General features: G+C 72.8%; 45 protein-coding genes and 5 pseudogenes (1 of these 50 running past the window's edge). 26 read left to right on the top strand and 24 right to left on the bottom strand.

What is annotated here, in order from left to right; genetic code table 11:
- Window positions 1–560, top strand: partial view of a MerR family transcriptional regulator gene (locus VE614_RS09605; protein WP_324934711.1) — the 3' portion only. The gene continues 157 nt to the left of window position 1, outside the view; the window shows 560 of its 717 coding nt (coding positions 158–717); its start codon lies off the left edge, out of view; the stop codon is at window positions 558–560.
- Between the two features lie 21 nt (window positions 561–581).
- Here the strand turns inward: VE614_RS09605 and VE614_RS09600 are convergent, their stop codons facing one another.
- The 4 genes from VE614_RS09600 to VE614_RS09585 form a co-directional block, all read right to left on the bottom strand.
- Window positions 582–2753 (bottom strand): 3-hydroxyacyl-CoA dehydrogenase NAD-binding domain-containing protein, encoded by a 2172-nt coding sequence (locus tag VE614_RS09600; protein ID WP_324934709.1) that lies wholly within the window; start codon window positions 2751–2753, stop codon window positions 582–584.
- Window positions 2754–2794: 41 nt separating this feature from the next.
- Window positions 2795–4009, bottom strand: coding sequence for an acetyl-CoA C-acetyltransferase (locus VE614_RS09595; protein WP_324934707.1), 1215 nt, complete (start codon window positions 4007–4009; stop codon window positions 2795–2797).
- On the bottom strand, window positions 4006–5271 hold the full coding sequence (locus VE614_RS09590; protein WP_324934705.1) for a CaiB/BaiF CoA-transferase family protein: 1266 nt from the start codon (window positions 5269–5271) through the stop codon (window positions 4006–4008). The genes VE614_RS09595 and VE614_RS09590 overlap by 4 nt, the downstream gene beginning before the upstream one ends.
- 125 nt (window positions 5272–5396) lie before the next feature.
- Window positions 5397–5777, bottom strand: coding sequence for an MmcQ/YjbR family DNA-binding protein (locus VE614_RS09585; protein WP_324934703.1), 381 nt, complete (start codon window positions 5775–5777; stop codon window positions 5397–5399).
- A gap of 102 nt (window positions 5778–5879) precedes the next feature.
- On the opposite strand from VE614_RS09585, the gene VE614_RS09580 reads away from it, so the two are divergent.
- Entirely contained in the window at window positions 5880–7058 is a 1179-nt protein-coding gene (locus VE614_RS09580) for a saccharopine dehydrogenase family protein (protein WP_324934701.1), read from the top strand.
- 89 nt (window positions 7059–7147) lie between these two features.
- On the opposite strand, the gene mmpA is transcribed toward VE614_RS09580, so the two are convergent.
- The 4 genes from mmpA to VE614_RS09560 form a co-directional block, all read right to left on the bottom strand.
- Window positions 7148–7294 (bottom strand): morphogenic membrane protein MmpA, encoded by a 147-nt coding sequence (gene mmpA, locus VE614_RS09575; protein WP_324934699.1) that lies wholly within the window; start codon window positions 7292–7294, stop codon window positions 7148–7150.
- A 61-nt stretch (window positions 7295–7355) separates the two neighbouring features.
- The gene (locus VE614_RS09570) at window positions 7356–8045 is read right to left on the bottom strand and encodes an endonuclease V (protein WP_324934697.1); all 690 of its coding nucleotides are present in this window, start codon (window positions 8043–8045) and stop codon (window positions 7356–7358) included.
- Between the two features lie 51 nt (window positions 8046–8096).
- A complete protein-coding gene (locus tag VE614_RS09565; RefSeq protein WP_324934695.1) occupies window positions 8097–8420 on the bottom strand; it encodes a plasmid stabilization protein in 324 nt (107 codons plus the stop codon).
- A gap of 70 nt (window positions 8421–8490) precedes the next feature.
- Window positions 8491–9555, bottom strand: coding sequence for an oxidoreductase (locus VE614_RS09560; RefSeq protein ID WP_324934693.1), 1065 nt, complete (start codon window positions 9553–9555; stop codon window positions 8491–8493).
- A 435-nt stretch (window positions 9556–9990) separates the two neighbouring features.
- Here VE614_RS09560 and VE614_RS09555 point away from each other — a divergent pair, with 435 nt between their 5' ends.
- A complete protein-coding gene (locus VE614_RS09555; RefSeq protein ID WP_324934691.1) occupies window positions 9991–10407 on the top strand; it encodes an SsgA family sporulation/cell division regulator in 417 nt (138 codons plus the stop codon).
- Here the strand turns inward: VE614_RS09555 and VE614_RS09550 are convergent.
- Window positions 10404–11278 (bottom strand): annotated as a pseudogene (locus tag VE614_RS09550) (isocitrate lyase/PEP mutase family protein). The gene VE614_RS09555 and the pseudogene VE614_RS09550 overlap by 4 nt on opposite strands.
- Before the next feature lie 351 nt (window positions 11279–11629).
- Here VE614_RS09550 and VE614_RS09545 point away from each other — a divergent pair.
- The 4 genes from VE614_RS09545 (at window position 11630) to VE614_RS09530 (ending at window position 17656) form a co-directional block, all read left to right on the top strand.
- Entirely contained in the window at window positions 11630–13252 is a 1623-nt protein-coding gene (locus VE614_RS09545; RefSeq protein WP_324934688.1) for an ABC-F family ATP-binding cassette domain-containing protein, read from the top strand.
- Window positions 13253–13262: 10 nt separating this feature from the next.
- Window positions 13263–15521, top strand: a complete 2259-nt coding sequence (locus tag VE614_RS09540) for an excinuclease ABC subunit UvrA (protein ID WP_324934686.1) — start codon at window positions 13263–13265, stop codon at window positions 15519–15521.
- Between the two features lie 159 nt (window positions 15522–15680).
- On the top strand, window positions 15681–16457 hold the full coding sequence (gene ddaH, locus VE614_RS09535; RefSeq protein WP_324934684.1) for a dimethylargininase: 777 nt from the start codon (window positions 15681–15683) through the stop codon (window positions 16455–16457).
- Window positions 16458–16681: 224 nt separating this feature from the next.
- Window positions 16682–17656, top strand: a complete 975-nt coding sequence (locus VE614_RS09530) for an acyl-ACP desaturase (RefSeq protein WP_324934682.1) — start codon at window positions 16682–16684, stop codon at window positions 17654–17656.
- Window positions 17657–18028: 372 nt separating this feature from the next.
- On the opposite strand, the gene VE614_RS09525 is transcribed toward VE614_RS09530, so the two are convergent.
- Window positions 18029–19369 carry an SDR family NAD(P)-dependent oxidoreductase gene (locus tag VE614_RS09525; protein WP_324934680.1) on the bottom strand — a complete coding sequence of 447 codons (1341 nt, stop codon included), beginning with the start codon at window positions 19367–19369 and terminating at the stop codon, window positions 18029–18031.
- A gap of 98 nt (window positions 19370–19467) precedes the next feature.
- Window positions 19468–19713 carry a WhiB family transcriptional regulator gene (locus VE614_RS09520; RefSeq protein WP_324934678.1) on the bottom strand — a complete coding sequence of 82 codons (246 nt, stop codon included), beginning with the start codon at window positions 19711–19713 and terminating at the stop codon, window positions 19468–19470.
- A 253-nt stretch (window positions 19714–19966) separates the two neighbouring features.
- Between VE614_RS09520 and VE614_RS09515 the strand changes: the two genes are divergently transcribed.
- Window positions 19967–20758: a VOC family protein gene (locus VE614_RS09515; protein WP_324934676.1), complete on the top strand. Its 792-nt coding sequence runs from the start codon at window positions 19967–19969 to the stop codon at window positions 20756–20758.
- Window positions 20759–20786: 28 nt separating this feature from the next.
- Here the strand turns inward: VE614_RS09515 and VE614_RS09510 are convergent, their stop codons facing one another.
- On the bottom strand, window positions 20787–21830 hold the full coding sequence (locus tag VE614_RS09510; RefSeq protein WP_324934674.1) for a LacI family DNA-binding transcriptional regulator: 1044 nt from the start codon (window positions 21828–21830) through the stop codon (window positions 20787–20789).
- 74 nt (window positions 21831–21904) lie between these two features.
- Window positions 21905–22912 (bottom strand): multicopper oxidase domain-containing protein, encoded by a 1008-nt coding sequence (locus VE614_RS09505; protein ID WP_324934672.1) that lies wholly within the window; start codon window positions 22910–22912, stop codon window positions 21905–21907.
- A gap of 170 nt (window positions 22913–23082) precedes the next feature.
- On the opposite strand from VE614_RS09505, the gene VE614_RS09500 reads away from it, so the two are divergent.
- Window positions 23083–25593 (top strand): ThuA domain-containing protein, encoded by a 2511-nt coding sequence (locus VE614_RS09500; protein WP_414719551.1) that lies wholly within the window; start codon window positions 23083–23085, stop codon window positions 25591–25593.
- Complete coding sequence (locus tag VE614_RS09495) at window positions 25590–27812, top strand: OmpL47-type beta-barrel domain-containing protein (protein ID WP_324934670.1); 2223 nt, start codon at window positions 25590–25592, stop codon at window positions 27810–27812. The genes VE614_RS09500 and VE614_RS09495 overlap by 4 nt, the downstream gene beginning before the upstream one ends.
- Before the next feature lie 10 nt (window positions 27813–27822).
- Here the strand turns inward: VE614_RS09495 and ligD are convergent, their stop codons facing one another.
- Window positions 27823–28833, bottom strand: a complete 1011-nt coding sequence (gene ligD, locus VE614_RS09490) for a non-homologous end-joining DNA ligase (RefSeq protein ID WP_324934668.1) — start codon at window positions 28831–28833, stop codon at window positions 27823–27825.
- Window positions 28834–28906: 73 nt separating this feature from the next.
- Between ligD and VE614_RS09485 the strand changes: the two genes are divergently transcribed.
- A complete protein-coding gene (locus VE614_RS09485) occupies window positions 28907–29974 on the top strand; it encodes an ATP-dependent DNA ligase (RefSeq protein ID WP_324934666.1) in 1068 nt (355 codons plus the stop codon).
- Window positions 29975–30020: 46 nt separating this feature from the next.
- On the opposite strand, the gene VE614_RS09480 is transcribed toward VE614_RS09485, so the two are convergent.
- A complete protein-coding gene (locus VE614_RS09480; RefSeq protein ID WP_324934664.1) occupies window positions 30021–31211 on the bottom strand; it encodes a zinc-dependent alcohol dehydrogenase in 1191 nt (396 codons plus the stop codon).
- Window positions 31212–31411: 200 nt separating this feature from the next.
- On the opposite strand from VE614_RS09480, the gene VE614_RS09475 reads away from it, so the two are divergent.
- On the top strand, window positions 31412–32431 hold the full coding sequence (locus VE614_RS09475) for a DUF3048 domain-containing protein (protein WP_324934662.1): 1020 nt from the start codon (window positions 31412–31414) through the stop codon (window positions 32429–32431).
- 33 nt (window positions 32432–32464) lie between these two features.
- Here the strand turns inward: VE614_RS09475 and VE614_RS09470 are convergent.
- A pseudogene (locus VE614_RS09470) lies at window positions 32465–32731 on the bottom strand (MarR family winged helix-turn-helix transcriptional regulator); the annotation flags it as partial.
- On the opposite strand from VE614_RS09470, the pseudogene VE614_RS09465 reads away from it, so the two are divergent.
- From VE614_RS09465 to VE614_RS09455, 3 pseudogenes are all read left to right on the top strand, one after another.
- A pseudogene (locus VE614_RS09465) lies at window positions 32722–32991 on the top strand (protocatechuate 3,4-dioxygenase subunit alpha); the annotation flags it as partial. The pseudogenes VE614_RS09470 and VE614_RS09465 sit on opposite strands and share 10 nt — an antisense overlap.
- A pseudogene (locus VE614_RS09460) lies at window positions 32991–33255 on the top strand (3-carboxy-cis,cis-muconate cycloisomerase); the annotation flags it as partial. The pseudogenes VE614_RS09465 and VE614_RS09460, both read left to right, overlap by 1 nt.
- Window positions 33256–33597, top strand: a pseudogene (locus VE614_RS09455) (carboxymuconolactone decarboxylase family protein); the annotation flags it as partial.
- 43 nt (window positions 33598–33640) lie between these two features.
- Here the strand turns inward: VE614_RS09455 and VE614_RS09450 are convergent.
- Entirely contained in the window at window positions 33641–36319 is a 2679-nt protein-coding gene (locus VE614_RS09450; protein ID WP_324934660.1) for an ATP-binding protein, read from the bottom strand.
- A gap of 195 nt (window positions 36320–36514) precedes the next feature.
- Here VE614_RS09450 and VE614_RS09445 point away from each other — a divergent pair, with 195 nt between their 5' ends.
- The 3 genes from VE614_RS09445 to VE614_RS09435 all read left to right on the top strand — a co-directional run bounded on the left by VE614_RS09445 (window position 36515) and on the right by VE614_RS09435 (window position 40161).
- The gene (locus VE614_RS09445; protein WP_324934658.1) at window positions 36515–37819 is read left to right on the top strand and encodes an MFS transporter; all 1305 of its coding nucleotides are present in this window, start codon (window positions 36515–36517) and stop codon (window positions 37817–37819) included.
- Window positions 37820–37823: 4 nt separating this feature from the next.
- Entirely contained in the window at window positions 37824–38999 is a 1176-nt protein-coding gene (locus VE614_RS09440; RefSeq protein WP_324934656.1) for an anhydro-N-acetylmuramic acid kinase, read from the top strand.
- Window positions 39000–39075: 76 nt separating this feature from the next.
- A complete protein-coding gene (locus VE614_RS09435) occupies window positions 39076–40161 on the top strand; it encodes a DUF2510 domain-containing protein (RefSeq protein WP_324934655.1) in 1086 nt (361 codons plus the stop codon).
- A 157-nt stretch (window positions 40162–40318) separates the two neighbouring features.
- On the opposite strand, the gene VE614_RS09430 is transcribed toward VE614_RS09435, so the two are convergent.
- Window positions 40319–40933, bottom strand: a complete 615-nt coding sequence (locus tag VE614_RS09430) for a TetR/AcrR family transcriptional regulator (protein ID WP_324934653.1) — start codon at window positions 40931–40933, stop codon at window positions 40319–40321.
- Window positions 40934–41116: 183 nt separating this feature from the next.
- Between VE614_RS09430 and VE614_RS09425 the strand changes: the two genes are divergently transcribed.
- Window positions 41117–42016: a phosphatase PAP2 family protein gene (locus VE614_RS09425; protein ID WP_324934650.1), complete on the top strand. Its 900-nt coding sequence runs from the start codon at window positions 41117–41119 to the stop codon at window positions 42014–42016.
- Window positions 42013–42948: a hypothetical protein gene (locus tag VE614_RS09420; RefSeq protein ID WP_324934649.1), complete on the top strand. Its 936-nt coding sequence runs from the start codon at window positions 42013–42015 to the stop codon at window positions 42946–42948. Before VE614_RS09425 ends, VE614_RS09420 begins: the two co-directional genes overlap by 4 nt.
- Before the next feature lie 12 nt (window positions 42949–42960).
- Here the strand turns inward: VE614_RS09420 and VE614_RS09415 are convergent, their stop codons facing one another.
- Both VE614_RS09415 and VE614_RS09410 read right to left on the bottom strand, forming a co-directional pair.
- Window positions 42961–45012 (bottom strand): phosphocholine-specific phospholipase C, encoded by a 2052-nt coding sequence (locus VE614_RS09415; protein ID WP_324934647.1) that lies wholly within the window; start codon window positions 45010–45012, stop codon window positions 42961–42963.
- Window positions 45013–45248: 236 nt separating this feature from the next.
- The gene (locus VE614_RS09410) at window positions 45249–45920 is read right to left on the bottom strand and encodes a hypothetical protein (RefSeq protein ID WP_324934645.1); all 672 of its coding nucleotides are present in this window, start codon (window positions 45918–45920) and stop codon (window positions 45249–45251) included.
- 223 nt (window positions 45921–46143) lie between these two features.
- Here VE614_RS09410 and VE614_RS09405 point away from each other — a divergent pair, with 223 nt between their 5' ends.
- Together VE614_RS09405 and VE614_RS09400 are read left to right on the top strand one after the other, a co-directional pair.
- On the top strand, window positions 46144–46803 hold the full coding sequence (locus VE614_RS09405; RefSeq protein WP_324934643.1) for a helix-turn-helix transcriptional regulator: 660 nt from the start codon (window positions 46144–46146) through the stop codon (window positions 46801–46803).
- A 203-nt stretch (window positions 46804–47006) separates the two neighbouring features.
- The gene (locus VE614_RS09400) at window positions 47007–47243 is read left to right on the top strand and encodes a hypothetical protein (protein ID WP_324934641.1); all 237 of its coding nucleotides are present in this window, start codon (window positions 47007–47009) and stop codon (window positions 47241–47243) included.
- A gap of 58 nt (window positions 47244–47301) precedes the next feature.
- Here the strand turns inward: VE614_RS09400 and VE614_RS09395 are convergent, their stop codons facing one another.
- Both VE614_RS09395 and VE614_RS09390 read right to left on the bottom strand, forming a co-directional pair.
- Window positions 47302–47982: a 4'-phosphopantetheinyl transferase family protein gene (locus VE614_RS09395; protein ID WP_324934640.1), complete on the bottom strand. Its 681-nt coding sequence runs from the start codon at window positions 47980–47982 to the stop codon at window positions 47302–47304.
- A 5-nt stretch (window positions 47983–47987) separates the two neighbouring features.
- Window positions 47988–48839 carry a metallophosphoesterase gene (locus tag VE614_RS09390; protein WP_324934638.1) on the bottom strand — a complete coding sequence of 284 codons (852 nt, stop codon included), beginning with the start codon at window positions 48837–48839 and terminating at the stop codon, window positions 47988–47990.
- A gap of 302 nt (window positions 48840–49141) precedes the next feature.
- On the opposite strand from VE614_RS09390, the gene VE614_RS09385 reads away from it, so the two are divergent.
- Window positions 49142–50224 (top strand): ATP-grasp domain-containing protein, encoded by a 1083-nt coding sequence (locus tag VE614_RS09385; protein WP_324934636.1) that lies wholly within the window; start codon window positions 49142–49144, stop codon window positions 50222–50224.
- Between the two features lie 62 nt (window positions 50225–50286).
- On the opposite strand, the gene VE614_RS09380 is transcribed toward VE614_RS09385, so the two are convergent.
- Window positions 50287–51627: a 6-phospho-beta-glucosidase gene (locus VE614_RS09380; RefSeq protein WP_324934634.1), complete on the bottom strand. Its 1341-nt coding sequence runs from the start codon at window positions 51625–51627 to the stop codon at window positions 50287–50289.
- A 172-nt stretch (window positions 51628–51799) separates the two neighbouring features.
- Between VE614_RS09380 and VE614_RS09375 the strand changes: the two genes are divergently transcribed.
- Both VE614_RS09375 and VE614_RS09370 read left to right on the top strand, forming a co-directional pair.
- Window positions 51800–52651: a hypothetical protein gene (locus tag VE614_RS09375; RefSeq protein ID WP_324934632.1), complete on the top strand. Its 852-nt coding sequence runs from the start codon at window positions 51800–51802 to the stop codon at window positions 52649–52651.
- A 209-nt stretch (window positions 52652–52860) separates the two neighbouring features.
- On the top strand, window positions 52861–54258 hold the full coding sequence (locus VE614_RS09370; RefSeq protein ID WP_324934631.1) for a glycoside hydrolase family 16 protein: 1398 nt from the start codon (window positions 52861–52863) through the stop codon (window positions 54256–54258).
- A 58-nt stretch (window positions 54259–54316) separates the two neighbouring features.
- On the opposite strand, the gene VE614_RS09365 is transcribed toward VE614_RS09370, so the two are convergent.
- Window positions 54317–55210 (bottom strand): AraC family transcriptional regulator, encoded by an 894-nt coding sequence (locus tag VE614_RS09365; RefSeq protein ID WP_324934629.1) that lies wholly within the window; start codon window positions 55208–55210, stop codon window positions 54317–54319.
- Window positions 55211–55379: 169 nt separating this feature from the next.
- On the opposite strand from VE614_RS09365, the gene VE614_RS09360 reads away from it, so the two are divergent.
- A partial coding sequence (locus tag VE614_RS09360; protein WP_324934626.1) for a transketolase occupies window positions 55380–56963 on the top strand: 1584 nt, incomplete at its 3' end.

Raw genomic sequence — 56963 nt, 5'->3', positions numbered from 1 at the left:
TGGCCCGCCTCGCGCTCATCGAGGAGCTGCAGCACCAGGGGATGACGCTGGCGGGCATCGAGCGCTATCTGCGGCAGCTTCCGCCGGACCTGAGCGACCGGGACCTGGCCATCCACCGCGCGGTGGTGGCGTCCTGGGCGCCGGACACCGTGGAGACGGTGACCCGGGAAGAGCTGGCCCGACGGGCGGGGCGCGCGTTGGAGGACGACGAGGTGGACCGGCTGGCCGCGATGGACGTCGTACGGCCGGACGGCGACGGGTACCGCGTCGATCTCGCTCTGCTGCGGCTCGGGGTCCGGCTGCTGGACGTGCCGATGTCCCAGGAGGCGATCCTGGCGGCGCGCAAGGTGTTCATCGAGCACTCGCGCGCCGCCGCTCACGAGCTGTCGCAGCTCTTCCGGGACGAGGTGTCGGAGCGTGACGTGCGGGACGTGCGGTCCCTGTCGGCGCACATGCAGCCGCTGGTGGTGCAGGCTCTGCTGACCACCTTCCAGCGGTCGCTGAGGGAGGAGCTGGGCGAGTGGCTCACCCGGCCGGACGTCCGCCCCGACACCGCGTGAGCCGCTCGGCGGCCGTCTCCGCTAGTCGCTGAAGCGCTCGCCCTTCTCCGCCTTCTCCACCAGCAGCGCCGGGGGCGTGAACCGCTCGCCGTAGCGCTCGGCCAGCTCCCGCGCGCGGGCCACGAAGCCGGGCAGGCCACCCTCGTAGCCGTTGATGTACTGGAGCACGCCGCCGGTCCAGCCCGGGAAGCCGATGCCGAGGACGGAGCCGATGTTGGCGTCGGCGACGGACGTCAGGACGCCCTCCTCCAGCAGCCGGACGGTGTCCAGTGCCTCGGCGAAGAGCATGCGCTCCTGCATGTCCTCGAACGGGATCGTGTGCCCGGGCTTGCCGAAGTGCTCGCGCAGGCCCGGCCACAGACCGGCGCGCTTGCCGTTGTCGTCGTAGTCGTAGAAACCGGCGCCGCCGCTGCGGCCGGTGCGGCCGAACTCGTCGACCATGCGGTCGATGACGGCCTCCGCCGGGTGCGCGGTCCAGGTGCCGCCCGCCTCCTCGACGGCCCGCTTCGTCTCGTTGCGGATCTTGCGCGGCAGGGTCAGCGTCAGCTCGTCCATCAGGGACAGCACCTTGGCCGGGTAGCCCGCCTGGGCGGCCGCCTGCTCCACCGACGCGGGCTCGATGCCCTCGCCGACCATGGCCACGCCCTCGTTGATGAAGTGGCCGATCACGCGGGAGGTGAAGAAGCCGCGCGAGTCGTTGACGACGATCGGCGTCTTGCCGATCTGCCGGACCAGGTCGAAGGCGCGGGCCAGCGCCTCCTCGCCGGTGCGCTCGCCCTTGATGATCTCGACGAGCGGCATCTTGTCGACCGGGGAGAAGAAGTGCAGCCCGATGAAGTCGGTCTGGCGCTGCACGCCCTCGGCGAGCGCGGTGATCGGCAGGGTGGAGGTGTTGGAGCACAGCAGCGCGTCCGGCGCGACGATCTGCTCGATCTCCTGGAACACCTTGTGCTTGAGCGCGGTGTCCTCGAAGACGGCCTCGATGACCGCGTCGCAGCCGGCCAGGTCCTGCACGTCGGCGGTGGGCGTGATGCGGGCGAGCAGCGCGTCGGCCTTCTCCTGGGTGGTACGGCCCCGGGAGACGGCCTTGGCGCACAGCTTCTCGGAGTAGCCCTTGCCCTTGAGGGCGGCCTCCAGGGAGACGTCCTTCAGGACGACGTCGATGCCCGCGCGGGCGCAGGAGTAGGCGATGCCCGCGCCCATCATCCCGGCGCCGAGCACGGCGACCCGGCGGACCTGGCGCGGGGCGGTGCCCTTGGGCCGGTTGGCGCCGGAGTTGACGGCCTGAAGGTCGAAGAAGAACGCCTGGATCATGTTCTTCGAGATCTGCCCGGCCGCCAGTTCCACGAAGTAGCGGGCCTCGATGACCTGGGCGGTCTCGAAGTCGACCTGGGACCCCTCGACGGCCGCCGCGAGGATGTTGCGCGGGGCCGGGTAGGGGGCGCCGCCGGTCTGCTTGCGCAGGTTGGCGGGGAAGGCGGGCAGGTTGGCCGCGAACTTGGGGTGGGCGGGGGTGCCGCCGGGGATGCGGTAGCCGGGCACGTCCCAGGGCTGCTGCGACTCGGGGTGGGCGTCGATGAAGGCGCGGGCCTTGGCGAGCATGTCCTCCCGGGTCTCGGCCACCTCGTGCACCAGGCCGTTCTCCTGGGCGCGCCGCGGGCTGTACTGGGTGCCCTGGAGCAGCACCTTCAGCAGCGCGTCGGCGATGCCGAGCAGCCGGACGGTGCGGACGACACCGCCTCCACCGGGGAGCAGGCCGAGGGTGACCTCCGGGCAGCCGATCTTGGAGCCGGGGGCGTCCAGCGCGATCCGGTGGTGGCAGGCGAGGGCGATCTCGAAGCCGCCACCGAGGGCCGCGCCGTTCAGCGCGGCGACGACCGGCTTGCCGAGGGTCTCGATGCGGCGCAGGTTCCGCTTGATCGCCATGCCGCCGTCGAACAGCTCCTGCGCGGTCTCCGGGGTGACCCGGATCAGGTCGCGCAGGTCGCCGCCCGCGAAGAAGGTCTTCTTGGCGGAGGTGAGGATGATGCCGCGGAGGGAGTCCTTCTCGGCCTCCAGACGGTCGGTGATCGCCGCCAGGGAGTCCCGGAACGCCTGGTTCATGGTGTTCGCGGACTGGTCAGGGTCGTCGAGGACCAGGGTGACGATTCCGGTGTCGTCCTGTTCCCAGCGGATCGTGGTGCTCTCGGTCATGACAGGGGCCTCCGTAGAAGTCTGAGGGGTCCGCGGGGAGTTCAGAGGCGTTCGACGATGGTGGCGATGCCCATGCCGCCGCCGACGCACAGGGTGGCCAGGCCGTACCGCTTGTCCTGGCGCTCCAGTTCGTCGACGAGGGTTCCGAGGATCATCGCGCCGGTGGCGCCGAGCGGATGGCCGAGGGCGATGGCGCCGCCGTTGACGTTGACCTTGTCCAGGGACAGGCCCATGTCCTTCACGAAGCGCAGCACGACCGCGGCGAAGGCCTCGTTGATCTCGACGAGGTCGATGTCGTCGATGGTCAGGCCCGCCTTGGCGAGCGCCTTGCGGGTGGCGGGGGCGGGGCCGGTGAGCATGATGGTGGGCTCGGAGCCGGAGACGGCGGCGGAGACGATCCGCGCGCGCGGGGTGAGGCCGTAGCGCTCGCCGACCTCCTGGGAGCCGATGGCGACCAGGGCGGCGCCGTCCACGATGCCGGAGGAGTTGCCCGCGTGGTGGACGTGGTCGATCTTCTCCACCCAGTGGTACTTCTGCAGCGCCACGGCGTCGAAGCCGCCGAGGTCGCCGATGTCGGCGAAGGACGGCTTGAGCTTCGCGAGGGAGTCGGCGGTGGTGCCGGGCCGCAGGTGCTCGTCGTGGTCGAGGACGACCAGGCCGCTGCGGTCCGTCACGGGGACCACGGACCGCTCGAAACGGCCCTCCTTCCAGGCGGCGGCCGCCCGCTCCTGGGACAGGGCCGCGTATTCGTCGACGTCGCGTCGGGAGAAGCCCTCGATGGTGGCGATCAGGTCGGCGCCGATGCCCTGCGGCACGAAGTTGGTGGCGAGGTTGGTCATCGGGTCGTTGAACCAGGCGCCGCCGTCCGAGGCCATCGGCACCCGGGACATCGACTCCACCCCGCCGGCCAGGACCAGGTCCTCCCAGCCCGAACGGACCTTTGCGGCGGCCAGGTTGACCGCCTCCAGGCCGGAGGCACAGAAGCGGTTCTCCTGCACTCCGGCGACCGTGTCGGGCAGGCCCGCGGCGATCGCGGCGATCCGGGCGATGTCGGAGCCCTGGTCGCCGACCGGGCCGACCACGCCGAGCACGATGTCGTCGACGGCCGCCGGATCCAGGCCGGGGAAGCGGGCGCGGATCTCGTGGATGAGCCCGACGACCAGGTCGATGGGCTTCGTGCCGTGCAGGGCGCCGTTCGCCTTGCCGCGGCCGCGCGGGGTGCGGATCGCGTCGTACACGTACGCTTCGGTGCTCACGAGGAGGCCTTTCGCTGAGGGTTCGGGGGCTCGGAGGCGGCCGGCGAGGAAGGCTGCCGGGGCTCGGGCCCGGTCGGCGAGGAGGGTTGCCGGGGCTCGGAGGCGGCCGGCGGGGAGCCGAGCCCGGGTATGTCCCAGTCGCGGGCCACGGTGTCGGCGTCGGCGCCCGGCCGGGCCGGGCCGGTGCGGACCGCCGTGGGGGTCGCGGAGAAGCGGGGGGCCGGCGCGGGCTGGGTGATGCCGCCGTGGCCGGTGAACGTGGAGCGGGCGGCGAGGTGCGGGTGGTGCGGCGCCTCGCGCAGGGACAGCACGGGGGCCACACACGCGTCGGAGCCCTCGAAGACGGCCGTCCACTCGTCGCGGGTACGGGACTTGAAGCGGGCGGCGATCGCCTCGCGCAGCTCCGGCCAGCGGGCGAGGTCGGCGCGGGCCGGCACCTGTTCGGGGATGCCGAGGAGCGTCATGAACGCGTCGTAGAACTGCGGCTCCAGCGCGCCCACGGCCATGTACTGCCCGTCGGCGGTCTCGTACGTGCCGTAGAAGGGGCAGCCGCCGTCGAGGAGGTTGGCGTGGCGGCGGTCCTGCCAGCCGTCGGCGGCGAGCATGCCGTGGATCATCGCGGAGAGGTGGGCGGTGCCGTCCACGATGGCGGCGTCGACGACCTGTCCGGTGCCGGTGGCGCGGGCGTGGTGCAGGGCGGCGAGGACGCCGACGGCGAGATAGAGGGAGCCGCCCGCGTAGTCGCCGAGCAGGTTGGCGGGGACGGGTGGGGGTTCGCCAGGGCTGCCGATCATGCCGAGGGTGCCGGTGAGCGCGATGTAGGCGATGTCGTGGCCCGCGCGGTGGGCGAGGGGCCCCTGCTGGCCCCAGCCCGTCATCCGGCCGTAGACGAGCCGCGGGTTGCGGGCGTGGCAGGCCTCGGGGCCGACGCCGAGCCGTTCGGCGACGCCGGGGCGGTAGCCCTCGATGAGGATGTCGGCGCGCGCGGCCAGGTCGAGGACCCGCGCGGGGCCGTCGGGGGCCTTGAGGTCGACGATCACCGAGCGCTTGTTGCGGTTGGTGACGTCGAAGTCCGGGTCGATCGCCAGCCCGGGGCCGCCGGGGCGGTCCACTCGGACCACGTCGGCGCCGAGGTCGGCGAGGAGCATGGCGGCGAAGGGTCCCGGGCCGATCCCCGCCAGCTCGACCACGCGGACGCCGGTGAGCGGTCCGTGGGCCGGTCCGCGTGCCGGACCGTGTGCCGGCGTCCTCGCCGTGGTCATCCCGCCCCCTCGCTGTGACACAACCGATGTAACACCGGTGATGGTAAGAACAGGTTCCAGTCCGCACAAGGCCTGAACGAGCAAGCGCTTAGCCATTTTCGGCCGGAGCCCCTGACTGCCGGGACTCAGCGCGCGTCCAGGTCCGCTATCAGCCGCTTCGGGGCGATCGCCCGATAACTCTCCTCCACCCAGTCGCACAGCAGCTCAGCCGACGGGGCACCGTCGGGCTCCAGCGGGACGCTGACCCAGCCCGCCTTGCCGAGGCCGTACCCGGCGGGTTCGGCACCCGGGACGGTCAGCGCGTGCGCGTGGGCGGTGTCGTCGGTGAGCTTGACGGTCACGCCCAGGGGATAACTGCCGTCGTCGACGCCGAGGAAGACGAACACCTTCTTGTTGACCTTGGCGACGGACTCGCCCCAGGGGAACTCCTCGGCGGCACCGGGCAGGCCCAGGGCGAACTCGCGTACTTTCGCCCACTTCTTCAGGGCGCTCGCGGCCACCGCCATGGTCCACCTCCGGGCTCGTCGTCGGGCTCCGCACTGCTCACGCTAGCCTCAGCCACCGACAGCGGCACGGGCTGCGAGGCTCGACGGTGAGCGAGAGGTGTCATGACCAGGCTGAACAGGGCGGACCGCCCGTACGACATCGTGCTCTTCGGAGCGACCGGCTTCGTCGGGACACTCACCGCGGAGTACCTGGCCGCGCACGCGCCCGGGGGACTGCGCTGGGCGATCGCCGGGCGCGGCGAGACCGAGCTGCGGCGGCTGCGCGAACGGCTGCCCGGCGGCGCGGACATCGGAGTGCTGGTGGCGGACGTCACCGATCCCGCCTCGCTGCGCCGGCTCGCCGAGCACGCGCGCGTGGTGGCCACGACGGTCGGCCCGTACGTGACGTACGGCGAGGAGCTGGTCGCGGCCTGCGCGGACACCGGCGCGGACTATCTCGACCTGACCGGCGAGCCGGAGTTCGTGGACCTGATGTACGTCCGGCACGACGCCCGCGCGCGGGAGACCGGCGCGCGGCTGGTGCACGCCTGCGGATTCGACTCGGTGCCGCACGACCTGGGCGTCTACTTCACGGTCCGGCAGCTGCCGGAGGGCGTGCCGCTGCGGGTGGACGGGTTCGTCACCGCGGACGCGTCCTTCTCCGGCGGCACGTTCGCCTCCGCGCTGAACCAGTTCGCCCGCGGCCGGCAGCTGGTGGCCGCCGCCCGGGACCGCCGCCGGCACGAGCCGCGGCTGGTCGGCCGGCGGGCGACGACTCCGGCGGGCGCTCCACGGTTCGCCCCCGAGGTCGGGGCCTGGGCGCTGCCGCTGCCCACCATCGACCCGCAGATCGTGGGCCGCTCGGCGAAGGCCCTGGAGCGGTACGGCCCCGACTTCCGCTACCGCCACTACGCGGCCGTGCGGCGGCTGCCGGTCGCGGTGGGCGGCGTGGCGGCCGTCGGCGCGCTGTTCGCGGCGGCCCAGCTGCCCCCCGCGCGGCGCTGGCTCTCCGGCCGGCTCAAGCCCGGCGACGGGCCGAGCGCCGAGAAGCGGGCGCGCAGCTGGTTCTCGCTGCGGTTCGTCGGCGAGGGCGGTGGCCGACGGGTGCTCACGGAGGTCTCGGGCGGCGATCCGGGCTACGACGAGACCGCGAAGATCTTCGCCGAGGCGGCGCTCTCCCTCGCCCTCGACGACCTGCCGCCGACGGCCGGTCAGGTCACCACGGCGGTCGCCATGGGCGACGCCCTGACCGAGCGGCTGCGCGCGGCGGGGATCACATTCCGGGTGGCGGCGCGCCGGTGACCGGCGGGCACGCCTTCCGCCATGCCTCCCGGGGGCCGCGCGGCACATGCGGGCACCTTCCAAGTACCGCTGCCCCTGCCGCGCCGCCTCTACATCGGCCACTCCACCACCGTGTAGATCATCCCGGCGATCCAGGCGAGCGCCGCGAGCGTGGCGAGGACCAGCGCGGCCGTCACGGCACGCTCGACGGGGCGGTGCGGGTCGGTGAGGGGCTCCGGGGCCCGGTGCGAGGTCATGCGGCCAGCCTGCCGATCACGGCCCCGGGGGCGCATCCGTACGGGTACTCAGTCACCGTACTCAGGCGGTCGCCGCCCGCAGGGCTTGTCGGCACAGGGCGTCCGCCCGGCGGGTGGTCTCGGGGAGGCGGTACTCGGGAGTGAGGGCCAGGGTGTGCGCGCACGCGTTGTCGAGGCTCACGCGGTGGCCGACGGAGACGAAGACCGGCTTGACGTTCTCGCGGGTGCGCAGGGCGCGGCCGACCTCCTCGTCGCCCGCGCGGAGGGGGGCCGACGCACCGCGCGGGGCGCCCGGTTCGTCGTAGGCGAAAGTGAAGGGGTTCTTGGCGACGCCGATCGTGGGGTGCCCGGTCAGGACGCCGAGGTGACTGGCGAGGCCGAAGCGGCGCGGGTGGGCGAGGCCGTAGCCGTCGCAGACCACCAGGCCGGGCGGGCACGGGAGGGCGTCGAGGGCGGCAAGGACGGTGGGGATCTCCCGGAAGGCGAGGAGGCCGGGCACGTACGGGAAGGAGATCCGGCCGACGGCCGTGGCCTTCGCGACGACCTCGCGGGTCGCCGCGTCCAGGACGACGGCCGCCGCCGCGACCACGTCCCGCTCGTCGTCGTAGGCGACGTCCACTCCGGTGACGTGTCCGGTGCCGGGCGGCGGCCCCGGTTCGTCCAGCACCACTCGGCTCCGCAGCTCGTCCTGGACGGCGCGGGCCTCTTCCTCGGTCGCGGGCCAGCCCGCGGGAATGCGTACGGTCGTCATGGTGGGGACGAGCGTACGGGGCCGGCCGCCCGCGCGGGCCGGCGGTGCGGCTCACTTGCCGAGCGCGCGCTGCAACTGCTGCTTGTTCATGTCCGAACGGCCCTGGATGTTGCGCTTCTTGGCCTCCTGGTACAGCTGGTCGTAGGTGGGGCCCTGGGAGCCCTTCCCGGAGCGCTGGCCGCCCCGCTGGGACGACGACATGTCCTGGGTGGAGGTGCGGCTGGCCGTCTTGGACTCGCCGGCGCGGGCGCGTTCCTTGTTCACCGTGCGGGCCGCCATCTCCTTGGCCCGGCCGGTGCTCTCGCCGCGCTCCTCGGCGCTCTGCTTGATGTGCTCGTACTGGCGCTCCCGTTTGGAGCTCGAACCGCGAGGCATGTCCGCTCACTTCCTTTCACGATCAGTGAACGGGTACCCACATTGCCAACAAACAGGGTGTCCCGCGCGCTCACTGCTCCAGGCGTGCCACGCGGCCCTTCTCCCCGGCGGCCCAACAACCCCGGTCCGGCGCGCAGTCCACGGTGTCGTACGAGCCGCTGTCCACGGTGCGCCAGGTCCGGCCGGCGTCCGTGGTGAGGTCGGTGCCGGTGGGGCCGACGGCGAGGGCGGCGGCGCGGTGGTGCGGGAGCCAGGCGACGCCGGAGCGGTAGGCGGGCGGGGGTGTGGCGGCGGGGCGCCAGGTCCGGCCGCCGTCGCCGGTGCGCGCCGCCGCGCGGGGCGCGCTCTGGTCGGGGCGGTAGTCGCCGCCGACGGCGAGGCCGTGGGCGCGGTCGCGGAAGGCGAGGGCGAAGACGCCGCGGGCCGGGTCGCCGGCCGGGAGCGGGCTGTCGTTGGCCGTCCAGGTCAGGCCGCGGTCCCCGGAATGCAGCACACGCGCGCGTGCCGCCCCGCCGGTGGCGAGCCAGACGTCCCGCGGCCCTACGGTGACCAGGCACTGCCCGCTGGCGGCGAACCCGGCCTCGCCGTCCAGGGCGGGCGGCATGCCCGCGTCGGGCAGCACCCGCCAGGACCGGCCGCCGTCCCGGGTGGACAGGATGCGGAACCTCCCGTCCACCGGGTCGCTCATCGCCAGTCCGTGGCGTCGGTCGAAGAAGGCCATGCAGTCGTAGAAGGCGCGCGGGTCGGCGTTGCGGAAGGACTCCGTCCAGGTCACTCCGCCGTCGTCGGTGCGGTACACGCGTGAGGCCTCGCCCTCGCCGATGGCCAGCACCACGGCCCGGCGCGCGTCGAACGCCTCGATGTCCCGGAACTGGAGGTCGGCGGTGCCGGGCGGGGAGACGTTCCGCCAGTTCGCCCCGCCGTCGGTGGTGCGCAGGACCGTCCCGCCGGTGCCGGACACCCAGGCGACGTCCCGGCCCACGGCGGCCAGTCCCCGCAAGCGCGCCTCGGCGGTGCCGGTGTCCTTGAGGGCCCAGTGCGGGGTGCCGGGCCGAGGGCCGGGGAGCTGGGCCGGGGCGTCGGCCCGCGCGGGGACGGCCGTCAGCGCGGCGAGCGCCACCGCGGCGGCGATCACTCCTGCGGCCCGCCCCGCAGGTGCCAGACGCCCGGCCGGCACTGTCTGCCCCGTCTGCCACGTCTGCCCCGTCTGCCCCGTCTGCCCCTTCAGTGCCGTCGGTGTGTCCGGCGCCCTGCGCCCCGTCCGTCCCGTCGGAGCCCCGCGTCGCGTGTTCCCCCAGCGCCTCATGGCGGGCGAAGCTAGCGGACCTCCCGGGTCCCGTCCAGAGGACCTCCACGCGGGACCGACCCTGGCGGGCACGGGGGTCGATACGGGCAAAAGCCGCAGGTCATCCCACGAGACACATCCGTATGACTGAATCACGCCCGGGATGGAACACGGTGACGGAGGTCACTCGGCACGGGCATGCACGGACGCCCCGATTCCGACGTCTCTCCCAGTGCCCGGCCTCATCCCCGGAAGTCCGTCCGGCCGTCACAAGGGAGCAAGGCGTTGTCCACCGTCATCGAGCAGCCCGTCGAGGCCCGCCTCGTCGCCGCCGCGCCGCGGATGCCGAGCATCCCGGCCACGCTGTACTACGACCGGCGCGATCCGTTCGCCGTTCGGATGACCTTCCCGGCCCAGGCCACCCTGGAGGGCGTGGAGGTCTGCTGGACGTTCTCCCGCGAGCTCCTCGCCGCGGGCCAGGAGGGCCCCGAGGGCCAGGGAGACGTCCGCGTGCGGCCCTACGGCTACGACCGCACCGTCCTGGAGTTCCACGCCCCCGAGGGCACCGCCGTGGTGCACGTCCACTCGGCCGAGATACGCCGCTTCCTGGAGGCGACGCGCCGTCTGGTGCCGGAGGGTCTGGAGGACGCGCATCTGGACCTGGATCACGATCTGGCGGTGCTGATGCGGGACGCCTGCTAGGCCCTGCCCCCGAGGAGCGCGTTCAGCTCGCCGTAGTCGAGTCCGTCCGCCGGCGTGTCGTAGGTCCCCGCGTCCAGCAGCTCCCGCGCGGCGCGGCGGACCAGGGCGTGCGCGGCCTGGGCGAGGGTGGCGCACGGGCTCACCCGCGCGACGCCCAGCGCGGCCAGCTCGACGACGGGCGGCGCGCCGGGTCCGGCCATGACGTTCAGCGGCCCGTCGACGCCGTCGGCGAGCAGTTTCACCGTCCCCGGGTCGACGGCCGCGGGGACGAAGATCCCGTCGGCGCCCGCGGCGAGGAAGGCCGCGGCCCGCTCCAGCGTGGCGTCCACTCCCCCGGCGCCGCGCAGGAAGGTGTCCACGCGCGCGCGACGAAGAGCGGCACGCCGGCCTCGTCGGCCGCCGCGAGGGCGGCGGCGATCCGCTCGGCCCGCTCCGCCACCGGACGCAGCGGACCCCGGCCCGGCGCGTGCGGGGCGTCCCCGATGTTGATCCCGACGGCGCCCGCCGCGAGCACCGCGCGGACGGTGTCGGCGACGCCCGCCGCGTCCGCCGCGTAGCCGCTCTCGATGTCGGCGCTCACCGGCACCCCGACCGCGCTCGCGACGGCCGCGACGGCGGCCAGGGCCCGGTCGCGCTCCAGGCGGTCGCCGTCGGGCGTGCCCAGTTCCCAGGCGAGCCCGGCGCTGGTGGTGGCCACGGCGGCGGCACCGGCCTCCTCGCCGAGGCGGGCGCTGACGCGGTCCCAGGCGTTGGGCAGGACCAGCGGCCGGCCCGGGACGTGCAGGGACCGGAAGGCCAGGGCACGGTGGTGGAGGGGATACGGCTCACTCAACCAGCCCGCGCACGGGGCGGTCCGGCAGGAATCCGACATGGTCGTGAGGCTCATGGCCGTGCGGCCCGCGTCCGGCCCGATGCCCGCGTCCAAGTGCTCGGCGGGGACCGCGCGGGAAATCGGTTGACACTCCCCAGCCGCCCTCCTACGGTGTACAACGTTCCTGTTGCCGCCGATTGGAGAAGGACGTTGCTCGTCTGAGGTCCTGAGACACCACGCCACACGTCATCCGTGTGTGCGTCGCGTGCGACCTCGGCGTTCGAGCCGTCCTTGCGGAGCAGGGCTTCTTCCTTTTCTCCCCGTGCCTTCGCGGACCCCTCCCCCGGTCGCCGCCCTCCGGTGTCTCGAAACGCGTTGCTCCCGACCGCATCAAGCAACCGCGAGGCCCGCATGCATACTTCCCTCACCTGTACCTCCCTGTCCTTCGCCTGGGCCGACGGCACTGCCGTCTTCGACGGCCTGGACGCCTCCTTCGGCCCCGGCCGCACCGGGCTCGTCGGCGTCAACGGGTCCGGAAAATCGACCCTGTTGAAGCTCCTTGCCGGTGAACTGACCCCGACCGACGGCAGCGTGCGCGCCGCGGGGGAGGTCGGCTTCCTGCCGCAGAACGTCACCCTCGACACCGCCCTGCGGGTCGACGAGACGCTGGGCATCGCCGGCCGGCGGGCCGCCCTGCACGCCATCGAGGCCGGTGATGCGTCCGAACGGCACTTCGAGACGGTCGGCGACGACTGGGACGTCGAGGAGCGCGCCCTGGCGACCCTCGGCGAACTCGGCCTCGGCCACATCGACCTCGACCGCACCATCGGCGAGGTGTCCGGCGGCGAGTCGGTGCTGCTGCGCCTGGCCGCGCTGCTGCTCGCCCGCCCGGACGCCCTGCTGCTGGACGAACCGACCAACAACCTCGACCTGTACGCCCGTCGGCGGCTGTACGCGGCCGTCGAGTCCTGGCCGGGGGTGATGGTCGTGGTCAGCCACGACCGCGAACTCCTCGACCGGGTCGACCAGATCGCCGATCTGCGCTCCGGGGAGATCTCCTGGTACGGCGGCAACTTCTCGGCGTACGAGGAGGCCCTCGCCGTCGAGCAGGAGGCCGCCGAGCGCATGGTGCGGGTCGCCGAGGCGGATCTGCGCAAGCAGAAGCGGGAGCTGAGCGACGCCCACATGAAGCTGGCCCGCCGCAAGCGGTATGGCCAGAAGATGTGGGACACCAAGCGCGAACCCAAGATCGTCATGGGGGCGCGCAAGCGCGCGGCACAGGAGTCCGCGGGCAAGCACCGCATCATGCACGAGGAGAAGCTGGCCGAGGCCAGGGAACGGCTCGACGAGGCGGTGGAGGCCGTACGGGACGACGACGAGATCCGCGTCGACCTGCCGCACACCGCCGTGCCCGCGGGCCGGACCGTGCTCACCCTGCGGGACCTGGAACTGGCGTACGGCGCGCGTGTGGCGGGCGGTCTCGATCTGCACGGTCCGGAACGGATCGCGCTGATCGGGCGCAACGGGGCGGGCAAGACGACGCTGCTGCGCACCATCGCCGGGGAACTGGCGCCGGTGTCCGGGGAGGCGACGGCGCATGTGCCGCTGCGGTTCCTGCCGCAGCGGCTCGACGTCCTCGACGACGAGCTGACGGTCGCCGAGAACGTGGCCCGGTTCGCGCCGGACGCCACCAACAACCGGATCCGGGCGCGGCTGGCCCGATTCCTGTTCCGGGGCGCGCGGGCCGACCAGAAGGCGGCCACCCTGTCCGGCGGCGAACGCTTCCGGGCGGCGCTGGCCGCGCTGATGCTGGCGGAACCGGCCCCGCAGCTGCTGATGCTGGACGAGCCGACGAACAACCTGGACATGGCGAGCGTGCACCAGCTCACCACGGCCCTGGAGTCGTACGAGGGGGCGCTGATCGTGGCCAGCCACGACCTGCCGTTCCTGGAGTCCCTCGGCATCACCCGCTGGCTGCGACTGGACGGGGAACTCTCGGAAATCACGCCAGAAGCTGTCGGGTATCCCTCCTAGCGTCGAGGGCATGCGCGATTTCATCACCATCGTCGGAGCCCGGGAGAACAACCTCAAGGACGTCACCCTCCGTATCCCGAAAGGCCGGCTGACCGTGTTCACCGGAGTTTCGGGATCGGGGAAGTCGTCGGTCGTGTTCGACACGATCGCGGTCGAGTCGCAGCGCCAGCTGAACGAGACCTTCACCTGGTTCGTGCGCAACCGGCTGCCCAAGTACGAGCAGCCGCGGGCGGACGCCCTGGAGGATCTGTCGCCCGCGATCGTCGTCGACCAGAAGCCGATCGGGGGCCATTCGCGGTCCACGGTCGGCACCATGACCGATGTCTACTCGGTGCTGCGGGTGCTGTTCTCCCGGCACGGCACCCCGAGCGCCGGTGAGGCCACGGCGTACTCGTTCAACGACCCGGCGGGCATGTGCCCCCGCTGCGACGGCCTGGGCCGGACCGTGCAGCCCGCCTGGGACCGCATCCTCGCCCCCGAGAAGTCCCTGGCGGGCGGGGCGATCCTGTTCCCGCCGTTCGCCGTGGGCACCTGGCAGGGGCAGACGTACACCAACACCACCGACCTGGACGTGCACAAGCCGGTCGGCGAGTTCACGGCAGCCGAGCGGGAGTTCCTGCTGCGCGGGCGCGGCACGAAGGTCACCATCGACGGCAGCGGCGGCTCCTGGGCCCATGACTACGAGGGCCTGGCCGACCGGTTCGAGCGGCTGTACCTGAAGCGGGACCTGTCCGCGCTCAGCCAGAAGACCCGCGATCTCGTCGCGCGGTTCCTGGTCGAGGACACCTGCCCGGTGTGCGCGGGGGCCCGGCTGAACGCCGCCGCGCTCGCCACCCGGATCAACGGGCGCTCCATCGCCGACTTCACCCGCATGCAGGTGAGCGATCTGATCGGGGTGCTGAAGGAGATCGACGATCCGGTGGCCCGCCCCATCGCGCGGGCCGCCGTCGCCGCCCTGGAGCGCATCGAGGCGATCGGCCTCGGCTACCTCAGCCTCGACCGGGAGACCGCCACCCTCTCCGGCGGCGAGGGGCAGCGGCTGAAGACCGTGCGTCATCTGGGCTCCAGCCTGACCGGGATGACGTACATCTTCGACGAGCCCAGCGTCGGACTGCACCCGCGCGATGTCGGCCGGCTCGGCGATCTGCTGCTGCGCCTGCGCGACAAGGGCAACACCGTGCTGGTCGTCGAGCACGACCCGGACGTCATCGCGCTCGCCGACCACGTGGTGGACATGGGGCCCCGCGCGGGCGCCGACGGCGGCCGGGTGGTCTTCGAGGGGACACCGCGCGAGCTGGCCGCGTCGGACACGCTGACCGGGCGGTGCCTGGGACGGCGTACGACGGTGAAGACGCGCGTCCGCGCGGCCACCGGCGACCTGTGGGTCAAGGGCGCCGGCCGGCACAACCTCCGGGACGTCACCGTGCGGTTCCCGACCGGGGTGCTGACGGCGGTGACCGGGGTCGCCGGGTCCGGGAAGAGCACGCTGGTCGCCGAGCTGACCGAGGCACACCCAGAGGCCGTGGTCGTCGACCAGTCGTCCATCGGCATTTCCGCGCGGTCCACGCCCGCGACCTACCTGGGGGTGATGGACACCGTACGACGGCTCTTCGCACGGGAGACGGGCGCCGACCCGGGTCTGTTCAGCTTCAACTCGGCGGGCGCCTGCGGCACCTGCGAAGGCCGCGGGGTGATCTACACCGACCTCGCCTTCATGGACCCGGTGACGACCACGTGCCACGCCTGCGAGGGGCGGCGGTTCCGGGAGGAGGTGCTGGGGCTGACCCTCGGCGGCCACTCCGTCGCGGACGTGCTGGAGATGACCGCCGAGCAGGCCCTGGACTTTTTCGAGGACTCCGGCGTACGGCGGCGGCTGCGCGCCCTGCGCGACGTCGGCCTCACCTATCTGACCCTCGGGCAGCCCCTGTCCACGCTCTCCGGCGGCGAACGGCAGCGGATCAAGCTGGCGACCCGGCTGCACCGCACGGGCGCGGTCTATGTCCTCGACGAGCCGACGACCGGGCTGCACATGTCGGACGTCGACGGGCTGCTGGCGCTGCTGGACCGGCTGGTCGACACGGGCAACACGGTCGTGGTCGTCGAGCACAACCTCGATGTGGTGGCCCACGCCGACTGGGTCGTCGATCTCGGTCCGGACGGCGGCCGGGACGGCGGGCGCGTGGTGTTCGCGGGGACGCCACGCGAGCTGCTGACCGCGGAGGGGTCGTTCACCGGCGAGCATCTGCGGCGGGTGGCCGGGGTGCGGTGAGGCGGCGGGCGGGTGACGAGGGCGCGGTGAGGCGGCGGGCGGCACCCCGTCCGCACCCGGCCGGGCTGTCCTCTCCGACAATGGGCCAGCATGATGTGCGCCGACACCCCGACGGGTTTCGGCCACGACCAGAAACACCCATCCGATACGGAGACCCTCGTGCCCAGCAAGAAGGCCCTCATCCGCCGTCCCAGCCCCCGCCTGGCCGAAGGCCTCGTCACGCACGTCGCACGCACGGAGGTCGACCTCGACCGCGCGGTGAAGCAGTGGGAGGCGTACGCGGAAGCCCTGCGCACCCACGGCTGGGAGACCGTCGAGGTCGACCCGGCCGACGACTGCCCCGACTCGGTGTTCGTCGAGGACACCGTGGTCATGTACAAGAACGTCGCTCTGATCACCCGGCCCGGCGCCCAGTCCCGCCGCTCCGAGACCATCGCGGTCGAGGAGACCGTGGCGAGCCTGGGCTGCTCGGTGAACTGGATCTGGGACCCGGGCACCCTGGACGGCGGCGACGTCCTCAAGATCGGCGACACGATCTACGTGGGCCGCGGCGGCCGTACCAACGCGGCCGGCGTGCAGCAGTTGCGGGCCGCCTTCGAACCGCTGGGCGCGCGGGTGGTGTCCGTTCCGGTGAGCAAGGTGCTGCACCTGAAGTCGGCGGTGACGGCGCTGCCGGACGGGACGGTGATCGGGCGCATCCCGCTGATGGACACGCCGTCGCTGTTCGGGCGTTTCCTCCATGTACCGGAGGACTCCGGGTCGCACGTGGTGCTGCTCGGCGGCCACAAACTGCTGATGGCGGCCAGCGCCCCGAAGACCGCCGAGCTGTTCGCGGACCTCGGCTACGAGCCGGTCGTCGTCGACATCGGCGAGTTCGAGAAGCTGGAGGGTTGTGTGACATGTCTCTCGGTGCGGCTGCGGGAGCTGTACGCCTGACCGGGTGACCTGCCCACCGCTCCAGCCCCGGGACCTGCGGGTCCCGGGGCTTCTCTGGCTGCGGGAAGAGGACCCGGGGGAAGGGCGCCTGATCAGCACCCTTACGGCGTTCTTAACCTACGACTTCGTAACCTACGGATTCGTAGCCTACGATCCCGTAGGTTCCGGCGCCGCCCGCCGGGGCACCCGCACCTGTAGTCGAAGCCCGTCCCCCTGGAGTATCCGTGACGATCACCTCTCCCCATCTCGGCAGCCCTTCCGTCTGGACCGACGCCCGGCTGCTGTACGCCCTGGAGGAAGTGGTCGAGCAGGAACTGAACCGGCATCTCAAGGTCGCCAAGGACTGGATGCCGCACGAGTACGTGCCGTGGACCGACGGCCGCAACTTCCCCGGCCTCTTCGAAGACGGCGAGGCCTGGGACAAGGAGCAGTCCAAGGTCACCGAGATCGGCCGGATCGCGCTCGTCGTGAACCTGCTCACCGAGGACAACCTGCCCAGCTACCACCACGAGATCGCCAGCCTGTTCGGCCGCGACGGGGCCTGGGGCACCTGGGTGCACCGCTGGACCGCCGAGGAGGGCCGGCACGGCATCGTCATGCGCGACTACCTGCTCACCTCGCGCGCGGTGGACCCGGACAAGCTGGAGCAGTTCCGCATGGCCCACATGAGCGAGGGCTTCGAGTCCGACAACCGGCACTCGATGCTGCACTCGATCGCCTACGTCGCCTTCCAGGAACTCGCCACCCGCATCTCGCACCGCAACACGGGCCACCAGTCCGGCGACCCGGTCTGCGACCGCATGCTGGCGCGCATCGCCACCGACGAGAACCTGCACATGGTGTTCTACCGGAACCTGCTCAAGGCCGCCTTCGAGCTGGCGCCCGACCTCACCATGCAGGCGGTCCGCGACGTCGTGGTGAACTTCCGCATGCCCGGCCACGGCATCCCCGGCTTCGAGCGGGCCGCCGCGCAGATGGCCATCGGCGAGGTCTACAACCTGCGCATCCACCACGACGACGTGCTCCAGCCCGTGCTGCGCTTCCTGAAGGTCCTGGAGATCGACGGGCTCGGCCCCGAGGGCCTGCGGGCGCAGGAGGAGCTGGGCCTGTACATGGACGGCCTGGACGCCGAGGCCTCGAAGTTCGACGAGAAGCTGGCGGCCCGCAAGGCCCGGATGGCCGCCCGCGCGGCCCTGTAGTCCCGAGCGGGCGGCCATGATCAGGGCCGCCCGATCGGCTTCGTCCTGAAGCTGATCGAGGAGCGGGACGCCGGGCGGGTGCGGCAGCGGCCCGGACCGGCACGGCCGTGCCGTCCTCCGTGTCGCTGCGACTCCTTCAGCGTGCCGTCCTCCGTGCTGCTGCGACACCTTCAGTGTGCCGTCCGGGCCTGGGCGCACGGACCCGGTGCCGCTGGCCGCCACGCTGAACCGGCACCCTGGACAACCTGCTCGCCGCCCGGTTCGCCGGGCCGGAGTCCAGGGCGATGGCGGGGACGAGTACAACGGTGTTCATGGTGACGCGGCGCTGACCGCCCCGCGCGGCCAGGCGGCGCGCCCGCCGCGCCGCGCGGGTCACCACTCGGCCTCCCGGTAGTCCTTCAGGAACACCCCGGACACCGGGTCCCCGGCCTCGCCGCGCACGATCGGGTCGTAGACGCGGGCCGCCCCGTCCACCACGTCCAGCGGGGTGCGGAACCCCGAGCCCGCCATCCGGGCCTTCTTCGGGGCCGGGTTCTCGTCGGTGATCCAGCCGGTGTCGACGGCACACATGTGCACGCCGAGCTCGGCGAGTTCGGCGGCACCGGTGCGGGTGAGCATGTTCAGCGCGGCCTTCGCCATGTTGGTGTGCGGATGGCCCGCCGTCTTGTTCCGCACCGCGAACCGGCCCTCGACGGCGGTCACGTTGACGACATAGCGACGCGGATGCGGAGAGGCGAGCAGCAGGGGCAGCAGCCGGTCGCACAGCAGTGCCGGGGCCAGCGCGTTGACGAGCTGGGTCTCCAGGACCTCGGCCGGGTCCAGCGCGCCGAGCCGGGCCGACCAGGAGTTCTCCGGGGACGGGTCGGGCAGCAGGCCGGCCTCGTCGGCCTCGCGCAGCACCGTGGGCAGCGCGGCGGCCCCGCCCTCGATCATCCGCGTCGGCCGGAACCCCGGCGCCTGCCGGGCGCCCTGGGGCAGCGCGTCCCGCTCCCCGGCCGCGAGCAGCGCGTACGACTCCGGCGGCCGCCGTACGGTCTGGGCGGCGTTGTTGACGAGGATGTCCAGCGGCCGGCCCTCCTGCCGCAGCTCCTCGCACAGACCCAGCACCTGGCGCGGGTCGCGCAGGTCGACGGCGAGGACGGTGAGCCGGTCCAGCCAGCCCTCGCTGCCCGGCGCGGCACGGAAGCGGCGCACGGTGTCGTGCGGGAAGCGAGAGGTGACGAGGAGTTCCGCGCCGTCCCGCAGCATCATCAGCGCCAGTTGGAAGCCGATCTTCACCCGGCCGCCGGTGACCAGGGCCCGGCGGCCGGCCAACTCGGTGCTCAGGGCGCGGCGGGCGGTGTTGTCGGCGGCGCAGCGCGGGCACAGCCGGTGGTAGAAAGAGTCGACCTGACGATAGGGCGACTTGCAGACGTAGCAGCCGCGCGGTTTGTGGAAGACGCCGCCGCTGCCGGGGGCGGCCAGGGGTGCGTCCTCGCGCCGGTCGAGGGCGCCGGTCGCGGTCGCGGCCATCACCGAGGCGTCGGCGGCCGAGATCTCGGTGCCGCGTGCCTTGCGGCGGCGCAGCCGGCCGTCCCGGGCGAAGGAGGCGGCGACCTGCTCGGTGCGCAGCCGGACCGGGTCGTCGACGGGCAGGGCCCGCAGCTTGCCCACCACCCGGTGGAAGACCGCCAGCTCCTCGTCCGTGACCGCGTCCGTGATCGCGTCCGTCATGCACCCACCCCCGGTGTTCACGCCCGAGGATCCTAACCGGATGATCACACCGGGCGGATCGCGCGGGACGATCACACCGCCAGCGCGAGGTGCGGCGCTCAGTGCGAGGTGCGGCGCAGCTGGAGGCGTTCCTTTTCGGACAGGCCGCCCCAGACGCCGAAGCGCTCGTCGTGGGTGAGGGCGTACTCGAGGCAGGCGGTCCGCATCTCGCACATGCCGCAGATACGCTTCGCCTCACGCACCGAACTGCCGGGCTCGGGAAAGAAGAAGTCCGCCCCGGTCTGCGCGCACAGGGCCTGCGACTGCCAGACGGAGGTGGCCGGGGTGATTGTTTCGAGCTGCATGTCCGAGAGCCTGCCGGACGGCGAAAAACGTTCGATCAACGCCGGATCAACGCGGCGCCCCCGGGCCCCCGGCCGCCCCGATGATGCCCCGCGCGGGGTGCCCGGCGCACGGCGGCGCGCGGAAACACCGGAAACGGCAAGGCCATGGCCGTCACTGCGAGTGACCAACGGTGGGGGGTTCCGGCGGCGGTTGTCAGTGGGCGGTGCGAGACTCGGCAGAGCAGGCAAAGAGCCCCTTCCGAGGAGGGCGAAGATGCTCACCACCCGTTTCGTCGACGGCGCTCCGAACTGGGTCGATGTCGGCACCCCCGACATCAGGGGCGCCATCTCCTTCTACGGCGGTCTCTTCGGCTGGCGCTTCCAGTCGGTGGGGCCCGAGGCCGGGGGGTACGGCTTCTTCCAGCTGGACGGCCGGACGGTGGCCGGCGGGATGCGGACCACCCCGGAGCAGGGCCCGCCCTCCTGGACGGTCTACTTCCAGAGCCCGGACGCGCAGGCCACGGCCGAGGCGGCCGAACAGGCGCACGGTGGTGTGCTGCTGCGCCCCATGGACGTGCTGGGCCAGGGCCGCATGGCGATCCTCACCGACAAGGCGGGCGTGCCGTTCGGCATCTGGCAGCCGGGGCAGACCGCGGGCATCGACGTGGCGGGCGACCCCGGCTCGCTGTGCTGGGTGGAGCTGTACACAGCGGACCTGCCGGCCGCCGCCGCGTTCTACCGCGCGGTGCTGGGCCTGGAGACCTTCGGCGTCCCCTTCCCCGGCGGGGTCTACACCACGGTCAACCCCGCGGGCGGCGGCGAGGACTCCATGTTCGGCGGCATGGTGCCGCTGGCCGACGACCCGACGGAGGCGGACGCCGCCCCCTACTGGCTGCCGTACTTCGAGGTCGAGGACACCGACGCCGCCGTCGCCGACGCCGAGCGGCTGGGCGGCACGGTCCGCATGCCCGCCACCGACGTGCCCGACGTCGGCCGCATCGCCAAGCTGGCGGACCCGTACGGCGCCCGCTTCGCGGTGATCAGGAGCGCGCCGCCGCAGGAGTGAGCGGGACGCGGTGCGGTGCGGACACCCCCTAGGCGGAGGCCCGCCGGATCAGCGTCGTCGGCAGCACGACACCGGTCGAGGCGTCCGCTCCGGCACCGTCGTCGTCCGGGGCGCTCGGGCCGAGGCGGCGCAGCAGGAGGCGGGCCATCAACCGGCCCATCCCCTCTATGTCCTGACGGACCGTCGTCAGGGGCGGGTCGGTCTGTTCCGCCAGGGGCAGCATGTCGTCGAAGCCGATCACGGCGACGTCCTCGGGCACGCGCCGGCCACGCTCCCGCAGGACCCGCAGCGCACCCGCGGCGGTCAGGTCGTTCGCGGCGAACACGGCGTCCAGGCCGGGGACTCGGTCCAGGAGTCCGCGCATGGCCCGCTCCCCGCCGGCCGGCGTGAAGTCGCTCTCCACGACCAGCCGGGGATCCGCGTCGCCCACCACATCCCGGTAGCCGTCGAGCCGGTCCGCCGCCGAGGTCTGGTCGAGCGGGCCGGTGATGTGCGCGATCCGGGTCCGGCCGAGGTCCGCGAGGTGACGTACGGCCGCCCGGGCGCCGCCGCGGTTGTCGCTGTCGACGTACGGGGCCTGCCGCGCCCCGTCGCTCCAGCCGGGCCGCCCGCCGAACACCGTCGGCACCCCGGCGCGCTGGATGAGGCCGGGCAGCGGATCGTCGAGGTGCAGGGAGAACACCAGCGCGCCGTCGACATGCCCACCGGCCAGATAGCGGCCCACGCGCGCGTGGTCGTCGCGGCCCTCCGTCAGCAGCAGCACCAGCTGGTTGTCGTGGGCGGTCAGCTCCTTGCTGATGCCCCGCAGCTGCCGTGCGAAGAAGGGGTCGGCGAAGACCCGGGTCTCCGGTTCGGCGATGACCACGGCGACCGCGTCGTGCCGTTTGGTCACCAGGCTGCGCGCCGCCTGGTTGGGGACGTAGCCGAGTTCCTCCACCGCCCGCCGGACCCGCTCCACGAGGGGTTCGCGGACCCCCTCCCCGCCGTTGACCACCCGCGAGACGGTGGCCCGGGACACACCCGCCCGCGCGGCCACGGCCTCCAGCGTGGGACGCGACGCTGCCTCGGTCACTTCGGGACTCCTCCTCGGCGGTTGCCGAGAAGGATAACCACGGGTGCCGAAGCCGGATCGAACCCCGGCGCCCGTCAGTGGGCGTGCTCGTCCGCGGCCGGTGGCTCGGACTCGGCCACCGGACCCGAGGCGTGGGGCTCGTGCGGCTCGTGGCCCGGGATCGTGCCGTCCGGTTTCTTCACCAGGAACAGCCCCACCATCCCCATGTCGGAGTGGCTCTGCACATGGCAGTGGTACATCCACGCCCCGGCCCCCACGCCCTCCCCCGCGATCACCTGGAACCCGAAGGAGTCCGCCGGGCCGACGATCTTGTTGTCGATGACCTGGCTGGGGTCGTCGGGGCCGGTCAGCATGCCGGTGCGGTTGTCGGCCCAGCGATGTCCGTGCAGGTGGAAGGTGTGGTAGTACTCACCGTGCGTGATCATCACGAACTCGACGCGGTCGCCCACCGTGGCCTCGAAGTCGGGGCCGGTGTGCGGGGGCCGGTTGTTGATGGTCATGTCGTTGAAGACGATGGTGTGGGTCCGGTCGGGCAGGATGTCGCCCTTGCGGCGGACGATGACCGGCCCGTACAGGCCCTTGCGGATGCCGCCGGTGCCGTGTTCGGTGCCCACCACATGGTCGTGGTAGTGCCAGTAGCCCGCGCTGCCCGCCCGCCAGGTGCCGTCCTTGCGGCGGCCGGGGGCGTGGGTCCGCCAGGTGTAGGTGCGGGTGCCGCCGGGTTGGACGTCGCTGCCGTTCTGCTTGGTGCCGTCGCTGGAGATCTCGTAGTCCAGGCCGTGGACGTGCAGACTCACCGGCACGTCCATGGTGTTCTCGAAGTCGATGTGCAGGGTGTCGCCCTCGTTCAGCTCGATCAGCGGCCCCGGGATCGTCGCCCTGCCCTTCTCCAGGCCGTAGCCCATCCGCCCGTCGGCGAGTTTCTCGGCGTAGAGCCGGAGGCGTTTCACCTCGCCGCCGGCCGGGGCCGTCCTCACCGCCTCGCCGGCGCCGGTGGCCTCGGGCGCCGACGCCAGGGACAACGATGCCGCGGCGGCCGCGCCCCCCAGGAGGACGCGCCGGTTGAACCCACGTCTGTCCATGCCGAACTCCCCACTCCGGTACGGAATTCGAGACGGTAGCCGGGCTCCTCGCGTTTATCCACACCCAGGACAAAGTTCGTTCGATCCCGGTCGTATCCCTTGGCGAACCATGCAAAGAGGTCTAGCTTCCATGGCGCTGTTGCTGCGACCGACGAGGGGTGGGTGACCACATGCGGTCCACATCGCATCAACGACCTGGAGGACGACGGCGGCTGGGGACCGGAAGACGGGCCGCGACGGCCGCCCTGACCGCCGGCCTGCTCACCGCCGGCCTGCTCACCGGCTCCGTCGCGAACGCGCGCCCGGAGCCGGGGCCGCCGCTGACAACGATGTCCGTCAAGTCGCCGCCGGGCGGCGCGAACGTACGAGTGCTGATCTTCCACGGTTCGGCGGCGGCCGGGGGCGAGTCCCCGCTCGTGAACGCCGGGATCGAGGCGATCGAGCGGATCGGGCTGTCCGGCCCGGTGAACCAGCGCTTCAAGGTCGAGGCCACGGACGATGCCTCGGTCTTCACCGACGGGACCAGGCTCGGGCGGTTCAACGCCATCGTGTTCCTCACCGGGGGCGGCGACGTCCTCGACCCGGAGCAGGAGGCGGGCCTGGAAGCGTACATGGAGGCGGGCGGCGGTTTCGTGGGGCTGCACGACGCGGCCCGCGCGGAGCCGTACTCGGACTGGTTCACCGGGCTGATCGGTGCTCGGCCGGCCGCCTCCGGTGCCACCGCCGTGCAGCGGGCGACGGTGGAGGTCGGCGACCGTACACACCCGGCCACCAAGGAGCTGCCGGTGCAGTGGAAGCGGCCCGACCGGTGGCTGAACTGGGTGAAGAACCCCTCCGGCACGGTGCACACGGTCGCCCGTGTACGGGAGTCCACCTACCAGCCCGGCGCGAGCGCCAACGGCTGGGACCACCCCGTCAGCTGGTGCCGTGACTACGACGGCGGTCGCTCCTTCTACACCGGCATGGGCGGCACGGTCTCGTCGTACGACGAGACCGACTTCCGCGCCCACCTGCGCGGCGCCCTGCTGTGGACCACACGGCTGGTGCGCGCCGACTGCACGGCGACCATCCACGGCAACTACCGGGCCGAGCGGCTGACCAAGCCCAACCAGCCCGGCCTGAACGACCAGATCGGTGAACCGCACGGCCTGGTCACCGCCTCCGACGGGCGGGTCTTCTACATCGGCCGCGGTGGCGCCGACTCCTCCCGGCCGGTGATCACCGACTGGAACAACCCGGACATCGGCAAGGGCACGGGCGAGATCCACGTCTACGACCCGAAGACCAAGCAGGTCACCCTGGCGGGCGCGCTGACCGTCTTCGGCAACAAGGGCGGCGGCGACGAGCTGGTCAAGGTCGAGGAGGGCCTGCTCGGCATCGAACTCGACCCGCGGTTCGAGGAGAACGGGTGGGTGTACCTGCACTACACCCCGCACTCCGGGATCGACCGCGAGACCCGGATGGCCGAGCGGCGCGTCTCCCGCTTCACCCTCGACCAGACCACGAACAAGCTGGACCTGAGCAGTGAGAAGGTGCTGCTCGAGTGGCCGGTGCAGATCCACAGTTGCTGCCACGCGGGCGGCGGGATGGCCTGGGACTCCCAGGGCAACCTGTACATCGCGACCGGCGACAACAACTCCAGCCGCTTCAGCGACGGTTACTCGGGCAACAACCCCGAGCCCGACTACAAGGGCGTGTCCTTCGCCGACGCGCGCCGCACCGCCGGCAACACCAACAACCTCAACGGCAAGATCCTGCGCATCCACCCGGAGCCCGACGGGACGTACACCCTCCCCGAGGGGAACCTCTTCACGGGCGAGGAGACCGACGAGGGCGGCGGCAAGACGCGCGGCGAGATCTATGTGATGGGCGTCAGGAACCCGGCGCGCATCTTCGTCGACAAGACCACCGACATCCTCTACGCGGGCTGGGTCGGCCCGGACGCCCCGGCGCCGTCCCCGGTGTGGGGGCCGGCGAAGTACGACACGTTCGCCGTCATCACCGAGGCGGGCAACCGGGGCTGGCCGTACTGCATGGGCAACAAGCAGCCGTACCGGGACCGCAACCTGCCGGACCCGTCGAAGCCACTCGGCTGGTACGACTGCGACCACCCGAAGAACGAGTCCCCGAACAACGACGGCCTGGTCAACCTCCCGCCGGTCACGGGCAACAACATCTGGTACTCCCCGCAGGGCGGCGGCCCCGACTTCCCGCGCGGCGCCGACGGGGTCCCGTCGTACGAGCAGGAGGACGCCACGTACCGGCTGCCGTGGCTCAAGGGCGGCGGGCAGGCCGCGATGAACGGGCCGGTCTACCGGCACGCCGGCGTCACGCCCGGCAGCGACGTCGCCTGGCCCGCCTACTGGGACGGCAAGTGGTTCGTCGGTGACTTCTACGACGCCGACCAGCCGCGCAACGCCGTGCTGATGGACCCGAGGACACAGGGTGACGGCGGTCCGCCGGTGCACTCGGAGTCGCTGAAGAAGATCGTTCCGGTCGGCAACGACGGCATCAAGAACCTGATGGACTGGAAGTTCGGTCCGGACGGCGCGCTGTACGTGCTCGACTACGGCCGCGGCTTCTTCACGTCGGACACCAAATCGGCCCTGTGGCGCGTGACCTACACCGGCGGCGGTCCGACGCCGGCCGCCGGCCAGCTGGCGAGGGGGGCACAGTCGTGAGAACCGTACGACGTCAGCGAAGAGTGGTGGCCGCCCTGCTGGCGGGCCTGCTCCTGCTGCTCGGGGTGCAGACGGCCCCGGCGGCGGTCGGGCGGAGCGAACCGCCCGCCGCGCCCGAAGCCGCCCAGGTGCTCACCTGGACGGCCGGGGACGACATCACCAAGTACACCGCGGCGCCCGCGACCGCGGTGGCGGGCCCGGCGACGATCGTCTTCGAGAACAGCACGGCCACCGGCAACACCACCGGGATGCCGCACACCCTGACCTTCGCGACCAGCGACCCGGAGTTCAACAGCGACGTCCCGCTGAACATCCTGGCGAGCCCGAACGACGACATGGACGGCCGGCACACCGCCGAGGTCACCCTGACCCCGGGCCGCTACTTCTACCACTGCACGATCCCCGGCCACGGGTCCATGCAGGGCATCCTCGTGGTGACCGAGGGCAGCGGCGAGGACACGACGCCGCCGGAGGCCACGGCGGAGGTCACCGGCACGCGGAACGGGCAGGGACAGTACGTGGGGTCGGCGAGCGTCGGTATCCGGGCGACGGACGACGACGGCGGGTCGGGCGTCGACCGTATCCAGTATGCGGTCGGCACGACGGGTGACGACTGGCTTCCGTACACCACCCCTGTCGTCATCGACCAGGTCGGCACCCACACCCTCCGCTACCGCGCCTACGACAAGGCCGGCAACGTCTCCGCCGAGAAGAGCGTCGAGTTCACCGTCGTCGCCCCGCCGACGGACGACACCACCCCGCCCGAGACCTCGGCCACGGTCAGCGGCGACCGCAACCCCGACGGCACCTACATCGACATGGCCACGGTCACCGTGACGGCCTCGGACACCGGGTCCGGGGTGAACACCATCGAGTACGCGATCGGCGCGTCCGGCGCCTGGCAGCCGTACACCGCCCCCGTGATGGTGCATCAGGCCGGCTCCCACACCGTCCGCTACCGCGCCACCGACAAGGCCGGCAACGTGGCGGCGGAGAAGAGCGTCGCGTTCACGGTGGTCGCCGCGCCCCCGCAGGACACCACGCCGCCGGTGACCGGCGTGACCGTGGACGGGACGCGGAACTCCGACGGGGCGTACGTCAACCGGGCCACGGTGACGGTGACCGCGACCGACCCGGGCGGGTCGGGGGTCGACCGTATCGAGTACTCACTCGACGGTGGACCGTACATCGCCCACACCACACCGCTGATCGTCGACCGCGCCGGTGCACACACCGTCGCCTACCGGGCCACCGACAAGGCCGGCAACACCTCGCCGGCCCGCACGGTCGGCTTCACGGTCGTCTCCGGCCAGGTCCCGGCCCCGAACTGCCCGGAGTACGACGAACGCCTCACGGTCATCGTCGGGACCGTCGACTCGGGCGTCCCCAACCGGGTCGCCGACAACCGGTGCCGGATCAACGAGCTGATCGAGGACGAGAAGCAGTGGTCCTCGCACGCGCTGTTCCTCAAGCATGTGAAGACGGTCCTCGACACGCTGCTGCGCGAAGGGCTCGTCGACCAGCGCGAGTACAACGCGATCCAGCGGGCGGCGCGCCAGTCCGGCATCGGCAAGCCCGGCCAGACCGACGGCTACCGCAAGATCTTCGACGGCAGCGCGGAGTCGTTCGCCGCCTGGCAGCACGTCGGCGGCGGCTCCTTCGCCCTCAACCCCGACGGGTCGATGACCAGCGGCACCACCAAGGCGGGCCTGGGCATGCTGTGGTTCCCGCAGCGCAAGTACGGCGACTTCTCCCTGCGCCTGCAGTGGCGTGACGACGCGCCGGGCACCGGCAACGCCAACTCCGGTGTCTTCGTGCGCTTCCCCTGGGTCCACGACCACCCCGAGGAGCCGCGCCCGGAGTGGGTGGCCATCAAGTACGGCCACGAGGTGCAGGTGCTCGACCGGCCGGACGGCGACATGTACAAGACGGGCTCGGTCTACGGCTTCGACCGGGTCGGGCTCGCCGGTGCCGGTGTCACCCAGAAGGGCACCTGGAACGACTACGAGATCCGCGTGGTGGACCAGCACTACTCGGTCTACCGCAACGGTGTGCTGATCAACGAGTTCGACAACATCGGCGGCCAGGAGTTCACCCCGCCCCGCGCGGACGACCCGGGCAGCGACGGGCGACGGTTCGCGTCGGGCTACCTCGGGATCCAGGTCCACGGCACGACCGATGTGATCTCGTACCGGGACATCAGGGTCAGGGAGCTGTAGGCCAGGCGGGTCAGGCCTTCTTCGCCCTGCTCGGCTGTACCCGCTTGGGCTCCCCCGGCATCTTCGGATACTCGGGCGGGTACGGCAGATCGCCGAGGCCGTGGTCGTGCTCGTCGCGGCGGGCGAGGTCGAGCAGGGCGTCCAGCGAGTAGCGCCGCTCGTCCATGTCCGCGTGCACGTCGCCGGCCTCGGCGAAGCGCGCGGGCATGGTCACGAGGTCGAAGTCCCGGGGGTGCGCGACGCCGACCTCCTCCCAGCGCAGCGGCGCGGAGACGGGGGCGTGCGGGCGGGGCCGTACGGAGTAGGCGGAGGCGATGGTCCGGTCCCGGGCCGTCTGGTTGTAGTCGATGAAGATCTTCCGCCCCCGCTCCTCCTTCCACCACTTGATGGTCACCCGCTCCGGCATCCGCCGTTCCATCTCCCGTCCGACGGCGATGGCGGCGCGCCGGACCTGGGTGAAGGTCCAGCGCGGCTCGATGGGCACGAAGACGTGCAGCCCGCGCCCGCCGGAGGTCTTCGGGAACCCGCGCAGCCCGCCGAACTCGTCCAGTACCGCGCGTAGTTCGTGGGCGGCGCGGGCCGCGTCGTCGTAGTCGGTGCCGGGCTGCGGGTCGAGGTCGATGCGGAGTTCGTCGGGGCGGTCGACGTCGTCGCGGCGTACCGGCCACGGGTGGAAGGTGAGGGTGCCGTACTGGGCGGCCCACACCACCGCCGCCTCCTCGGTGGGGCACATCTCGTCGGCGGTGCGTCCGCTGGGGAAGGTGATGTGGGCGGTGGGGATCCAGTCGGGCATGCTCTTGGGCGCCCGCTTCTGGTAGAACCACTCGCCGGTCACCCCGTCGGGGTAGCGCTCCAGGGTGGTGGGCCGGTTCCGCAGGGCGCGCAGGATGCCCGGGCCGACGGCGATGTAGTACCGGGCGAGGTCCAGCTTGGTGAAGCCGCGTTCCGGAAAGAAGACCTTGTCCGGGTTGGTCAGCCGCACGGTCCGGCCGCCCGCCTCGAGTTCCACCGCTTCGCCCATGCAGCCACGGTAGACATACCTCAGTCTCCTCGCATACCGGGCATCACTGGCTGTATGCGCGCAGAATCGGACTATGGATCTGCCGGTCATGCCTCCCGTGAAGCCGATGCTCGCCAAGTCCGTTGCGAAGATCCCGCCGGGTATGCAGTACGAGGCGAAGTGGGACGGGTTCCGGGCGATCGTGTTCCGCGACGGCGCAGAGGTCGAGCTGGGCAGCCGTACCGGCAAGCCGCTGACCAGGTATTTTCCCGAGCTGGCAGCGGCGCTCGCGGAGCGGTTGCCGGAGCGGTGCGTGCTGGACGGGGAGATCGTGATCGCGCGGGAGGGGCGGCTGGACTTCGACGCGCTGACCGAGCGCATCCACCCGGCGGACTCCCGGGTGCGAATGCTGGCGCAGAAGACGCCGTCCTCCTTCGTCGCCTTCGATCTGCTGGCCCTGGACGGTGAGTCGCTGCTGGACGTGCCTCTGGTGGACCGGCGGGCACTGCTGGTCAGGGCGCTGGACGCGGTGACGCCCCCCGTCCATGTGGCGCCGGCGACGACCGACATCGAGGTGGCGCGGCAGTGGTTCGAGCAGTACGAGGGCGCGGGCCTGGACGGGGTGATCGCCAAGCCGCTGAATCTGCGCTATCTCCAGGACGAGCGCGCCATGTTCAAGGTCAAGCACGAGCGGACGGCGGACGTGGTCGTGGCGGGCTACCGCTTCCACAAGAGCGGGCCGGTGGTCGGCTCGCTGCTGCTCGGGCTCCACGACGACCGGGGCGTCCTCCAGCACGTGGGCGTGTCGGCGGCGTTCTCGATGAAGCAGCGGGCGGAGCTGGTGGCCGAGCTGGAGCCGCTGCGGATGGCGGAGGTCCAGGGGCATCCCTGGGCGGCCTGGGCGGAGGAGGCCGCGCACGAGTCGGCGCGGCTGCCCGGCGCGCCGAGCCGGTGGTCGGGCAAGAAGGACCTGTCATGGGTGCCGCTGCGGCCCGAGCGGGTCGCGGAGGTGGCGTACGACCACATGGAGAACGGGGCCAGGTTCCGGCACACGGCCCGGTTCCGCCGCTGGCGCCCCGACCGGACGCCGGAGAGCTGCACCTACGCCCAGCTGGAGGAGCCGGTGCGGTACGACCTCGCGGAGATCTTCGGCGAGAAGTGACCCCGCCGGCGGCGGCCCCCACGCACTCGGTGGCCGCCCCACCCGGTCACGGCCGCATCAGCACCTTCACCGCGCCCTCGCGCTTGCGCTGGAACATCTCGTAGGCGTGCGGGGCGTCGTCCAGCGGCACCCGGTGGGTGGCGAAGTCGTCGACGCCGAGCGGGTCCTCGTCGGTGAGGTAGGGAATGATCTCGTCGGTCCAGCGCCGTACGTTGGCCTGCCCCATGCGGATCTGGAGCTGCTTGTCGAAGAGGGTGAGCATCGGCAGCGGATCAGCCATGCCACCGTACACGCCGACGAGGGACAGGGTGCCGCCGCGGCGGACCAGGTCGATCGCGGTGTGCAGGGCGGCGAGCCGGTCGACGCTGAAGCGCTCCGCCAGCGGGGCGCCGATGGCCCGGGGCAGCAGGGCGGCGGCCTGCTGGGTGAGCTTGGCGGCGGCGCTGCCGTGCGCCTCGGTGCCGACCGCGTCGATCACGGCGTCGGGGCCGCGCCCGTCGGTCTCGTCGCGGATGGCGGCGACCAGTTCCTTCTGGCTGTCGAAGCTCTTCAGGTCGTACGTCTCCACGCCGCGCGCGCGGGCCCGCTCCAGCCGCTCGGGGACCAGGTCGACGCCGAACACCCGCCCGGCGCCGCGTACCTGGGCGACCCGGCAGGCCATGTCGCCGATGGGTCCGAGGCCGAGCACGGCGACGCTGCCGCCTTCGGGGATGTCGGCGTAGGCGACCGCCTGCCAGGCGGTGGGCAGCACGTCGGAGAGGTAGACGAAGCGGTCGTCGGGCGGGCCCTCGGGGACCTTGATCGGGCCGAACTGGGCCTGCGGGACCCGCAGGTACTCGGCCTGGGCGCCGGGGACCGCTCCGTACAGGCGGGTGTAGCCGAACAGGGCGGCGCCCATGCCCTCGCCGCTGACCTGGGTGGTCTCGCACTGGGTCGGCAGCGCGTTGAGGCACATCCAGCAGTTGCCGCAGGCGATCTGGAACGGAACGACGACCCGGTCGCCGGCCCTCAGGTCCGGCACTCCGGCGCCGACCTCCTCGACGATGCCCATCGGTTCGTGGCCGAGGATGTCACCCGGCGTCATGAACGGGGTGAGCACCTCGTACAGGTGCAGGTCGGAGCCGCACAGTCCCGTGGAGGTGACGCGGATGATCGCGTCGGTCGGCTCCTCGATCCGTGGATCGGGCACGGTCTCCACGCTGATCTTCCGCTTGCCCTGCCATGTCACTGCCCTCATCGTCCGCGCTCCCTCTCTCGCGCCCCGGGGGCCTGTCCTGCGGTGGCGCGCCCCGGGTACCCGGACGGAGTGCACCGAACCGTGCGCCTGCGCCGATCGGTGTAATCCGCACGGGCCACACGAGCCATCGGCCGGGATGATCCACGGAACTTCTTAAATGATCGAATATAGCCATCAATGTCCGGATAGGCGCACAATCGATGACACGGACTGAACGGGTGGCGACGGTGGGCACAGCACGAAGAGCACGCCGGGGGCGCGCCGGCACGACGGCGGCCCTGCTGGCGGTGGCGATGACGGCCACCCTGGCGGCGGGCTGCGCCACCGGCGGCGACGGCCCCTCCCGCGACGGCCGGGGACCGGACCAGGAGTCGGCGGACACAGGCAGGGAACAGACCCGGGCGGCCGACACGTCGGTGCTCGCCGTGAAGATCGACAACGCCCCCCGGGCCCGCCCGCACACCGGGCTGAACGCGGCGGACGTCGTCTACGTCGAGCAGGTCGAGGGCGGACTGAGCCGGCTGATGGCGGTCTACGCGACCCGGCTGCCGAAGGTCGTGGGCCCGGTGCGCAGCGCCCGGGAGACCGATCTGGAGCTGCTGCGCCAGTTCGACGGGCCGACACTCGCCTTCTCCGGGGCGCAGCGCAAGCTGCTGCCACTGATCGACGAGGCGCCGCTGCGCGCCGAACCGCCCGACCGGACGCCCGGCGCCTGGCTCCGGGGCGCCGGCCGGCCCGCACCGCACAACCTCTTCCTCCGCCCCGGCCCGCTCGTGTCCGCCGCGCCGGGCCCGGCCGCGCTGACCACCGGCTTCCGGTACGGCGCCGCGCCCACCGGGGGCACCGAGCTGGCCTCGCGGACCGTGGCGTACCCGTCGGCACGCTTCACCTTCACCTGGTCGGAGAGCCGGGACCGCTGGCTGGTGTCGATGGACGGCAAGGCCGCCACCACCACCGAGGCGGGCCGGGTGGCGCCCGCCACGGTCGTCGTGCAGTACGTGAAGCTGCGCCGGTCCGACTACTTCGACGCGCTCGGCAACAACACGCCGTTCACCGAGACGGTGGGCTCGGGCCGGGCCCAGGTGCTGCGCGACGGCAAGGTCCACGACGTGCGCTGGAAGCGGGCGACGGCGGCCGAGGGAACCGAGTTCACGACGCGTGACGGCGCTCCGGTGAATTTCGCCGACGGCCAGGTCTGGGTGGTCTTCGCCAAGGCCTGAGCACCGGGAGGCCGAGCGGGGACGAGGGGCGGCTCAGCGCTGGGCGGCCAGGGGCTCCGCGGGGTTGCGGAGCCCCTCCGCCGCGTCCGAGACCCGCTGGATGAGGCCGAGGAACAGGCTCTGCTCCTCGGCGGACAGCGGCCCGAGGAACACCTGGTTCATCCGTGCCGCGCGCACCGCCAGCCTGCGCTGGACGCGTTCGCCCTCCTCGGTGAGCCGCAGCAGGAAGCGGCGGCCGTCCTGCGGGTCGCGGACCTTGCCGAGCAGCCCCCGGGAGACGAGCCGGCCGATCACCTCGGCGCGACCCCGGCAGTGGCGGCTTCCTCGGCCGCAACGGCGTGGAGTTCACCGGCTGGGGCCGCGTCCAGACCGACGCGGGCGGCCACTGGTCGGCGCGCATCCTGCGACCGGGCGCGCGCGGGCGCAACGCGCCGTACCTCAGCGTGTGCGTCTTCGCGCGCGGTCTGCTGGTGCACCTGTTCACCCGGATCTACCTGCCCGGCGACGACACGGCGCCGCCCGCCGACCCGCTGCTGGCCCGGCTGGACGAGGCGCGCCGCGGGCGCTCGTCCTGGACGCGCGGGACCGGGTGAGCGCCGTACGGGACTCCCTGCCCGCCCAGCTCGGCGGCGCGGCGGGGACGCTGGCGGCCTTCGGGGCGTACGGTGCGGGCGATCCGACGGCACTGCCGACGGAGTACGCCCGCGAACTCGGCCTGCGAGCGCCCGGCCTGCCCCGGCACACCCTGCGGACGCCCGTCGCCGACCTCGCCGGGTGCCTGGCCTTCACGGCGGGCGCGCTCGGCAAGCTCGCCGTGGACGTGCGAGGTGCTGGGCGACGCCCACGTGGACCGGGCGCAGGAGCGGCAGACGCCGTTCACGGCCCGGTTCCAGGAGTTCATCTCCCGCTACGCGTGGGGCGAGATCTGGACCGATCCGACGCTCAGCCGCCGCGAGCGCAGCATGATCACGCTGACCGCGCTGGTCACGCACGGCCACTACGAGGAACTCGCGATGCCTGTGCGGGCCGCCCGCCGCAACGGGCTGACGCCCGAGGAGATCGGGGCGGTGCTGCTCCGGACAGCCGTGTACTGCGGCGTCCCCGCCGCCAACTCGGCGTTCGCCGCGGCCCAGCGGGTGCTGGCGGAGGAGGACACGGCGAACTGACCCCGCCGCGCACCCGGTGGCCCGCGCCTTCTCGCGCGGCCCGCTACCCCGTCAGCGTCGCGAGCGCCTGCTCCGCCTGACGGGCGAGCCCGTCCGCGCCGCACGAACGCGCCAGCGTCAGGCCGCGGTTGAGCTCCGCCGTGGAGCGCGCGGCGAGGCCGTGCTCGATCCGGGCGGCGGCGTGCTCGTACTGGCAGGGCGAGGCCTCCAGATAGGCGACCGCCTGGGCGGTCAGCCGCACCTGGCGCTGGCCCGTCTCCAGGTCGGCGGCGCAGCGCAGGGCCTCGCCGATGGCGGTGTCCGTGCCGAACCGCTCGGCCTGGCGGCGGGCGTCGGCGGCGAGCCGGGCGGCGCGGGCCGGGTCCTGCCCGGCGAGGGCACGGGCGAGGTCGACGGTCCAGGGCGCCAGCACCGGGTTGTGGCCGCCGCGCGCGGCGGCGGCCTTCTCGGCGGCCTCCAGCTCGTTGATCCCCTCCTCGGTCCGGCCCACCGCGAGCAGCAGCCGGCCGCGCACCGAGCGGATGTCGGGGAGCACGATGGTCGACGGGTAGGGCGGGGCGAAGCCGTACCGCTCGGCGATCGACCAGGCCTCCTCGACATGCCCGCGGGCGAGCAGCGTGTCGACCAGTCCGCACGTCGCCGACCAGTACAGGGGCAGCCCGCGTCCGACCCGCTCGGCGATGCGCAGGGACTCCCGCAGCATCTGCTCGGCGTCCTTGAGACGGCCCTGCCGGCGGAAGGCGAGCCCGAGGAAGGCATGGGCGAGGGCGAGGTGGCCACCGCTCCAGCCCGCCGAGGTGTAGGTGCGCAGCGCCTCGGCGAACAGGTTCTCGGCGCGGTCCAGCCGGTCGGTGCAGGCGTAGGAGCTGCCGAGCATCATCAGCAGCTCGACGCCCCACTCGGTGTCGGTCCAGCCGAGGCCCGGGGCGAGCCGGCCGTTGACGAGGGCGCGGTCGCAGGCCTCGACGACCTCCTCGGCGTTCTCGCCGTGCGTCATGGCGTCGAAGCCGCGCAGGATGAGCAGCGCCCGCTCGGAGTTGTCACGGCCGGTGCAGGCCGCGGCCAGTTCGGCGAGCCGCGCGGAGCGTCCTGGTGTGGCGGACTCTCCGGCGTAGATGCCCTCCCACATGTACTGCACGGCCCGCAGCCGCATCCGCGCGGGCCCCTCCTCGTGCCGGGCGGCCTCCGCCTCGACGGTGCGGACGGCCTGCTCCAGCTGGTCGTTGTGGAGCAGTGCCTGGGAGAGGCGGAAGACCGCGTCGACGCGCTCGGTGCCGTCCAGGCCGGGCAGGGCGAGCGCGGTTCGGAGGTGGTCGATGGTCTTGGCGGGCGCGGTGAGCAGGGTGGCGCAGCCCAGTTCGTAGTGGACGCACGCCTGCACCTCGGGCCGGGGCGGCTCCTGGAGGACGCGTTCCAGGCACTGGCGGGCCGCGTCGGGCGCGCCGACGGCGAGGTGTTCGCGGGCGGCCTCGCGCAGCTGGTCGACGAGTTCGGCGTCGTCGTCGGGGTGGACCTGGAGCAGGTGCCGGGAGGCGGCCGCCGCGCCGAGTCCGAGGTCGGTGACGATCCGGGCGGCGATGCCGTGCATGGCGCGGCGCAGCGCGTCGGGGATGGAGTGGTAGACGGCGGTGGCGATCAGCGGGTGGACGAACTCCAGGTCGCCGTCGGACGCCTGGCCGCCGGCCGGGTCGGGCGGGGTCAGGATGCGGGCACTGGTCAGCAGCTCGGCGCAGCGCCCGGCCTGCTCCGGGCTCATGGTGGTGAGCTTGGCCACCAGGTCGACGGTGATGCCGGTGCCGAGGATGGCGGCGGCCCACGCGAACCGGGTGGCGTCGATGCCCAGCCCTTCGAGGCGGGCGACGAGACCGCCGCCGCGGGCCGAACGGTTGAGGACGCGCAGTTCCCCGGCCGAGCCCTCGGTGGGTTCCAGTTCGCTGTCGAGCACCTTGGCGAGAAGTTCCACCGTCTCGTACGGGTTGCCCGCGGTGACCGCCCAGACCTCGCGGCAGAACGGGCCGTCGGCGTGCGCGCCGACGGTGGCGCGGGTCAGCCCGGCCACGGCGTCCGGGGTCAGCGCGCTGAGCGTGGTGACGGACTGGGCGGCCGTGGCGGCGATCGCGTCGAGATGGCGGGCGCGGGCGCCGGTGACGTCGCCGGGGCGGCGGGCCACCACGACCAGCACGGACGGATCGTGCAGCCGCTCGACGAACGCGGCCAGCCAGCGCAGGGTCTCCTGGTCGGCCCAGTGCGCGTCGTCGACCAGCAGGACCAGCGGCCAGTCCCGCCGGGCCAGCCGTCGTACCGCGGCGACCAGCCCGTCGCACACGCCCTGCGGGTCGGCCCGGCGGTCGCCGGGGTCCGCGATGCCCAGGGCGGGCCCGGCGATGTCGTACCAGTCACCGAGGTACTCGCGGGCCTCCTCGGGCAGCATCGTCACCAGCGCGGGCTGGAGCAGTTGCCGCACCACGTTGTAGGGCACGGACTTCAAAGTCTCGCCGCCGCGTGCCGACCACACCGCGCAGCCGCGCTCCTCGGCGATCCGGCGGGTCTCCGCGAGCAGCGCGGTCTTGCCGACTCCCGCCTCACCGCGGAAGACCAGCAGACTGCCGGAGGACGAGCGGTCGGCGCACAGGTGGTCGACGGCCCGCCGGATGGCGTCGAGTTCCCGGTCGCGCTCCCACAGGGAAGCCGAGGCGGCCGCCGTCGGCCGTACCTCCGTCATCCCGCTACCTCCCCAAGTCGCCCGAACGACGTACAGGGCGAGCGTAGCCGTCCAGGCCCCCCGGTGGTGGAGGGTCGGACGACCTCTTGCCGTCCGGGGTGGCGGTTGGTATGCCGGGGCGGAGCGCCTGCTGCTCAGGCCACCCCGGTGAAGGTCTCTTGACAGTCAACCGGCGCGGTGCGAAGGCTGGTTGGCATGGCCGAGGCACCGTCGCGGTCCCGCCGGGCGCTGATCGCGGGCTCGGTGGGCAACTTCATCGAGTGGTACGAGTTCGGCGTCTACGGCTACTTCGCCACGATCATCGCGGCGCGCTTCTTCACGCCGGAGGGCGGCAGCGAGATCGAGGGCCTGGTGCGCACCTACGCCTCGTTCGCGCTGGCGTTCTTCTTCCGGCCCGTCGGCGCGGCCCTGTTCGGGCGGCTCGGCGACCGGATCGGCCGGCGTCCGGTGCTGATCCTGGTCATCGTGCTGATGACGGCCGCGACGACACTGATCGGGGTCCTGCCGACCTACGCCACGGCCGGCGCCCTCGCGCCCTGGCTGCTCACCCTGCTGAGGGTCGTTCAGGGGCTGTCCGCAGGCGGCGAGTTCGGCGGCGCCGTGTCGGTGATGACGGAGTTCGCGCCGCCGGGGCGGCGGGGGCTGTACGGGGCGTGGCAGTCGTTCACGGTCGCGCTCGGCCTGCTGGGCGGGGCGGGCGTGGCCGCGCTGCTCGCCACCGTGCTGGACGAGAGCCGGCTCGGCGCGTGGGGCTGGCGGGTGCCGTTCCTGCTGGCGCTGCCGATGGGACTCGGCGCACTGTGGCTGCGGCTGCGGCTGGACGAGACCCCGGCGTTCCGGGCGGCGGAGGCGCTCGTCCGGCCGCCCGGGCGGGAGGTCGCGCGGGCGATCGCCCTCGGCGCGGGACGGATCATGGGCTGGGCGGCGGCCGGCTACACCTTCCTCGTCGTCCTCCCCTCCTATCTGCAGAGCACCCTCGACGCGAGCTTCCAGCAGGCACTCGTGGCGACCGTGCTGGCCAATCTCGGTTTCGCGGCGGCGATCCTCCCTGCGGGGCTGCTCAGCGACCGGCTCGGCCGGCGTCCGGTGATGCTGACCGGCGCGCTGCTGGTGGCAGCCCTCGCGATACCGCTGCTCAACGTCCTCCAGGACCCGGGCGTGTCGCTCGCCGTGAAGGGTGTGGCGGTGTCCGGGGCGGGCGCCGTGGTGGGGCTGATGGCGGGGCCGGGCCCGGCACTGCTCGCCGAGATGTTCCCGACGACCGTCCGCTACACCGGCTTGGGACTCGCCTACTCCCTCTCCAACGCGGTCTTCTCCGGCTGCGCCGGGCTCCTGATCACCGAGGTGGTGGAACGGACCGGGAACGCGGACGTCCCGGCGTACTACGCGGCGGGGGTGTGCGCGGTGAGCGCGGTGGCGTTGGGGGTGGGGACGGGGCGGATCGCCGTGGGCAGTGGACGGCCTGCGGGCGACCGTGTGCGATCGCCGGAAGGCGGGTGACCGTATGCGCGTGATCGGGCTGATGTCCGGCACGTCCTACGACGCGATCGACGCGGCGGCGGCCGATCTGGAGCCGGCCGGCGACCGTCTCGTGCTGCGGCCGCTCGGCATGGTGAGCGAACGCTACGACGACGAGTTGCGGGCGGCGCTCGCCGCGGCGCTCCCGCCCGGGACCTGCTCGCTCGCCGAGGTGTGCCGCCTGGACACCCGGATCGGTCAGGCCTTCGCGGCGGCGGCCGTCCGCGCGGACCGGGAACTGTGCGACGGGCGGGCGGACTTGGTGGCCTCGCACGGCCAGACCGTGTACCACTGGGCCGAGGCGGGCCGGGTGCACGGCACCCTGCAACTCGGGCAGCCCGCGTGGATCGCGGAGGCGACGGGCCTGCCGGTGGTCGCCGACTTCCGCCCCCGGGACATCGCCGCGGGCGGCCAGGGCGCACCGCTGGTCAGCCTGGTCGACCTGCTGTGGCTGCGTGGGCGCCCCGGCACCCCGGTCGCCCTCAATCTCGGCGGCATCGCCAACCTCACCGCGCCGGACGGCACCGCCTTCGACACCGGGCCCGGGTGCGCGCTGCTGGACGCGGCGGCCCGGGAGTTCGGCGGCGGGCGGCTGCCGTACGACGCGGAGGGCGCCCTCGCGGCCCGGGGCACCGTTCATCCGTTCCTGCTGCGGCGGCTGCTCGCGGAGCCGTACTACGCGCTGCCGCCGCCGAAGACGACCGGCAAGGAACTGTTCCACGCCGGTCATCTGGGCCGTGCGCTGTCCGGGCTGGGCGCGCTGCCCGCCGAGGACGTGCTCGCCACGCTGGCCCGGCTGACCGCCGAGACGGTCGCCGACGCCGTGCGGCGGGTCGGCGGCACGGAGGTGATCGCCTCGGGCGGCGGCACCCGCCACCCGGTGCTGATGCGGATGCTGCGCGAGCGGCTGGCGGGGGTGCCGGTGCGCACCTCGGACGGGCTGGGCCTGCCCGTGGCCGCGAAGGAGGCGTACTCCTTCGCCGTCCTGGGCTTTCTGACCGTGCACGGTCTGCCGGGCACGGTTCCGGCGAGCACCGGTGCCCGGCACCCCAGCGTTCTGGGTTCGGTGACGCCGGGCCGGAACGGGCTGCGGCTGCCGCCGTCGGGGCTGCGGGCGCCGGAGCGACTGGTGGTGCGGGAGCCGTGCGGCGGCGGTACGTAACGGTGTGTCCGGTATCGGCGGTGAACGGTCCGGTCCCTCTCATCCGGCTTTCACCGTCGCCTCTTACGGTGGGCTCATGACGCAGGTGACTCCCCCCGGGTGGTACCCCGACCCCGGGCAGACAAGTGACGGTCCCGCCACCGACCGCTGGTGGGACGGCAAGGCATGGACGGACCAGATCCGTCCCGCGGGGCCTGCCGCCGCCTGGGGTCCGCCGGCGGGGCCGCCTGCCGCGGGGGCGGGTCCGGCGTACGGCGCTCCGGTCGCTCCGCCGGGACCGGCAGGACAGCCCGGCCAGCCGGCGTATCCCGGCCAGCCGGGACATCCGGAACGGTCCGGGGCTTTCGGGCAGGCCGGCTTCCCGGTCTACCCGGCGCACCCGGGCTATCCCGGGTATCCGGTGCAGCCGCCGCCCACCTCGCGCCGTGGCCTGCGGACGGGAATCGCGGCCGCGGTGGCCGCGGCGGTCCTCGCGAGCATCGGGTTCGGCGTGTACACGCTGACCAAGGAGGACGGGGGCGGCACGAGCCGTGCCGACTCGCGGCAGGAGCGCGACGGCCGCGACGGCGGCTCCGGGGGCCCCGACGGCGATCAGTCGCCCGGCCCCGGCGAGCCGCAGGCGCCGGAGGTCGAGGGCGGCGGGACGCTCTCCGACACCGTGAACGGCATCAGCATGCCGGTGCCGGACGGCTGGACCGGGCAGGCGATGGAGGTCGGCGCGCAGATGACGTCCGACGACACCTACCCCTGCCCCGGCGAGACCTCCCAGACCTGTACCAAGGGCGGCGCGTACTCGGCGCCCGCCGAGTTGCTGGGCACCAGGGGCGGCACCGCGGAGGCCGTCGCGAAGGCGGACATCGCGGCCAACGCCAAGGAGTCCTACGGCGGCAGCTCGTACGGCGAGATCACCTCCCACCAGGTGCTGGCGTCGAAGGCGGTCACCGTGGCCGGGCAGAAGGGGTACCTGGTCCGCTGGAAGGCGGTCACCAGCAAGGGCGCCGACGGCCTGGTCCAGTCGCTCGCCTTCCCCTCCCCCGCCGACGGCGACCGGATCGTCGTGGTGCGCTGCGGGGTGGACGCCGACCAGAAGGTGTCCCTCCTCGACGAGATCACGGAGGGCATCGAGGCCGGCCCCGCCGCCGGCAACGGTCAGGACGTCTGAGCCGCCGGCCCCGGCCGGTACCGACACGTCGGCCGGGTGGGGCTCCTCTCCGCTCCGGAGGAACCCCACCCGGCCGGGTGCGCGCCGCCCCCGTCCCCACGGTGCGGCGCGGCCGGACCGGCCGTCCAGTCATCCCATGGACGGCGCGATCCGAGTCCTAGGTGAGGCCGAGCGCCGGGAGCACGGCGGCCTCCATGAACCGGACCAGGTAGTCCGGATCGGCGTAACGGCCCTCCAGGACCGGCCGGACCCGCAGTACGCCGAACAACTGCGCGGGGACGAACGGCAGCGCCGGGTTGTCCGCCGCGACCTCACCGCGCTCGACACCGCGGCGCAGGATCTCCTCCAGCGCGGCCATCTCGGGCTCGATCAGCGCCTCGCGCAGTGCGCCGGCCAGCTCCTTGTCCTGCGTCACCGCGTGGCCGAGCGCCTGGTGCAGCTTGGTGTCCTTCGCCGACCACACGGCGGCGCAGCGGGCGACCTCGCGCAGGTCCTCGGCGAGTGAGCCGGTGTCGATGCCCTCGAAGCGCACTCTGCGGCTGGAGCGCAGGGCCGCGGCAACGAACTGGGGTTTCGTCTTCCACTGCCGGTACAGCGTGGACTTGCTGCAGCGGGTGCTGGCGGCGACGCCCTCCATGGTGACGGCGTCGTAGCCGCACTCGCGGATCTGGTCCAGGACGGCGTCGAAGAACTCCTGCTCGCGCTCGGGCGTGAGCTTGGAGCGGCGCGAGGCGACGACCGGGTCCGGTCGGTCCGCGGCCTGCGACGTCATCGGCTCTTCTCCCTGGATGAGTGCGGGACTGCCTTTCGATACGCCAGTGTACCGGTACTCGAACGTATCGGTACACTGGCGTATCGGTACGCGGCCGTATCGATTACCTCGCCGCCCGCGCACCGGGAGCCACGGCTCCCCATGGACCACACGCACCACCACCGTCAGCGAAGGGGCCGGGGGATGAATGCCCGCACCGAGCCTGCGCCAGCGGAGCCGGGCAGCGCGACAGCGCGGCCGCCGCTCGTCAGGGAGTTCCTGCTCGTCGCAGGGCTCTTCCTCCTCTACAAGTCCGGCCGCCGGCTGGCGACCGGACACACCGACGCGGCCTTCGGCAACGCGCACCATGTGTGGGACCTGGAACGAGCCCTCCGGCTGCCCGGCGAAGGCGCCGTGCAGTCCCTGCTGCTGCACGGCGACCTCCTGGTCCGCGCCGCGAACACCTACTACGCGACCGTGCACTTCCCCGCCACCGCCGCCCTCCTGATCTGGCTGTACCTGCGCCGTCCCGGCCACTACCTGTGGGCACGCCGGGTGCTGGCGGCCGTGACCGCCGCGGCGCTCGTGCTGCATCTCACGTTTCCGCTGGCCCCGCCCCGGATGCTCACGGCGTCGGGGCTGATCGACACCGGGCGGGTGTACGGACCGTCGGTGTACGGGCCGCCGTCCACCGACACGCTCTCGAATCAGTTCGCGGCGATGCCCTCGCTGCACTTCGGCTGGGCGCTGATGGTCGCGATCGGGCTGATCGCCGCGACCCGCTCCCGCCTGCGGTGGCTGTGGCTGGCGCACCCGGGGCTGACCCTGCTGGTGATCGTGGGCACGGCGAACCACTACTGGCTCGACTCCCTCGTCGCCGCGGCCCTGCTCGGCCTGGCCCTCGCCGTGCTCCGCCCGCCGCTGCGCGCGGCCGGTCCGGCCGCCCGGCTCGACGCGCCCGCCGAGGCCGGGTCCCGGACCGGAACCGCTGGAACCGCCTCGACCGCCGTGGCCGTCTCCACGCCACCGGCCGGCCGCCCCGGGGCCGTACGGCCCGACAGCGTGCCCGCCGGGGCGAACGCCCTGGTGGAGGCGGGCCGATGAGCGCCATGGCCCTCGCTCTCGTGCTGTCGGTGTTCTCCGCCGTCGCCTACGCCGCCGCCGCGGTCGCCCAGGAGCGGCTGGCCGCGCGCAGCCCCGGCTCGGGGGTGCTGCGGCTGCTCGGCAGCGCCGCGTGGTGGGTCGCGGTGGCGCTGAACGCCACCGGCGCGCTGCTCCACGTCGTCGCCCTGAACTACGGGCCGCTGACCGTGGTGCAGCCACTGGGCGCGCTCACGCTGGTCGCGGCGGTGCCGCTGGGCGCGCGGATCGCCGGCCGGCGGGTCAGCGCGGCCGAGTGGCGGGGCACCGCGCTCACCCTCGCGGGCCTGGCCGCGGTCCTGGTCACGGCGTCCGGGCCGGCGCCCGACGATGTGCTCAGCGTCCCGGAGGCGCTGGGAGTCGCGGGGGTGACCGCGGTGCTGATCGGCTCGCTCGCCCGGCCCGGCGCCCGGCCCGGGCTGCGGCACGCCACCGCGTCCGGGATCGCCTCCGGTGTCGCCTCCGCGCTCACCCAGACCGTGACGGTCGCCGCCACGGACCGGTCAGGACCGGTGCTCGACGTGCAGGTGATCGCCGTCGCGCTGCTCGTCGCGGCGCTCGCCACCGGCGGGCTGCTGCTGTCGCAGGCCGGTTACCGGGGCGGCCTGGGCGCGCCGCTGGCGATGGTGACCCTGGCCAACCCGGTGGCCGCCGCGGTGATCGGCCTCTCCCTGCTCGGCGAACGCCTCCAGGGCGGTCCCGCGGGGGTGCTCCTGGCACTGGCGGGCGCGGCGCTCGCGGCCTGGGGCGTGGTGCTGCTGGCGCGTACGGCACCTCGGCAGGCGCCCGCACCCGCGACCGAGCCCGAGGCGGCCCTGACCGCCCTGCCCCGGGCCGAGCCGTCCCTGGTGCCCCGGCAGCCGCAGCCCGACCCGGGGCATCTGACCCCGCTCTGAGCGGGAGCGCGGCTACTCGGTGACGATCGCCGGGTCGCTCACCCCGGGCTGCCCGTTCTCCACGTGCCCGGCGAAGCGCCGCAGGTACGCCGGGTCGGCGTCGGAGGTGACCGTCAGGTCGTACCAGCGCCGGCTCGCCGCGAGGTCGACGGTGTGCCGGACGACCGCGCCGGGCCGCACCGACAGGGTCCGCGAGGTGCCCGCGTAGCCGTCGGCCAGCTTCAGCCGGACCGTGCCGGAGCCCTTGTGGGTGAAGGTCAGCTCGACGTCGTCGCCGGTGTGCCGGGCGGTCACCTCCGGACCGGCCTTCCTGCCGGGGCCCTTGAAGACGCGCAGGAAGCCGTTGGGTCCGTGCACGGTCAGGTCGTACAGGCCCTTGGAGTAGACCGAGTTCCAGGTGTCGGAGACGGTCTTGCCGGCCTCGGTGGTGTAGGTCCACGGGCCGTCGGTGCGGCTGCCGGAGGTGACCAGGAAGGCGGCCCCGGCCTTCGCCCCCGAGGCGAAGGTGAGGGTGAACTTCCCGGCCGCCGGGTCCGCCGAGCCGTCCACCAGCGGGGCGTACCTCAGCGGGCGGGCCGGGCGCAGACCGCGCTCCTGCCGGGGCATGTCGGGGTGCGCGGGCGGCACCGGGCGGTAGTCGGGGTGGCGCTCGCGGTCCGGCGGCTCGTAGCCGTCGGTGCCGGGCAGCGCGGCCGGCCGGGTGTCGGTGCGGGAGAAGTCGAACGCGGCGGTGAGGTCACCGCAGATCGCGCGCCGCCAGGGCGAGATGTTCGGCTCGTGGACGCCGAAGCGGCGTTCCATGAACCGGATGACGGAGGTGTGGTCGAGGGTCTCGGAGCAGACCCAGCCGCCCTTGCTCCACGGCGAGACGACCAGCATGGGCACGCGCGGGCCGAGCCCGTAGGGGCCGGCGGGGCGCCTGCTGTCGCCCGGGTAGAGGTCGAGGGAGACATCGACCGTGGACTTGCCGCGGGAGGCGTCCTTCGGCGGCAGCGGCGGCACCACGTGGTCGAAGAAGCCGTCGTTCTCGTCGTACGTGATGAACAGGGCCGTCTTCGCCCAGACCGCCGGGTTGGAGGTCAGCGCGTCGAGGACTTGCGCGATGTACCAGGCGCCGTAGTTGGACGGCCAGTTGGAGTGCTCGGAGAAGGCCTCGGGCGCGGCGATCCAGGAGACCTGCGGCAGGGTGCCGGCCCTGACGTCGGCGCGCAGCCGGTCGAAGTAGCCGTCGCCGTTCTTGACGTCGGTTCCGGTGCGGGCCTTGTCGTACAGCGGGTCGCCGGGGGTGGCGTTCCGGTAGCTGTTGAAGTAGAGCAGGGAGTTGTCGCCGTAGTTGCCGCGGTAGGCGTCGGCGATCCAGCCCCAGTGACCGGCCGCGTCCAGGCCGTCGCCGATGTCCTGGTAGATCTTCCAGGAGATCCCGGCCTTCTCCAGGCGCTCGGGGTAGGTGGTCCAGCCGTAGCCCAGCTCGTCGTTGCCGAGGACGGGGCCGCCGCCCGTGCCGTCGTTGCCCGTGGAGCCGCTCCACATGTAGTAGCGGTTCGGGTCGGTGGAGCCGATGAACGAGCAGTGGTAGGCGTCACAGACGGTGAAGGCGTCGGCGAGCGCGTAGTGGAACGGGATGTCCTCACGGGTCAGGTACGCCATGGTGGTGGTGCCCTTGGCGGGGATCCACCGGTCGTACTTGCCGCCGTTGTAGGCCTGCTGACCGTCGGTCCAGCCGTGCGGCAGGCCCTCCAGGAACTGCATGCCGAGGTCGTCGGCGTCCGGGTGGAAGGGCAGTACGTCCTTGCCGCCGTCCGGCTGGTGCCAGACGGGCTTGCCGCTGTCGAGGGTGACCGGGCGGGGGTCGCCGAAGCCGCGGACGCCGCGCAGTTTCCCGAAGTAGTGGTCGAAGGAACGATTCTCCTGCATCAGCACGACGATGTGCTCGACGTCCTCGATCGTTCCCGAGCGACGGTCGGCGGGCAGGGCCGCGGCGCGCTCGATGCTGCCGGCCAGCGCGCTGAACGCCGTGGTGGCACCCGCGATCTGGAGGAATCTGCGCCGGTTGACTTCGGGCATGGGTGGGGACCTCTCGTCCTGACGTTGTTCGGCCGGCCGGATGGCCATGACGGAATGCGCGCGGAAGGAGTGTTCCAAGAGCACCAAACGTCAGGGAAGGGTGTGGTGGCGCCCATGTGAAAGTCACGGGTACGTGAGGTGTGTTTCCGGCCGAAGCGGAAGACGGGGCGGCACATCGGGGCGCGCCCCGGTCCGACCGTGGCGCCGTCGGCGACCTGAACGCCGGCGGTGCCCGGTCAGACCTCGGGGGCGGGGACCACGCTGAGGTGGCCCGCCGCACGGCGGGCGCGGGCGCGCCGGCGCGGGACGGACGCCGCGCGGCGCGGCTCGCGCAGCACCAGCGTCAGCCGGGCGTAGCCCAGATCCTGCAGGGTCTTGGGGGTTTCGCCGACGATACGGCAGTCCGTGGCGCCCCAGCGCGGGTCGGGGTGCAGCAGCGGACGGATCGCGCCGTCGTGCTCGACGGCCGCCTGGCCGACCGCGCGGATCCAGTGCGGCAGACCGTGCCGGTAGGCCGCCTCCATGATGGGGTCCTGGGCGATCTCCCGGCGGATCGCCTGGAGCCGGTGGTCCTGGCCCTGCCGCTCCAAGGCGGCGGCGAAGTGTGCCAGCATCGGCAGGCACCAGCGCGACTCGTGCTCGCCGAGGACGGTGCCCGCCTCGGGGTGGAACAGGACGAATCTGAGGAAGTTGTCCCACGGCATCGCCGTCGGATGCGGTCCCACGCCCCGGAAAAGTGTCTCGAACGCGCTGTTGGCGGCGACGACGTCCCAGGCGTGGTCGACGACGACGGAGGGAAAGGGGACGGCCTGGAGCAGTACGGCGTAGTCCTCCAGATACGCCTGGGCCTCGGGACACTCGGGTACGGGCCGCAGCTCGGACCGCTGCCCTCCTGCCTGATACGCCATCGGGAGGTCACCCCTCTTGCCTCTGCGGCCTTCACGCGGCGCCTTGATCCTGGGGCCCCGACGCGAGGCGTGTCAACTATCGTGGCATTTCATGCCTGTTGACGGCTGAAATTGGCCACAGTTGTGGCGAGACCTGGATGTGAGTTCGAAGCACCGGCTACTCTCCGGGAAGTTCACGGCAACCAGTTGTGAGAAGCCTGTGAGAGACGTAGGAGACCTGTCGGTGACGGATGGCTACGAGGTTCCGGGCGCCACGGCGACGGCTGTGCTGCCGGCCGTGGTCGCCCGCGTCACCGCGCTCGCCGACCGGCTCGGCGTGCCGCACGCCGAGGTCTTCGACACCGCCCGGCTGTCCGTCGCCTGCGGTGTCCCCGAGCCGGTGGTCAAGGAGCTGCTGCGCGGCCGGCCCGCCGGAGAGCCCGATGTGCAGGCGCGCTTCCTGCAGCGGCTGGACCTGCTGCGGCGCACCCGGCTGAAGCCCAACGGCCGCCGGTACACCCAGCAGGAGATAGCCGACGGGGCCGGCATGTCCCGGCAGCAGGCCGGGGCGCTCATCAACGGCGACCGCCGCCCCACCATGGAGCACTGCGACGCCATCCAGCGTTTCTTCCGCGTGCACGCCGGTTTCCTGACGGCCGAGGACCCCGAAGCGCTGGCGGGCGCCCTGCAACGCACCGAGCAGGAACTGCTCCAGAAGCTCGCCGACCGGGAACGCGCTGCGGCGGCCGGCGCGCCCGACGACCCGCTGGAGCGGCTGCTCCAGGACCACGGCGTGCGCGGGATCGCCTGGCGGGCCGCCCAACTGCCCACCGACCAGCACCGCGACAAGGTCGCCGAATGGCTGGACATGCTCCTGGAGAGCGTCAAGCGGCCCGAGGCCTGACCGGGCGGATGTCCCGGGCCCGCCGCCGTCGACCGTTCGGCCCAGCGTGGGGAGGCTTTTCCCGGCTCGTTCCGCCGCGCTCTCGGCTCCGCTGAGCGGGCGAACCCCGCGGGCACGGGGGCCGATTGTCAGTGGCAGGCGGCAAGCTGGACACAGGCCCCGCACCGTGCGGGGCACGCTGTCGAGACGGGGAGAGCCGACCGATGTCCACCGCCGTGCTGACCGACCGCGAGCGCGCCGCCGTCCAGGCCTATCTGCGGCTGCTGCACACCGTGCGGGCCGCTCTCGACACCGCGCCCGGCCCGCACGGGGCGCCCGGACCGCCCGTCGTGCCGCCCGCCGTGCTCGCCGAGGCCGAACAGGCGCTGGCGGAGGCGGGGCTGAACGGCAACGAGGAGGAGTTCTTCCGGCTGCTGCACAGCTGGTACCCGCACTCGTGACACCGTGCCGAAGGTCCCGCCTGACAGCGTGCCGAACGTCCCGGCCCTCCGCGCCGGGTCAGGAGCCCGGCACCGTCACCGCGGTCGCCACCAGGCCCCCACGGACGGCCCAGCGCCCCTCGAAGCGGCCGATCCGGCGACCCTCCACCAGTGGCCCGGGCACGAGGAGTTCGGCGCGGAACCGGCCGCGCGCCGGGTCGTCGGGGCCGACGGTGATGTCGATGTCCGCCTCGGAGAACTCCAGCCACTGCCCGGTGAGCGGGAACCACGCCTTGTAGACGGACTCCTTCGCGCTGAACAGCAACCGGTCCCCGTGTACGTCGGGGCGCTCGGCGGCCAGCCGGCGCAGCCGCTCCCGCTCGCCGGGCAGGGCGACGGCCTCCAGCACCCCGTCCGGGAGCGGCGCGTGCGGTTCGGCGTCGATGCCGAGGGAGGCCAGGTCGGCGGCGCGGACCAGCGCCGCCGCGCAGTAGCCGTCGCAGTGGGTCATGCTGCCGAGCAGCCCGTCGGGCCACTGCGGCGCGCCCCGTTCACCCGGCAGGATCGCCTGCGGGGGCACTCCCAGCTTCTCCATGGCCCGGCGGGCGCAGGCGCGCACGGTGGCGTACTCGCGGCGCCGTTTGGCCACGGCCAGCGCCACGAACCGCTCCTCGCCGGGGAACAGCGGCGTCTCCACGATCTCGTCGCTTCCGTGCGCCTCGACCGCGATCACCGCGTCGGGCAGCAGGTCCTCGATCACCGGGCTCAGACCTCCCTGGGGAGTATGCGGCGCGGCCGGCCCGGCGGGTGCGGGCGCTTGCGCCATTCACGGGGGTATCCCACCGACACCTCCTCGAAGCGGACGCCCTCGTGCACGGTGGTCCGCGGGATGTGCAGATGGCCGTAGACCATGGCCTCGACCCGGAAGCGGCGGTGCCAGTCGGCGGTCAGCCGGGTGCCGCACCACATGGCGAACTCCGGATACCACAGCACCTCGGTCGGATGCCGGTCCAGCGGCCAGTGGTTGACCAGGACGGTGGGCAGGTCCTCGGGGAGCGCGGAAAGACGCGCCTCGGTTGCGGCGACCCGGGCCCGGCACCAGTCCTCGCGGGTCGGGTAGGGGTCGGGGTGGAGCAGATACTCGTCGGTGCACACGACACCGGTCTTGTGCGCGTACGCCAGCCCCTCCTCCTTGGAGGCGCAGCCCTCGGGGAGGAAGGAGTAGTCGTAGAGGAGGAAGAGCGGGGCGATGGCGACCGGGCCGCCGGGGCCCTCCCAGACGGGGTAGGGGTCCTCGGGGGTGACGACGTCCAGGCGGCGGCACATCTCGACCAGGTGTTCGTACCGGGCGACGCCGCGCAGGGTGACGGGATCCGAGGGGTGGGTCCACAGTTCGTGGTTGCCGGGGACCCAGACGACCTTGCGGAAGCGTCCGGCGAGGGTCTTCAGCGCCCACTCGATCGAGGACACGGACTCCGCCACGTCACCGGCCACGAGGAGCCAGTCGTCGTCGGTCCCGGGGCGGAGCTTCTCGACCAGCGCGCGGTTCTCCTCGTATCCGATGTGCAGGTCGCTGATGGCCAGCAGCTGCCCGGCACCACCGGCCGTCGATGTCACCTGTCGCCCCTCCCGTCACGTCCCGTCACGTCCCGCGAACGGCACCACGAGAACACACGTGCGCGGTGTCGGGCAAGGGCGACCCGGGTCGCCGCGCCGGCCGGTGGTGCGGGCCGTACGCCTTACCCGTGGTACGAGCCGTAACACACGCGTTGCACGCGAGTGGCCGTGAAGCCGTATGATCTGCCCAACACCACCGCCACGAACCCCTTCGCTCAGGGGCGGTTCGGTGTCCCTCCCTCATTCCCCTGGCCGGGCCGGCCCTGCTCCGCCGTGCCCGCGAACCGTGAAAGGCGGCCTGAATGGTCTCTCGCGTACGCGTCTGGCTCAACCGCACGTACGCGGAGAACGTGTTCTTCATGGATCAGCTGCGCCGAAATCCCAGCGATCGGGCCGTCGAGATCCATGCGACCCACGGGGATCCGGACTCACCCGTGCTGGCCGCCGCCGACACCGCGGAACTGGAGCCCGAGGGCCTGTCGCCCGCGGCGTACGCGGAGTACGCCCTCGACGTGTGCGCACGGCGCGGAATCGATGTGTTCGTGCCGCGGCTGCACCAGGCGGCGATCGTGGCGCACCGCGCCGAGTTCGAGGCGATCGGCACGGCGCTGCTGGCGCCGCCGCCGCAGGCGGTGGCCGTCTTCCAGGACAAGGTGATCGCGTACGAGGCCGTGCAGGCGATCGGGGTGCCGGTGCCGCCGTGGTGGCGGGTCCGCGACGCCGACGAACTCGTCGCGGCGGTCGACGAGTTGGAGGCGGCGGGGCACAAGGCGTGCTTCAAGCCCGCGTCCGGTGCGGGCGGGGTGGGCTTCCGGGTCGTCACGCGCGCCCCCTTCTCACTCTTTCACCTCGAAGGGTTCCCGACCCCGTACGTCCCGCTCGACCTGGCGGTGGAGGCGGTGCGGCAGGCGGAGGAGCCCGTCGACTGGCTGGTGATGCCCCGCCTGGAGCAGCCGGAGGTGTCGGTGGACTGCCTCACCGGACCGGACAACCGGGTGCGGCTGGCCGTGGGCCGCACCAAGAACGGCCGACGGCGCGGGTTCACGCTGCACGAGCAGTGGCTGGAGCCGGCGCGGCGGATCGCGGAGGGGTTCGGGCTGCACTACCTGTCCAACATCCAGTTCCGGATGTTCGGCGAGCGGCCGGTGCTGATGGATGTGAACGCGCGGCCCGCGGGCGGGCTGCACCAGTTGTCGCTGTGCGGGATCAACGCGCCGTGGGCCGCGGTGCGGATGGCGCTCGGGGACGACCCGGGCGAGATCACGCCGCCGTTCCTGGGGCAGGACTACACGGTGGTGGCGGGGCCGCGGCCGTTGCGGCAGGTCTCTCTGCCGCAGCAGCGGGTCGGCTCCGTCGGGTTGGCGGCCGAGGTGGTGTCGCTGTAGGTCGGGTGCCGGGGGCTGGTCGCGCAGTTCCCCGCGCCCCTTCTCGGGGTGCCCGGTGTCGCCTATGCGAGGTAGGCGAGGCCGGGATGGACGGCCTTGTAGCCGTCGACGAGCCTGCGGGCCACCGTCACCGAGTCGATGAGCGGGTGGAGGGCGAACGCCTTCACCGCCGTGGTGCGGGAGCCGGACTCGGCGGCCGACAGCACCTCGCGTTCGACCGCCTTGACCGAGCAGACCAGACCGGTGGCGTGGCCGGGCAGCGGGTCCACGGCCACCGGGTGGGCGCCGTTGGCGTCGACCAGGCACGGCACCTCGATCACCGCGTCGGTGTCGAGGACCGTGAGGGTGCCGCGGTTGCGGACGTTGAGGATGAGGGTGGTGCGCTCGTCGCGGGCGATGGCCCGCATCAGGGCGAGGGCGACCTTCTCGTAGCCGCCGGACAGATCGTCGGCCTCGCGCTCGCCGGCGCCGGCGGTCTCCCGGTTCTCCGCCATGTAGGTGGCCTCGCGTTCGGCGCGGGTGCGGTCCCAGGCGGCCAGGGCGGACACCGCCGGATCGCCGGCCTCGGCGTAGAAGCCGGCCTGCTGGTCGCGCAGGAAGGCGCCGCGGGTGCGCTCGGCCTCCTGGTAGGCGCGGACGGTCTCGCGGTTGAAGTAGTAGTAGTGCAGGTATTCGTTGGGGATCGCGCCGAGCGACCGGAGCCAGTCGGCGCCGAACAGCCTGCCCTCCTCGAAGGAGCCGAGCAGGGCGGGGTCGGCGAGCAGGCGCGGGAGTTCGTCGCGGCCCGCGATCCGCAGGCCGCGCACCCAGCCGAGGTGGTTGAGGCCGACGTAGTCGATCCACGCCTCGGCGGGGTCGGTCGCGCCGAGCACCCGGGCGATCCGGCGGCCGAGGCCGACCGGCGAGTCGCAGATGCCGATGACGCGGTCGCCGAGGCGGCGGGACATGGCCTCGGTGACCAGTCCCGCCGGGTTGGTGAAGTTGATGACCCAGGCGTCGGGGGCAAGGCGGGCGATCCGGGCGGCGATGTCGACGGCGACCGGGACCGTGCGCAGACCGTAGGCGATGCCGCCCGCGCCGACCGTCTCCTGGCCGAGCACCCCTTCCGCCAGGGCGACCCGCTCGTCGTTCGCGCGCCCCTCCAGCCCGCCGACGCGGATCGCGGAGAAGACGAAGTCGGCGCCGCGCAGGGCCTCGTCGAGGTCCGTGGTGGCGATGACCTCGGGGGCGTCCGGGACGTGGGCGGCCTGTTCGGCCAGCACACGGGAGACCGCATGCAGTCGGCCGGCGTCGGGATCCTGAAGGACGACCCGGGTCACCCGCCCCTCTCCCCGGTCCCCGAGCAGCGCCCCGTACACCAGCGGCACCCGGAATCCGCCGCCGCCCAGAATCGTCAGCCGCACGCCGCTCCCGCCTCTCCACCGCGATCACCTGCCGGCACGTGAGCACAGTACTGATCACCTGCCGGCACGTGAGCACAGTACTCGCCGCGGCTTCGTCCTTCCCCGGACGGTGACCCCGCGCCGCGCACGTGGTTCCATGCGAACGCCATCTCCCACGCGTGACAGGAGTCTGATGAAGCGTCAACTTCTCACCGTCACCGCCCTGACCGGTGCCCTCGCCCTGGGCGCGGGCACCACCTCCGCCGCGGGCGCGCCGGTCTGGACGGAGACCGGAACGGCGTACACCGACACCCTGGGCGGCGGGCAGGGCCTCGCCAGCCACGCGGACGGCTCCCTGCTGTACCGGGGGCTCGCCGACATCCCGCTGAGCCTGCGGCTGAAGGGCTGGAACCACGTCGGCGACCCGGACATCGCGCGCGGTCATGTCGTCGACGCCTACCAGGGCGCGGACACGGCCCCGTCGAAGATGTTCGCGGTCACCACCCCGGCCGGGAAGCGCTACGAGTACGTCCACCCGCTGAGCCAGGGCGAGAAGGTGAACAACTCCTTCGCCGCCGTCTCGCCCGACGCGCGGTGGCTGGTCGCCGGCGAGTGGGGCGAACAGCACCGGCTCCAGGTCTTCCCCGCCCCGCTGCTGAACCCGAGCACCCCCGCCACGGGCGGCACGCTCGCGGAGGCCGGGCAGATCACGCTGGACCGGCCGGTGCGCGACATCCAGGGCTGCGACTTCGTCACGGACACCCGTCTGGTGTGCGCCTCCAACGACGCGTCCGGCACGCACTTCCCCGAGCCGCGTCCGCTGCTCCAGGTCGACCTGGAGCACGCGCTGGACGGCGGACCCGTGACCGGCACGGTGACGAGTCTGTTCGCGCTGCCGCAGCGCAGCGCGTGCACCGGCGGCGGCTACGAGACGGAGGGCGTCGACTACGACCCGGGCACCGGCACCCTCCGCGCCCAGATGATCCAGCCCGGGGTGTGCGCGGTGGCGACGACCGTGTACGCGTACCGGGAGGCCACCGTCTGATCCGTACGGGCGGACGTCCCCTTCAGGGGATGCGTTTCCTCCTTCAGGGAGTGAACTCCCCTGGACGGGAAGGACTTTCTCGGTTTCACCTCTTGACGCCGACGGTGGCGGCGAGCACATTGGGCGCACTCTGAGAGCGCTCTCATCATGTGATGGGCGCTCTCGGCGGACACCCGCGCACCCCCTTCCGTATCGAGAGGCACCCCCACATGAGTGCACCCTCCGGCACCTCGCACAGACGGGGCCCGCTGCGGCGGGCCCTGATCGCCGCCGTCGGCGTCCTGGGTCTGGCGGCGGCCGCGGCGACGGTCACCGCCCCGTCCGCGACGGCCGCCGCCCCGCCGCCCCCGTCCGGCTGGACGCAGGTCTTCGTCGACGACTTCAACGGCGCCGCGGGCACCGGCGTGAACACCACGAACTGGCGCTACGCGACCGGCACCGGCTACCCGGGCGGCCCCGCCAACTGGGGCACCGGCGAGATCGAGACGATGACGTCCAGCACCGACAACGTCTCCCTCGACGGCAACGGCAACCTCCGGATCACCCCGCGCCGCGACGCGTCCGGCCGCTGGACCTCCGGCCGGATCGAGACCAACCGCACCGACTTCCAGCCCCCGGCGAACGGCAAGCTGCGCGTAGAGGCCCGCATCCAGGTGCCGAACGTCACCGGCGCCGCCGCCAAGGGCTACTGGCCCGCGTTCTGGATGCTGGGCGCGCCCTACCGGGGCAACTACTGGAACTGGCCCGCCGTCGGCGAGCTGGACATCATGGAGAACACCCAGGGCCTGAACACGGTGTGGGCCACCATGCACTGCGGCACCTCGCCGGGCGGCCCGTGCAACGAGACCAGCGGCATCGGCGGGTCCACCGCGTGCCCCGGCACCACCTGCCAGGCCGGGTTCCACACCTACCGCATGGAGTGGGACCGCTCGGCGAGCGTGGAGGAGATCCGCTTCTACGTCGACAACACCCACTTCCACACCGTCCGCGAGAACCAGGTGGACGCGACGACCTGGACCAACGCCACCGACCACGGCTTCTTCCTCATCCTCAACGTGGCGATGGGCGGCGGCTTCCCGGACGCCTTCGGCGGCGGCCCGGACGCCGGCACGGTCCCGGGCCACTCCATGGTGGTGGACTACGTCCAGGTGCTGTCGGCCGGCGGGAGCGGTACCACGCCCCCGCCGACCGGCAACCGTGACGCCTACAGCGCCATCCAGGCCGAGTCGTTCGACGGCCAGTCCGGCGTGATCACCGAGTCCACCTCCGACACGGGCGGCGGCCAGAACGTCGGCGCCGTCGGCAACGGCGACTGGGCTCTCTACCGGGGCGTCACCTTCGGTTCCACGCCCGCCACCCAGTTCTCCGCCCGGGTCGCGAGCGGGGCCGGCTCCGGGGTGAGCGGTCTCGTCGAGGTGCGGCTGGACAGCCGGACCAACCCGCCGATCGGCAGCTTCGCGGTCGGTAACACGGGCGGCTGGCAGTCGTGGCGCACGGTCCCGGCGAACATCTCCTCGGTCACCGGCACCCACGACGTGTATCTCACGTTCACCAGCGGACAGCCGGCGGACTTCGTGAACGTGAACTGGTTCACCTTCGGCCGCTGACAGCGGTCCGCCGCCTCCCCGGAACGGGGCTCCACGCGCGCGTGGAGCCCCGTTCGCGCTATCGCAGCTCCGCGCGGAAGGCCGCCGGGGTCGTGTCGGTGTGCTGGTGGAAGAACTTGGAGAAGTTCGCCGCGTCGGGGAAGCCCACCGCGACACCCACCCGGCCGATCGGCAGATCGGTGTGCGCGAGCAGGCGCTTGGCCTCCAGCACCACCCGTTTGTCGATGAACGCCTTGGGTGTCTCGCCGGTCGCGGCGCGTACCGCGCGCACGAGGGTGCGGCGGGAGTAACCGAGGGCGTCGGCGTAGGCGCTGACACTGTGATTGGTGGCGAAGCCCGCCTCGACGGCGTCCCGGAAGAGGGTGAACGTGGTGTCGCCCGGCCGGCTGGACGCCTCGGCGGAGCTGGCCGCGAGATGGGCGAGGCGCAGCAGGAACGCGGTCAGGGAGTGGCGCAGGACCGCGGTGTGCAGGCCGGGCGGGAGGGTGGCGGTGTCCTCGTACTCGCGGCGCAGCTGGGCGAGTGAGGCCTCCAGCGCGGCGAGCCGCGGCGGGTCGGGGTGGAGCAGGGGCGGCAGGTCGTAACGGTAGAGGCCGGTCGCCTCGACGGTGGCGCGGGGCAGGAAACCGGGCTGCATGGTGAGGACGGTTCCGCGGTACTCGCTCGTGGTCGTGAAGCGGTGCACTTGTCCTGGGCGGATCCACAGCACGTCGCCGGCCGTCGCCTCGTACTCGGTGAAGTCGACCATGTGGCGTACGGGGCCGGCGGCGAAGACCATCACGACGTGGAAGTCGATGCGGTGGACACGGTCGGGCGGTGCCGTGGAGTGCCAGGTGCGGCCGGCGCCCATCGGGCCGACCTGCATGCCGACGCCGCTGATGCTGAGGTCGGTGGGGAAGGCGAAGGTTCTGATGCCGTCACTGTCGCCCTCTTGGTGTGTTCTGTCCGCCATATCCGTCTCGTACCGTCTCGGTCCCGCACCTTGCCGTCCGGGTGTCCCACTTTCACCACAGGCTGACACACCCAGACCTTCCCGCGAAAAAGTCAGACTTTTAGAGTCGAACGCGGCTGACCAGTGGAAACACCGAGATCAATGACTTTTTGAAGGGGACTGCGATCAGATGAGCACGCAGACAACCGGCGGCTTCGAGTGGAGCGACCTCGACCGGCGTGCCGTCGACACCGCCCGCCTGCTGGCGGCGGACGCCGTACAGCGGGTCGGCAACGGGCACCCGGGCACGGCGATGAGCCTGGCCCCCGCCGCGTACACGATCTTTCAGAAGGTGATGCGGCACGACCCCGCGGACCCCGAGTGGGCGGGCCGTGACCGCTTCGTCCTCTCCCCCGGCCACACCTCGCTGACCCTCTACACCCAGCTCTACCTCGCCGGGTACGAGCTGGGCCTGGACGACCTCAAGGCGTTCCGCACCCACGGCTCCAAGACGCCCGGTCACCCCGAGTACGGGCACACCGCCGGGGTGGAGACCACGACCGGCCCGCTGGGCCAGGGTGTCGCCAACGCCGTCGGCATGGCGATGGCCGCCCGTTACGAGCGCGGTCTGTTCGACCCGGACGCGCCGGCGGGCGAGTCCCCCTTCGACCACACCGTCTGGGCGATCGTCTCCGACGGCGACCTCCAGGAGGGCGTCTCCGCCGAGGCCTCCTCGCTCGCCGGCCACCAGAGGCTGGGCAACCTGGTCCTCCTCTACGACGACAACCACATCTCCATCGAGGGCGACACCGCCACCGCGTTCTCCGAGGACGTGCTGAAGCGGTACGAGGCGTACGGCTGGCACACCCAGCGGATCGAGCCCGCCGACAACGGTGACGTCGACGTCCACGCCCTGTACGCGGCGCTGACGGCCGCCCGGGCCGAGACCGGGCGGCCCTCGATCATCGCGATGCGCACGGTCATCGCCTGGCCCGCGCCGAACGCGCAGAACACCGAGGCGTCGCACGGCTCCGCGCTCGGCGAGGAGGAGATCGCCGCCACCAAGCGGATCCTCGGCTTCGACCCGGAGCAGTCCTTCGAGGTCGCCGACGAGGTCCTGGCGCACACCCGCCGGGCCCTCGACCGGGGCGCCCGGGCGCACACCGCCTGGGACAAGCGGATCGCCGCCTGGCGGACGGCCCAGCCGGAGCGCGCGGCCGAGTTCGACCGGATCAGCAAGGGCGAGCTGCCCGCCGGCTGGGAGGAGAAGATCCCGGTCTTCGAGCCCGGCAAGGCGGTCGCGACCCGTGCCGCGTCCGGCAAGGTGCTCCAGGCCCTGGGCGAGGTCATCCCCGAGCTGTGGGGCGGCTCCGCTGACCTGGCGGGCTCCAACAACACCACCATCGACAAGTCCAGCTCGTTCCTCCCGGCGGGCAACCCGCTGCCGGAGGCGAACCCGTACGGCCGTACCGTCCACTTCGGCATCCGCGAGTTCTCGATGGCCGCGGAGATGAACGGCATCGCCCTGCACGGCAACACCCGCGTCTACGGCGGCACCTTCCTGGTGTTCTCCGACTACATGCGCAACGCGGTGCGCATGTCCGCGCTGATGCAGCTGCCGGTGACGTACGTGTGGACGCACGACTCCATCGGCCTCGGCGAGGACGGCCCGACCCACCAGCCGGTCGAGCACCTGGCCGCGCTGCGCGCCATCCCGGGCCTGAACGTCGTCCGCCCGGCCGACGCCAACGAGACCGCCATCGCCTGGCGCGAG

Origin of the sequence: Streptomyces sp., from assembly GCF_035645055.1 — a bacterium.
GTDB lineage: Bacteria > Actinomycetota > Actinomycetes > Streptomycetales > Streptomycetaceae > Streptomyces.
The sequence above is the reverse complement of the archived record's forward strand: the minus strand, read 5'-3'. Positions and strand labels throughout refer to the sequence as shown.

Coding starts and splice junctions, on each gene's coding strand:
- VE614_RS09600 (WP_324934709.1), bottom strand. CDS start 2,753: ATGACCGAGAGCACCACGATCCGCTGGGAACAGGACGACACCGGAATC.
- VE614_RS09590 (WP_324934705.1), bottom strand. CDS start 5,271: ATGACCACGGCGAGGACGCCGGCACACGGTCCGGCACGCGGACCGGCC.
- VE614_RS09585 (WP_324934703.1), bottom strand. CDS start 5,777: ATGGCGGTGGCCGCGAGCGCCCTGAAGAAGTGGGCGAAAGTACGCGAG.
- VE614_RS09580 (WP_324934701.1), top strand. CDS start 5,880: ATGACCAGGCTGAACAGGGCGGACCGCCCGTACGACATCGTGCTCTTC.
- mmpA (WP_324934699.1), bottom strand. CDS start 7,294: ATGACCTCGCACCGGGCCCCGGAGCCCCTCACCGACCCGCACCGCCCC.
- VE614_RS09570 (WP_324934697.1), bottom strand. CDS start 8,045: ATGACGACCGTACGCATTCCCGCGGGCTGGCCCGCGACCGAGGAAGAG.
- VE614_RS09565 (WP_324934695.1), bottom strand. CDS start 8,420: ATGCCTCGCGGTTCGAGCTCCAAACGGGAGCGCCAGTACGAGCACATC.
- VE614_RS09545 (WP_324934688.1), top strand. CDS start 11,630: ATGCATACTTCCCTCACCTGTACCTCCCTGTCCTTCGCCTGGGCCGAC.
- VE614_RS09540 (WP_324934686.1), top strand. CDS start 13,263: ATGCGCGATTTCATCACCATCGTCGGAGCCCGGGAGAACAACCTCAAG.
- VE614_RS09525 (WP_324934680.1), bottom strand. CDS start 19,369: ATGACGGACGCGATCACGGACGCGGTCACGGACGAGGAGCTGGCGGTC.
- VE614_RS09520 (WP_324934678.1), bottom strand. CDS start 19,713: ATGCAGCTCGAAACAATCACCCCGGCCACCTCCGTCTGGCAGTCGCAG.
- VE614_RS09515 (WP_324934676.1), top strand. CDS start 19,967: ATGCTCACCACCCGTTTCGTCGACGGCGCTCCGAACTGGGTCGATGTC.
- VE614_RS09505 (WP_324934672.1), bottom strand. CDS start 22,912: ATGGACAGACGTGGGTTCAACCGGCGCGTCCTCCTGGGGGGCGCGGCC.
- VE614_RS09500 (WP_414719551.1), top strand. CDS start 23,083: ATGCGGTCCACATCGCATCAACGACCTGGAGGACGACGGCGGCTGGGG.
- ligD (WP_324934668.1), bottom strand. CDS start 28,833: ATGGGCGAAGCGGTGGAACTCGAGGCGGGCGGCCGGACCGTGCGGCTG.
- VE614_RS09485 (WP_324934666.1), top strand. CDS start 28,907: ATGGATCTGCCGGTCATGCCTCCCGTGAAGCCGATGCTCGCCAAGTCC.
- VE614_RS09480 (WP_324934664.1), bottom strand. CDS start 31,211: ATGAGGGCAGTGACATGGCAGGGCAAGCGGAAGATCAGCGTGGAGACC.
- VE614_RS09475 (WP_324934662.1), top strand. CDS start 31,412: ATGACACGGACTGAACGGGTGGCGACGGTGGGCACAGCACGAAGAGCA.
- VE614_RS09450 (WP_324934660.1), bottom strand. CDS start 36,319: ATGACGGAGGTACGGCCGACGGCGGCCGCCTCGGCTTCCCTGTGGGAG.
- VE614_RS09445 (WP_324934658.1), top strand. CDS start 36,515: ATGGCCGAGGCACCGTCGCGGTCCCGCCGGGCGCTGATCGCGGGCTCG.
- VE614_RS09440 (WP_324934656.1), top strand. CDS start 37,824: ATGCGCGTGATCGGGCTGATGTCCGGCACGTCCTACGACGCGATCGAC.
- VE614_RS09435 (WP_324934655.1), top strand. CDS start 39,076: ATGACGCAGGTGACTCCCCCCGGGTGGTACCCCGACCCCGGGCAGACA.
- VE614_RS09430 (WP_324934653.1), bottom strand. CDS start 40,933: ATGACGTCGCAGGCCGCGGACCGACCGGACCCGGTCGTCGCCTCGCGC.
- VE614_RS09425 (WP_324934650.1), top strand. CDS start 41,117: ATGAATGCCCGCACCGAGCCTGCGCCAGCGGAGCCGGGCAGCGCGACA.
- VE614_RS09420 (WP_324934649.1), top strand. CDS start 42,013: ATGAGCGCCATGGCCCTCGCTCTCGTGCTGTCGGTGTTCTCCGCCGTC.
- VE614_RS09415 (WP_324934647.1), bottom strand. CDS start 45,012: ATGCCCGAAGTCAACCGGCGCAGATTCCTCCAGATCGCGGGTGCCACC.
- VE614_RS09410 (WP_324934645.1), bottom strand. CDS start 45,920: ATGGCGTATCAGGCAGGAGGGCAGCGGTCCGAGCTGCGGCCCGTACCC.
- VE614_RS09400 (WP_324934641.1), top strand. CDS start 47,007: ATGTCCACCGCCGTGCTGACCGACCGCGAGCGCGCCGCCGTCCAGGCC.
- VE614_RS09385 (WP_324934636.1), top strand. CDS start 49,142: ATGGTCTCTCGCGTACGCGTCTGGCTCAACCGCACGTACGCGGAGAAC.
- VE614_RS09375 (WP_324934632.1), top strand. CDS start 51,800: ATGAAGCGTCAACTTCTCACCGTCACCGCCCTGACCGGTGCCCTCGCC.
- VE614_RS09370 (WP_324934631.1), top strand. CDS start 52,861: ATGAGTGCACCCTCCGGCACCTCGCACAGACGGGGCCCGCTGCGGCGG.
- VE614_RS09365 (WP_324934629.1), bottom strand. CDS start 55,210: ATGGCGGACAGAACACACCAAGAGGGCGACAGTGACGGCATCAGAACC.